The 57,671-nt window shown below is 39.0% G+C and carries 50 protein-coding genes, 8 tRNA genes, 2 pseudogenes and 1 riboswitch (2 of these 61 cut by a window edge); of the genes and pseudogenes, 19 read left to right on the top strand and 41 right to left on the bottom strand.

Annotation, left to right across the window (positions count from 1 at the left end; translation table 11 throughout):
• From trxB to MP622_RS01570, 8 genes are all read right to left on the bottom strand, one after another.
• Positions 1-348, bottom strand: the start of a protein-coding gene (trxB, locus tag MP622_RS01605) for a thioredoxin-disulfide reductase (protein ID WP_151836238.1). The gene continues 606 nt to the left of window position 1, outside the view; 348 of the gene's 954 nt are visible here — the first part of the coding sequence; its start codon is at positions 346-348; its stop codon lies off the left edge, out of view.
• Between the two features lie 17 nt (positions 349-365).
• Positions 366-1,070, bottom strand: coding sequence for an arsenical resistance protein ArsH (gene arsH, locus MP622_RS01600; protein ID WP_243792187.1), 705 nt, complete (start codon positions 1,068-1,070; stop codon positions 366-368).
• 5 nt (positions 1,071-1,075) lie between these two features.
• Positions 1,076-2,119: an ACR3 family arsenite efflux transporter gene (gene arsB / locus MP622_RS01595; protein WP_044737951.1), complete on the bottom strand. Its 1,044-nt coding sequence runs from the start codon at positions 2,117-2,119 to the stop codon at positions 1,076-1,078.
• Between the two features lie 7 nt (positions 2,120-2,126).
• A complete protein-coding gene (locus MP622_RS01590; RefSeq protein ID WP_243792185.1) occupies positions 2,127-2,600 on the bottom strand; it encodes an arsenate reductase ArsC in 474 nt (157 codons plus the stop codon).
• Between the two features lie 6 nt (positions 2,601-2,606).
• The gene (locus MP622_RS01585) at positions 2,607-2,927 is read right to left on the bottom strand and encodes a metalloregulator ArsR/SmtB family transcription factor (RefSeq protein ID WP_243792183.1); all 321 of its coding nucleotides are present in this window, start codon (positions 2,925-2,927) and stop codon (positions 2,607-2,609) included.
• A 57-nt stretch (positions 2,928-2,984) separates the two neighbouring features.
• Positions 2,985-3,419, bottom strand: coding sequence for an arsenate reductase (glutaredoxin) (arsC, locus tag MP622_RS01580; protein ID WP_243792181.1), 435 nt, complete (start codon positions 3,417-3,419; stop codon positions 2,985-2,987).
• 131 nt (positions 3,420-3,550) lie between these two features.
• Positions 3,551-4,288, bottom strand: a complete 738-nt coding sequence (locus MP622_RS01575) for a sulfite exporter TauE/SafE family protein (protein WP_243792179.1) — start codon at positions 4,286-4,288, stop codon at positions 3,551-3,553.
• Between the two features lie 10 nt (positions 4,289-4,298).
• Positions 4,299-4,628: a multidrug efflux SMR transporter gene (locus MP622_RS01570; RefSeq protein WP_243793428.1), complete on the bottom strand. Its 330-nt coding sequence runs from the start codon at positions 4,626-4,628 to the stop codon at positions 4,299-4,301.
• Between the two features lie 127 nt (positions 4,629-4,755).
• Positions 4,756-4,823: riboswitch (Fluoride riboswitch) on the top strand.
• A 129-nt stretch (positions 4,824-4,952) separates the two neighbouring features.
• On the opposite strand from MP622_RS01570, the gene crcB reads away from it, so the two are divergent.
• Genes crcB through ppa form a run of 3 tightly spaced genes read left to right on the top strand, consistent with a single transcriptional unit; the run spans position 4,953 to position 6,212 of the window.
• Positions 4,953-5,333, top strand: coding sequence for a fluoride efflux transporter CrcB (gene crcB, locus MP622_RS01565; RefSeq protein WP_243792177.1), 381 nt, complete (start codon positions 4,953-4,955; stop codon positions 5,331-5,333).
• 16 nt (positions 5,334-5,349) lie between these two features.
• On the top strand, positions 5,350-5,679 hold the full coding sequence (locus tag MP622_RS01560; RefSeq protein ID WP_243792175.1) for a DUF190 domain-containing protein: 330 nt from the start codon (positions 5,350-5,352) through the stop codon (positions 5,677-5,679).
• Positions 5,679-6,212: an inorganic diphosphatase gene (gene ppa, locus MP622_RS01555; RefSeq protein ID WP_243792173.1), complete on the top strand. Its 534-nt coding sequence runs from the start codon at positions 5,679-5,681 to the stop codon at positions 6,210-6,212. The genes MP622_RS01560 and ppa overlap by 1 nt, the downstream gene beginning before the upstream one ends.
• A gap of 28 nt (positions 6,213-6,240) precedes the next feature.
• On the opposite strand, the gene MP622_RS01550 is transcribed toward ppa, so the two are convergent.
• From MP622_RS01550 to MP622_RS01530, 5 genes are all read right to left on the bottom strand, one after another.
• Entirely contained in the window at positions 6,241-6,663 is a 423-nt protein-coding gene (locus MP622_RS01550) for an EamA family transporter (protein WP_243792172.1), read from the bottom strand.
• Positions 6,664-6,856: 193 nt separating this feature from the next.
• The gene (locus MP622_RS01545; RefSeq protein ID WP_243792170.1) at positions 6,857-8,311 is read right to left on the bottom strand and encodes a SulP family inorganic anion transporter; all 1,455 of its coding nucleotides are present in this window, start codon (positions 8,309-8,311) and stop codon (positions 6,857-6,859) included.
• Between the two features lie 303 nt (positions 8,312-8,614).
• Complete coding sequence (locus MP622_RS01540; protein ID WP_243792168.1) at positions 8,615-9,424, bottom strand: hypothetical protein; 810 nt, start codon at positions 9,422-9,424, stop codon at positions 8,615-8,617.
• Between the two features lie 319 nt (positions 9,425-9,743).
• Complete coding sequence (locus MP622_RS01535; protein WP_243792166.1) at positions 9,744-10,466, bottom strand: metallophosphoesterase; 723 nt, start codon at positions 10,464-10,466, stop codon at positions 9,744-9,746.
• Between the two features lie 178 nt (positions 10,467-10,644).
• Complete coding sequence (locus tag MP622_RS01530) at positions 10,645-11,130, bottom strand: hypothetical protein (protein WP_243792165.1); 486 nt, start codon at positions 11,128-11,130, stop codon at positions 10,645-10,647.
• A 68-nt stretch (positions 11,131-11,198) separates the two neighbouring features.
• Between MP622_RS01530 and MP622_RS01525 the strand changes: the two genes are divergently transcribed.
• Positions 11,199-11,426, top strand: coding sequence for a helix-turn-helix transcriptional regulator (locus tag MP622_RS01525; RefSeq protein WP_243792163.1), 228 nt, complete (start codon positions 11,199-11,201; stop codon positions 11,424-11,426).
• 304 nt (positions 11,427-11,730) lie between these two features.
• Positions 11,731-14,043, top strand: coding sequence for an AAA family ATPase (locus MP622_RS01520; protein WP_243792162.1), 2,313 nt, complete (start codon positions 11,731-11,733; stop codon positions 14,041-14,043).
• A gap of 204 nt (positions 14,044-14,247) precedes the next feature.
• On the opposite strand, the pseudogene MP622_RS01515 reads toward MP622_RS01520, so the two are convergent.
• Positions 14,248-14,781, bottom strand: a pseudogene (locus MP622_RS01515) (cation:proton antiporter); the annotation flags it as partial.
• Positions 14,782-15,026: 245 nt separating this feature from the next.
• Here MP622_RS01515 and MP622_RS01510 point away from each other — a divergent pair.
• Positions 15,027-15,584 (top strand): hypothetical protein, encoded by a 558-nt coding sequence (locus MP622_RS01510; RefSeq protein WP_044737927.1) that lies wholly within the window; start codon positions 15,027-15,029, stop codon positions 15,582-15,584.
• Between the two features lie 72 nt (positions 15,585-15,656).
• Here the strand turns inward: MP622_RS01510 and MP622_RS01505 are convergent, their stop codons facing one another.
• Complete coding sequence (locus tag MP622_RS01505) at positions 15,657-16,874, bottom strand: multidrug effflux MFS transporter (protein ID WP_243792160.1); 1,218 nt, start codon at positions 16,872-16,874, stop codon at positions 15,657-15,659.
• A 141-nt stretch (positions 16,875-17,015) separates the two neighbouring features.
• On the opposite strand from MP622_RS01505, the gene yccS reads away from it, so the two are divergent.
• From yccS to MP622_RS01485, 4 genes are all read left to right on the top strand, one after another.
• Positions 17,016-19,190, top strand: a complete 2,175-nt coding sequence (yccS, locus tag MP622_RS01500) for a YccS family putative transporter (RefSeq protein WP_151503673.1) — start codon at positions 17,016-17,018, stop codon at positions 19,188-19,190.
• A 160-nt stretch (positions 19,191-19,350) separates the two neighbouring features.
• Entirely contained in the window at positions 19,351-19,911 is a 561-nt protein-coding gene (locus tag MP622_RS01495) for a YcxB family protein (RefSeq protein WP_016167056.1), read from the top strand.
• Between the two features lie 161 nt (positions 19,912-20,072).
• Positions 20,073-22,682: a sulfite reductase flavoprotein subunit alpha gene (locus MP622_RS01490; RefSeq protein WP_243792159.1), complete on the top strand. Its 2,610-nt coding sequence runs from the start codon at positions 20,073-20,075 to the stop codon at positions 22,680-22,682.
• A gap of 132 nt (positions 22,683-22,814) precedes the next feature.
• Positions 22,815-23,600, top strand: a complete 786-nt coding sequence (locus MP622_RS01485; RefSeq protein WP_243792157.1) for a YdcF family protein — start codon at positions 22,815-22,817, stop codon at positions 23,598-23,600.
• Between the two features lie 3 nt (positions 23,601-23,603).
• Here MP622_RS01485 and MP622_RS01480 read toward each other — a convergent pair whose 3' ends face one another.
• The 11 genes from MP622_RS01480 to MP622_RS01430 form a co-directional block, all read right to left on the bottom strand.
• Positions 23,604-24,065 carry a DUF2750 domain-containing protein gene (locus tag MP622_RS01480; protein WP_243792155.1) on the bottom strand — a complete coding sequence of 154 codons (462 nt, stop codon included), beginning with the start codon at positions 24,063-24,065 and terminating at the stop codon, positions 23,604-23,606.
• Between the two features lie 80 nt (positions 24,066-24,145).
• Positions 24,146-24,221: transfer RNA gene (locus tag MP622_RS01475), tRNA-Val, on the bottom strand.
• A gap of 94 nt (positions 24,222-24,315) precedes the next feature.
• A tRNA-Asp gene (locus tag MP622_RS01470) sits at positions 24,316-24,392 on the bottom strand.
• A gap of 44 nt (positions 24,393-24,436) precedes the next feature.
• Positions 24,437-24,512, bottom strand: a tRNA-Val gene (locus MP622_RS01465).
• A gap of 100 nt (positions 24,513-24,612) precedes the next feature.
• Positions 24,613-24,689 (bottom strand) — tRNA-Asp (locus tag MP622_RS01460).
• A 13-nt stretch (positions 24,690-24,702) separates the two neighbouring features.
• Positions 24,703-24,778, bottom strand: a tRNA-Val gene (locus tag MP622_RS01455).
• Between the two features lie 21 nt (positions 24,779-24,799).
• A tRNA-Asp gene (locus tag MP622_RS01450) sits at positions 24,800-24,876 on the bottom strand.
• A gap of 50 nt (positions 24,877-24,926) precedes the next feature.
• Positions 24,927-25,003, bottom strand: a tRNA-Asp gene (locus MP622_RS01445).
• Positions 25,004-25,026: 23 nt separating this feature from the next.
• Positions 25,027-25,102 (bottom strand) — tRNA-Val (locus tag MP622_RS01440).
• Between the two features lie 228 nt (positions 25,103-25,330).
• A complete protein-coding gene (gene elsL, locus MP622_RS01435; RefSeq protein ID WP_016167060.1) occupies positions 25,331-25,837 on the bottom strand; it encodes a cell wall-recycling L,D-carboxypeptidase ElsL in 507 nt (168 codons plus the stop codon).
• Between the two features lie 41 nt (positions 25,838-25,878).
• Positions 25,879-26,253, bottom strand: coding sequence for a YbaN family protein (locus MP622_RS01430; RefSeq protein WP_016167061.1), 375 nt, complete (start codon positions 26,251-26,253; stop codon positions 25,879-25,881).
• A gap of 96 nt (positions 26,254-26,349) precedes the next feature.
• On the opposite strand from MP622_RS01430, the gene MP622_RS01425 reads away from it, so the two are divergent.
• The 3 genes from MP622_RS01425 to dapE all read left to right on the top strand — a co-directional run bounded on the left by MP622_RS01425 (position 26,350) and on the right by dapE (position 28,734).
• Positions 26,350-27,228: a DUF1853 family protein gene (locus MP622_RS01425; protein WP_243792153.1), complete on the top strand. Its 879-nt coding sequence runs from the start codon at positions 26,350-26,352 to the stop codon at positions 27,226-27,228.
• 115 nt (positions 27,229-27,343) lie between these two features.
• On the top strand, positions 27,344-27,484 hold the full coding sequence (locus MP622_RS01420) for an entericidin A/B family lipoprotein (RefSeq protein WP_016167063.1): 141 nt from the start codon (positions 27,344-27,346) through the stop codon (positions 27,482-27,484).
• Between the two features lie 116 nt (positions 27,485-27,600).
• Positions 27,601-28,734: a succinyl-diaminopimelate desuccinylase gene (gene dapE, locus MP622_RS01415; protein ID WP_044738274.1), complete on the top strand. Its 1,134-nt coding sequence runs from the start codon at positions 27,601-27,603 to the stop codon at positions 28,732-28,734.
• 64 nt (positions 28,735-28,798) lie between these two features.
• Here dapE and MP622_RS01410 read toward each other — a convergent pair whose 3' ends face one another.
• The 6 genes and pseudogenes from MP622_RS01410 to pilG all read right to left on the bottom strand — a co-directional run bounded on the left by MP622_RS01410 (position 28,799) and on the right by pilG (position 37,344).
• A complete protein-coding gene (locus tag MP622_RS01410; protein ID WP_016167065.1) occupies positions 28,799-29,263 on the bottom strand; it encodes a hypothetical protein in 465 nt (154 codons plus the stop codon).
• 4 nt (positions 29,264-29,267) lie between these two features.
• Positions 29,268-33,755 carry an Hpt domain-containing protein gene (locus tag MP622_RS01405; protein WP_243792151.1) on the bottom strand — a complete coding sequence of 1,496 codons (4,488 nt, stop codon included), beginning with the start codon at positions 33,753-33,755 and terminating at the stop codon, positions 29,268-29,270.
• Between the two features lie 156 nt (positions 33,756-33,911).
• Positions 33,912-35,984, bottom strand: a complete 2,073-nt coding sequence (locus MP622_RS01400; RefSeq protein ID WP_016167067.1) for a methyl-accepting chemotaxis protein — start codon at positions 35,982-35,984, stop codon at positions 33,912-33,914.
• A gap of 47 nt (positions 35,985-36,031) precedes the next feature.
• Positions 36,032-36,568 (bottom strand): chemotaxis protein CheW, encoded by a 537-nt coding sequence (locus tag MP622_RS01395; RefSeq protein WP_016167068.1) that lies wholly within the window; start codon positions 36,566-36,568, stop codon positions 36,032-36,034.
• A gap of 72 nt (positions 36,569-36,640) precedes the next feature.
• A pseudogene (locus MP622_RS01390) lies at positions 36,641-36,940 on the bottom strand (response regulator); the annotation flags it as partial.
• A gap of 20 nt (positions 36,941-36,960) precedes the next feature.
• A complete protein-coding gene (gene pilG / locus MP622_RS01385) occupies positions 36,961-37,344 on the bottom strand; it encodes a twitching motility response regulator PilG (protein ID WP_004723803.1) in 384 nt (127 codons plus the stop codon).
• A gap of 283 nt (positions 37,345-37,627) precedes the next feature.
• On the opposite strand from pilG, the gene MP622_RS01380 reads away from it, so the two are divergent.
• The 4 genes from MP622_RS01380 (at position 37,628) to MP622_RS01365 (ending at position 44,319) form a co-directional block, all read left to right on the top strand.
• Positions 37,628-38,269 carry a hypothetical protein gene (locus MP622_RS01380; protein ID WP_044738272.1) on the top strand — a complete coding sequence of 214 codons (642 nt, stop codon included), beginning with the start codon at positions 37,628-37,630 and terminating at the stop codon, positions 38,267-38,269.
• A 27-nt stretch (positions 38,270-38,296) separates the two neighbouring features.
• Positions 38,297-39,394: an efflux RND transporter periplasmic adaptor subunit gene (locus MP622_RS01375; RefSeq protein WP_243792149.1), complete on the top strand. Its 1,098-nt coding sequence runs from the start codon at positions 38,297-38,299 to the stop codon at positions 39,392-39,394.
• A gap of 15 nt (positions 39,395-39,409) precedes the next feature.
• Positions 39,410-42,514, top strand: coding sequence for an efflux RND transporter permease subunit (locus MP622_RS01370; RefSeq protein ID WP_243792147.1), 3,105 nt, complete (start codon positions 39,410-39,412; stop codon positions 42,512-42,514).
• Between the two features lie 89 nt (positions 42,515-42,603).
• A complete protein-coding gene (locus tag MP622_RS01365; RefSeq protein WP_044738269.1) occupies positions 42,604-44,319 on the top strand; it encodes a proline--tRNA ligase in 1,716 nt (571 codons plus the stop codon).
• Positions 44,320-44,376: 57 nt separating this feature from the next.
• Here MP622_RS01365 and MP622_RS01360 read toward each other — a convergent pair whose 3' ends face one another.
• From MP622_RS01360 to MP622_RS01335, 6 genes are all read right to left on the bottom strand, one after another.
• Positions 44,377-45,714, bottom strand: a complete 1,338-nt coding sequence (locus MP622_RS01360; RefSeq protein WP_151503665.1) for a hypothetical protein — start codon at positions 45,712-45,714, stop codon at positions 44,377-44,379.
• A 26-nt stretch (positions 45,715-45,740) separates the two neighbouring features.
• Positions 45,741-47,978, bottom strand: coding sequence for a DUF6160 family protein (locus MP622_RS01355; RefSeq protein ID WP_243792145.1), 2,238 nt, complete (start codon positions 47,976-47,978; stop codon positions 45,741-45,743).
• Between the two features lie 23 nt (positions 47,979-48,001).
• Positions 48,002-48,619 (bottom strand): hypothetical protein, encoded by a 618-nt coding sequence (locus tag MP622_RS01350; RefSeq protein ID WP_243792143.1) that lies wholly within the window; start codon positions 48,617-48,619, stop codon positions 48,002-48,004.
• Between the two features lie 10 nt (positions 48,620-48,629).
• Entirely contained in the window at positions 48,630-50,027 is a 1,398-nt protein-coding gene (locus MP622_RS01345) for a hypothetical protein (RefSeq protein ID WP_243792142.1), read from the bottom strand.
• 277 nt (positions 50,028-50,304) lie between these two features.
• On the bottom strand, positions 50,305-50,874 hold the full coding sequence (dcd, locus tag MP622_RS01340) for a dCTP deaminase (RefSeq protein ID WP_004814752.1): 570 nt from the start codon (positions 50,872-50,874) through the stop codon (positions 50,305-50,307).
• A gap of 127 nt (positions 50,875-51,001) precedes the next feature.
• On the bottom strand, positions 51,002-51,595 hold the full coding sequence (locus tag MP622_RS01335; protein WP_044738264.1) for a LysE family translocator: 594 nt from the start codon (positions 51,593-51,595) through the stop codon (positions 51,002-51,004).
• A 371-nt stretch (positions 51,596-51,966) separates the two neighbouring features.
• On the opposite strand from MP622_RS01335, the gene MP622_RS01330 reads away from it, so the two are divergent.
• On the top strand, positions 51,967-52,506 hold the full coding sequence (locus tag MP622_RS01330; RefSeq protein WP_016167079.1) for a DUF2062 domain-containing protein: 540 nt from the start codon (positions 51,967-51,969) through the stop codon (positions 52,504-52,506).
• Between the two features lie 63 nt (positions 52,507-52,569).
• Here the strand turns inward: MP622_RS01330 and apbC are convergent, their stop codons facing one another.
• Together apbC and MP622_RS01320 are read right to left on the bottom strand one after the other, a co-directional pair.
• Positions 52,570-53,823, bottom strand: a complete 1,254-nt coding sequence (gene apbC, locus MP622_RS01325; protein ID WP_044738263.1) for an iron-sulfur cluster carrier protein ApbC — start codon at positions 53,821-53,823, stop codon at positions 52,570-52,572.
• 363 nt (positions 53,824-54,186) lie between these two features.
• The gene (locus MP622_RS01320) at positions 54,187-54,660 is read right to left on the bottom strand and encodes a hypothetical protein (RefSeq protein WP_243792140.1); all 474 of its coding nucleotides are present in this window, start codon (positions 54,658-54,660) and stop codon (positions 54,187-54,189) included.
• 396 nt (positions 54,661-55,056) lie between these two features.
• Here MP622_RS01320 and metG point away from each other — a divergent pair, with 396 nt between their 5' ends.
• Positions 55,057-57,117, top strand: coding sequence for a methionine--tRNA ligase (gene metG, locus MP622_RS01315; protein WP_243792138.1), 2,061 nt, complete (start codon positions 55,057-55,059; stop codon positions 57,115-57,117).
• 55 nt (positions 57,118-57,172) lie between these two features.
• On the opposite strand, the gene MP622_RS01310 is transcribed toward metG, so the two are convergent.
• On the bottom strand, positions 57,173-57,671 hold the 3' portion of the coding sequence (locus MP622_RS01310) for a hypothetical protein (RefSeq protein WP_243792136.1). It continues 320 nt past the right edge of the window; only the last 499 of its 819 coding nucleotides appear in the window; its start codon lies off the right edge, out of view; its stop codon occupies positions 57,173-57,175.

Genomic DNA, 57,671 nt, shown 5'->3' with positions numbered 1-57,671 from the left:
TGCTGTCGCACCTGTTGCAATAATCAGTGCATCACAAGTAAATTCTTCCATGTCGCCTTTTAGCACAAATGGACGGACGCTTAAATCAACTTCATTGATGTGGTCATACACAATCTCTGTACCAAAGCGTTCAGCATGGGCTTGCATTCTTTCCATAAGTGCAGGACCAGTTAAACCTTCTGGGTCGCCCGGCCAGTTATCTACCTCAGTGGTCGTTGTTAATTGACCACCAAGTTGTATACCTGCAATCAATGTAGGTTTTAAGTTTGCACGTGCTGCATACACAGCAGCACTATAACCCGCAGGTCCTGAACCTAAGATCACTAATTTAGAATGTCTCTTTTGCATTTCTGATCACCTAAAGTTTATAAGCTACGTTGATTGACACGCTTAGATAATTCTTCTGCTGACTCTTTTCGTTCTGAATAACGGTTTGTGAGGTACTGACTCTGCCCACGAGTGAGCAAGGTGAACTTATATAGTTCTTCCATGACATCGACAATTCGATCATAGAAGGATGAAGGTTTCATCCGTCCATCTTCTTCAAACTCTAAAAAAGCTTTTGGAATAGAGGATTGATTTGGAATGGTGATCATGCGCATCCAACGGCCTAAAATACGCATTTGATTAACACTATTAAAAGACTGCGAACCGCCACTCACCTGCATCAAGGCCAAAGTCTTGCCTTGTGTTGCTCGAATCGCACCGCCAGCCAATGGAATCCAATCAATCTGCGATTTAAAGATTGAACTCATTGAACCATGACGTTCAGGTGAACACCACACCATGCCTTCTGACCATGCCAAAAGTTCATGTAGTTCTTTGGCTTTTGGATGTTCCATATCTGCATCTTCAGGTAAAGGTAAACCTTTAGGATGAAAGATTTTTACTTCGGCACCAAACTGCTCCAAGATACGCCCTGCTTCCATCACCGCCAATCGGCTGTATGAACGCTCACGGTTTGAACCATACAGCAGCAAAATACGCGGTGGATGATCCAGTACTTTGGCCTGTACTTTTTCTAAAGTCGGTTGATCGAGAAGATTCATATCTACATTTGGGAGAGTCATAGAAATTACACCTCTGCTTTAAAAAACTTTTTTCTGAGCCACAATGACACACTAACTAAAGCAATCAACACAGGTACTTCAACCAGTGGACCAATCACCGTCGTGAATGCGACAGGTGAAGCCAAACCAAAGGTTGCAATCGCGACAGCTAAAGCGAGTTCAAAGTTATTTCCCGCAGCAGTAAATGAAATAGCTGTGGTTTTAGGATAGTCGTTCCCCATCCACTTACTCATAAAGAAACTAATGAAAAACATCACAATAAAGTAAATCGTCAATGGAATCGCTATACGCAAAACATCCATCGGCAAGCTCACTACATCGTTTCCTTTAAGGCTAAACATCGCCACAATCGTGAACAATAAAGCCAGTAAACTCAGCGGACTAATCTTGGGTAAAAAGGTATTTAGATACCAAGCCAAACCTTTAGTACGAACCAAAATAAATCGGGTCATAAAGCCAAGAAAAAATGGAATCCCTAAGTACACTAGTACCGCATGGGTAATGGTCCAGAAATCAACATTGATCACCTGTCCTGCAATACCGAAATAGGGTGGTAGGAAGGTCAGGAACAACCAAGCATAGGTACTGAAGAATAAAATCTGGAAGATGCTGTTAAAAGCCACCAATGCAGCAACATATTGGTTATCCCCACAGGCTAAACCATTCCAAACCAAGACCATGGCAATACAGCGGGCTAAACCAATCAAGATCAAGCCTGTCATGTATTCAGGATAGTTATGCAGGAAGATGATCGCTAAAACAAACATCAAAACAGGCGCGATAAGCCAGTTTTGTACTAAGGAGAGTGTCAGTGTTTTCTTATCTTTGAATACCTGTGGCAAAGTGGCATAGTTCACTTTTGCTAAAGGTGGATACATCATCAAAATCAAACCGATTGCAATCGGAATATTGACTGAATCCACACTCATTTTATCCAAAGCCACTGAGGCTTGCGGAAAGAACACACCGATCGCAATGCCTAACGCCATGGCAATAAAAATCCATAGCGTGAGGTTACGATCTAGAAAGGATAATCTTTGTTGAGCCATGATGATCTCATTCAATATGCGAAATTTGATTGATCGCGGCTATCAACTCAGGACGAGACATATGCGCTGTATCGAGTGCCAATAATGCATCTAAGCGACGGTTGATATGATCAACGGTAACTTGGAATGCTTTGAGTTTTTCTTCTTTCGGTAAATCCAAATGTGAAGGATCTGCCAACCCCCAATGTGCTTTGATTGCCCCACCTAGATAAAGCGGACACGCTTCCTGAGCGGCTGAATCACAAACTGTAATCACCACATCAGGTTGATATTGTTCGCAGTCATTAATCGTTTTACTCCACAACCCTTCAGTTGAAAGACCTAAGTTTTCCAGAGTTTCAATGGTCAATGGATGTACCTGTCCAGATGGCTTGCTACCCGCGCTATAGGCTTTCCAACCTTCAGGCGCACGACTGTTAAAAAGCACTTCTGACAGGATGCTACGGCAACTATTTCCTGTGCACAAAAAAAGAAATTTCATATTGTTCTACTCGCAATAACTATTGATTTGCTGTAATGATGGTGCAACTTTTGGCTGTAAATCGGCATTTTTAAGGGTACTAAGTACCTCTAAGCACCAAGTAGGTAAATTTGGATTGAGACTGTAATAGACCCATTGCCCTTGACGTCGATCTTGTAACAGACCTAAAGAACGCAGTAAGGCTAAATGCCGTGAAATCTTGGGTTGGCTGAGTTGTAGTTTTTCAGTCAAATCACAAACACACTGTTCATTATTTCCAAGAACCAACATGACGATATTGAATCGCGTTTCATCAGCCAAACATTTAAAGAAATTGATTTGATCCATACTTTCACTCACTCTGACATATGGATATATCAATATTCACATATATCCATGAAATTTTTATTTCAATCGCTGTCCATTTGCATCAAGCACTTGTTCACCGTCTTCTTTAGTGAAAGCACCCTTTTGTGGGAGAGGTAGAATTTCTAAAACCAGTTCTGATGGACGACTTAAACGAGTTCCCAATTCAGTCACCACGAATGGGCGGTTAATCAAAATTGGATACTGAAGCATAAAGTTAAGCAGTTTATCATCCGTCCAAACCTCAAGGTCTAACTCTAGATCACGATAAGGATCAACATTCTTACGGATGGCCTCTCTCACAGTTAAACCTGCATCTGCAATCATTTGAATCAGTTCATTTTTAGATGGAGGATTTTTAAGATATTCGATCACTTCAGGTTCAATGTTGGCATTACGAATTAACGCGAGCGTATTACGTGATGTACCACATTCAGGGTTGTGATAAATTTTAACGTTTGGAGTAGCAGTCATTTGCTGAGGCTCAACAGAATCTTTGAATATACTTATATACGAATATTCATATATTATCAACAAAGTGCAGCTCAAACTTATTAAATAAAAAGATTGCTCTTTTACTGCTTAGCGAGCAAAAAATATTTAACTTAAAAATTTGCAATCATTTTCGCACCAGCAATCAGTAAAACGATCGCTAATAGTCTATTCAAAATTGGATCAGCTAATTTTTTGCTGCCATAAGTTGCACCTAAGAATCCTCCGACAAGTACTACGGTTAACCAAATGGGTAGCTCTGAAGGAATTTTTGCACCAGCGGACAATACACCTAAAAGCCCTGAAACGGAGTTAACGAAAATAAATGCAGCAGCGACCCCTGCTACAATTTTAGGTGTTGACCAACGAGTGAACAACAGTAGAGGACTTAAAAAAATTCCTCCACCTACACCTGTTAGACCTGATAATAATCCTAGTCCTGCGCCAACCACCAATAGCAAAGCATTTGATACTGGCTTGAGAATTTGTTGTTCCGTCAAAACATTAGCAGACTTAAAGGATTGATATGCAGCAAAAAGAAGGACCGCCCCAACGATAGGTTTATAAATATGGCTTGGCAAGCTTACTGTTCCGCCAAGATAAGCAAATGGAATTGCAGTTAAAGCAAGTGGTATAAACAACGCCCATGAAAACGCCCCAGCTTTATAAAATCGAAAAAATGCAATTGATGAAACGAGAATATTGAGACATAGAGCCGTAGGTTTCATTAAAGATGGCTCGATCCCGACAAGCCCCATAACAGCAAGATAACCAGATGCTCCTCCATGACCTACTGAGGAATATAGTAAAGCAGCAAAGAAGAAAAGAATGGATAAGATAATCGTATTCATTTTAAGTTGTTCACTGTTGAGTGTTTGGAGAGACGAGTTTCAAACCAATAATGCCTAATAAAATGAGCGCAAAACATGCGATGCGTAAAATGCTTTTATCCTCACCCAAAATCATCATTCCATAAATTGCAGTACCTACTGCACCAATTCCAACCCAAACAGCATAAGCTGTGCCTACAGGAATCGTTTTTGTTGCTAATGAAAGTAAGTACATACTGGCTGCAATAAAGACAATACAGAACATACTCGGTGCGAGTTTGGTGAAGCCTTCAGTTTTTGGCATGGTAACGGCATAAAAGATTTCAGCTAGTCCAGCTAAAACAAGATACATCCATCCTATTTGCATAACATCCCTTGGATAAGTCAAATATCAAAACATGTCTAAGATTCAAATTCTATGCCATAACAACGGTATCAATTCAGCTTTAAAAATCTATTTGCAAATAAATCTAAAAGTTTTAGTATAGTCACTTAAAGGAAATGGCTATCTTCCTTCTACAAACCGCCACTAACGGCTGATGATACCTACGTTACCCTTATGCAGGGTGCGTAGTTGTGCGCTCTGCTTTTTTCTAAATGGAGCTGTGCAATGCTTTATCAAAACTCTTTTTTTACCCCTTTCCCAATACTTTCGTTTTCTCTGTTTAACTAGCAGGGTAAACCTATGTACATCTCATTACTTTCAATAGGACTTGGCGCAGTTTTAGGTGCATGGCTGCGTTGGGGTATTGGTCTTCAATTCAATCACCATTTCCCCAATATTCCGCTAGGTACAGTTTTAGTAAACCTTATTGGTGCATTTATTATCGGCTTTGCGGTCACTTTCTTTGCCAGTAGCTCTTTGAGTCCAAACTACAAGTTATTTCTCATTACAGGTTTTTGTGGTGCTTTAACCACATTCTCAACATTTTCAATCGAAGTGGTTTCATTACTTCAAAGTGGTAAATTTGAATATGCCATTTTGACAATTACCCTCCACGTTTTAGGTTCATTGCTATTTACTTTGCTTGGCATATTCACCTATCAACTGACGACTACACATTAGTAAGGAGAAAGATGCAATGAACGGATATTTAATTACATTTTATACAGAGATGAATCAACGATATAAAAATACGCCCATCCATGATTGGCTTCTAGAGCAGGCAAGACAGCTAGGATTGAAAGGAGCTACCGTCATTCAAGGATCAGAAGGCATAGATCATACAGGTCGATTACACTCAGCACATTTCTTTGAACTGGTCGATCAACCTGTACAGGTTCAGTTTGCTTTAAGTGAAGCAGACTCGGAACAATTTTTTACACATCTGAATCAAGAAGATGTGAGAATTTTTTATGTAAAAACTCCCGTACAGTTTGGTACGGTTGGTAATCTAAAAGGAAAAGAATGATGAGCTATAAAGACGTTCCTGCTGGAATTAACCCACCAGATGATTTCTACAGTATTATTGAGATTCCTCAAAATATTGATCCTGTTAAATATGAAATGAATAAGGAGTTTGATGCCGTATTCATTGACCGCTTCTTAACTACATCCATGTTTTATCCTGCCAATTATGGCTATATCCCTAAAACTTTGAGTGAAGATGGTGACCCTTTAGATGTTTTAGTGATTTCACCTTATCCAGTTGCTATTGGTTCCGTGATCAGAAGTAGACCTGTAGGTGTAATGTATATGGAAGATGAACATGGAATTGATGCCAAAATTATTGCCGTTCCTCATTCCAAGTTATCCAAGCTGTATGATCATATTTTAAATATTGACGATATTGATCAACTAACTTTGAATCGCATACAGCACTTCTTTGAACATTATAAGGACTTAGAGGAAGGCAAATGGGTGAAACTCCAAGGTTGGGGAAATGTCGATAAAGCACGAGAAGAAATTTTAAGTTCAATACAAGCCTATCCCGATCATCCTTAATCAGCTTACAGGGAGCAAGATTAGCTCCCTATTTTTTTGAAATAATAAATAATCCCAGAACAATACATGCTGCGCCCATGATCATCCTGACTGTGATCACTTCTTTTAGTATAAGCCAAGCCAATAAAATTGCGACAACCGCACTACCTTTATCAATAAGTGCAATGGTTGAGACATCGCCTAATTTCAATGCCTTATAATAATATACCCATGATAAAGCCGTTGTTACGCCTGATAAACCTAACCAAAACAGGTTTTTATAACTAACGGCTGTAAATTCATGGGTCGAGACTGAAAAAACAGCAAATGCCATAACAAAAAAACAAACAAAGAGTGTGCGAATGGTTAACCCAAGCTCACCTGAAATTCCTACTAGTCCTTGTTTGGCAATAACTGAAGTAAAACCAGCAAAAAACATAGATATAAACGCAAATACGACCCAATTTTTCATGTCAGACCTCTAAGGCTTTTAGCTCGTCATTCTTATTTTATAGAGCTATAAAAGTAGAAAGCTTAAAATAGGAAACGATTTTGACAAATATTTGTTCTCAACGTTCTTATCAAAATAAATTCTAAGGATGAGAAAAAAGCAGACACTTAAATCATAAGTGTCTGCTTTTTAAGCGTTCAATTAAATTATTGAGTTATATTCTGGCATGAGTCCCGTATTTGTCGATCATGATCGAACTCGCTTCGTTCAACCCACGCACCGTTACATTCACACCATTTTTTTGGAATTTATTTACAACTGAGTCAAGCATAGCGACTGATGTAACATCCCAAATATGGGAATGCGTTAAGTCAATCAACACATTTTTCACATCTTCCTTAAAATCGAAACCTTGCATGAATTTCTCTGAAGAACTAAAAAAGATCTGACCGTGTAAATCATATAAACGAGTATCACCTTCAAATGAAGCGATGACTTGAATATCATTCTCTAACTTATTCGCCAAGAACAATGCCGATAACAGAACCCCTGTTAAAACGCCTAATGCCAGATTGTGAGTTGCGACAACAACGATAACGGTCGCAATCATTACAACATTACTACTTTTCGGATTGTCTTTTAATTGGGTGACTGAACTCCATTCAAAAGTACTGATCGAAACCATGATCATTACAGCAACCAATGCTGCCATTGGAATAACTTTGAGCCAATCACTGATAAATACAACTAGAATGAGAAGAAAAATACCCGCAGAGAACGTCGATAATCGTGTTAAACCACCTGACTTCACGTTAATCATCGATTGACCAATCATGGCACAACCTGCCATTCCTCCCATAAAGCCAGAGGCAATATTGGCAATACCTTGTCCTTTACATTCCTGATGCTTATCGCTTGGTGTATCTGTCATTTCATCGACAATTGTTGCAGTCATCATTGACTCAAGCAAACCCACGGCTGCTAGAGCAATCGCATAAGGTAAAATAATAGTCAGTGTTTCGAGATTTAAAGGAATATCAGGGATTAAAAATACAGGAAGCGTATCAGGCAATGATCCCATATCACCAACAGTTCTGACATCGATACCTAGGGAAATGGCAATAAGCGTAATCACAATGATACAAACAAGTGGAGATGGAAGTAATTTGCCTATTACTGGGATTAATGGAAACAGATAAATAATTGCCAAACCTAAAGCGACTAAAATGTATACATGCCATGTCACATTAATCAGCTCTGGAAGTTGAGCCATAAAGATCAAGATAGCTAAAGCATTTACAAAGCCAATAACGACAGATTTGGATACAAACCGCATGAGCTTAGCGAGCTTTAAATAACCTGCTAATATCTGAATAACACCAGTCAAAATTGTTGCAGCAAGTAGATATTCTAGCCCATGCTCCTTAACCAATGTGACCATGAGCAGTGCCATCGCTCCTGTAGCTGCTGAGATCATGGCTGGACGGCCACCAACAAAAGAAATCACGACAGCAATACAGAATGAGGCATATAAGCCAATTTTGGGATCAACACCAGCAATAATTGAAAATGCGATTGCTTCTGGAATAAGTGCTAGACCGACGACAAGACCTGCGAGCACGTCCCCGCGGATGTTAGAGAACCATTGTTCTCGGACATTGGAAAACATAAAAATAGCCTGTTTGAATATTTTTTGATAAAGGCTAGTGATGTGATATATACAACACACAAGCGACTACACCACATCACTAGACAGTGATGAGTTATTTACTGATTAAAGGGGTAAATAAACTTAAGGTGGCGTAAGTGTCATATAGAAAAAGAGGGTTTAGGTTTTTAGAGCACTTAGGGTAGCACAATAGGTTGATGATGTGAAATCAATCAACCTTGTGAAAATATACGGATTAGCACATATACAGAAATTAGATTAATTATCTTCTCTTGTATGTGTTCTACGTTTTATTTCTAAAAATTAATTAACTAATTTCTTTAGTTCTCGACTACGAAAACTCTTCACAGCAGTGCTTTCTGATACATTATCTTGTAAATCTAATGAACAATTAGTAAATGTTGCAATTGCATTATCAGTTAAACTAAATCCATTAGGTAGCAATCCACAATTTTTCTGATAATTCATTTCAATCCCTTCTAATATTGCTCTATAGTAATCGCTTAATGACGGTCTAATCCCAACAGTCATTGCTTCAGTAACAGGATCATTTGCAATTATATCTGCACTTTTTGCATCTTCAGCTATGATTGTTATGATTTCAGCAAGACTAGGCCAATATTTTCCATCAAATCGCCCCTGTAGAGCACCCAACTTCTCTTCAAGATAGTACTTGAAACTGTAATTTTGTTTCGATGCCTCGCGAATAACATTAACAATATGATAATGCGTGCCTGAGCTAAAACTAGATGTATTCTCTAACATCGATCTTTGTTCAACTAATTTAGCTAATTCATCTGCTTTTGTGGCAATCTGGCGATTCACATACGTTAGTTTCTCCCGCTCTTCTCTAGCACTTTTAGCTTCTTCGGGATTCCATTGCGAAGCTATCCCAATCAATAAATCTAAGATATTTTCTAGTAGCTGAGGGTTTTGTTTTAGCTTTACATACAACTCCTCATACACACTTTTCATCTCTTCTCTTCGAGCAAGCAAACGATCAATAATTTGATTATCACTGAACTGTATATTCGCTTCAATATTTTGCTTTTTTGTTTCGAGTAGGATCTCTTCACATTTTTTAACGGCAAAGGTTCTTGGGAAATGTTTCATAGTACGCTTCCATGATTACGCTTGATTTATAGTGTACTGTGGCTATTTTTATCTGTCGGTAACGCAACCAGAATTATTTTTCTACTGTTCAGATACCCTATCTAAATTACTTTAAGATTGTAAGTATGTATATTTATCAATCGAGGCTTGTACTTCTTTAATCATATGATCTAATTTAACTGTGATAAAGCTTACAAAGTTTGCTCTTCAAACCACTTCAAAATATTAATTTATTAAATAATAACAGTATTTTACACTGCATATAACAATAATAAGTTACGTATCAATTCGAAACTATGGCTTTAAAAAAATAAGGAAGTTAACTCAACTCTTTAATAGTTAATCTTTTTCCAAATACAACTCCTGTATCGACATAAAAACAGTTATGAATTTGCCTTGCTTCTTCAACAACTGTATGCCCTAGATAGATTTCATCAATTCCAATTACATTTTTGAACTTTTTATTCTTGGGAGCATAAGAAATTCTGCCTCTTCCCCATAATGCCTTTTGAAGAGCAGATGAATTTTCTGAAGTAAAATAATCATTTCTATAAATTGATTTTTTGAAGTCTTGCCAATTGTTCAAATCGATATCGGCATGAACGAATCCATACACTTTTCCATTAAAAGCGACTTCTAATACTATTGGCAAACTAAGGCATGAGTTTATACATTCAAGTTTTTTATCAATAGGAAGCTGATATAACCACGCCCCTCCATGCTTACAATGGAAATCAACCATTTCTGGCACTAGTTGAGCTTCTAGACACATTTGCTCATGATTTCCTCGAATTGCTTCGAACCAAGGTTCTTTGATTAGTTCAAGGCATTTAAGACTATCTTGGCCTCGATCGACTAAATCACCCACCGATATAATCAAATCCTTTTTAAAATCAAACTCTATCTTTTTGAGTTGCTGCATAAACTCTAAATAGCAACCATGCAAATCACCAACAACAAATAGACGCTTGATATGAGATGCATCTAAATATTTTATAAGTACATGTGCAGGAAAAAGATCTGCCTCTGACTTAAGTACCATGATTCAACACAACCGATTTTTTCAAACTACTTTCAAATAAATATTTAAAGTCTTATCGACACTTTGATAACTCGCATATTTCTGACAATGGGTGCTATCAAATAAAATGTGTTTAGAACCACTCTCAAATATGTTATCTAGTTGCTTAATGTATTTAAATCAACACACCTAGATAAAATTATATATTATTCAATATGATATCAATTGCAGTTAGCTCTGACTCAAGTCTTAATAGCTTTTTATCGCGATCAGATGTAAAGGTCAAAACTTTATTCTTGATGTTGGGATATAAAGCCACATATTTATGAAAAGTTTCCAATTCAGCCTTGATCTTATGCACTTTGCAATTTACTTGATGATAATCAAATAAAAGCTTTTTTTGTACAGAATCTTTGTCATAGATGATATCCGAATGAGCTATAAAATTTTTTCGATCACAATTTGTGCTGTACTTAAAAGTACAACCAGAACGATCAATGATCATTATATGTGACTCACCTAACTCTCTAACGATAAGATAAATTTTTTGATAGTACTTTTTTGACTTAAACTCTGGAAAACAATGAATAAATCCTCCATAAATGTCCTTAAATTCACTGTTTTGAAAAGTATTTTCCGATAAATATTTCAACAAATCCTGCTTCAGTCTGAAAGTAATATTCATCCAACAACCAACGTACCACAAATATCCTATTTTGGGATATTTTCACTCATAGTTCAACATCTTTGGCTATGAATTCAATACATGACCCAAGATATAGGGCAATCATTCAAAGATTAATTATTTTGCGTGAGTCAAAAGACATGACTCAGGTAGAACTAGCTATGTCGTTAAAAAAACCGCAATCTTACGTATCCAAAACTGAAACTTATGAAAGACGGTTAGACATCATTGAGTTACAAGACTGGCTAACAGCTTTAGATACCGATATTTGCTCTTTTTTAGGAAATATTAAATAAATTACTGTTCTATTTTTAATTTCAATAGAATTGTTATAAAAATCCATAACTAAAAAATTTAATACGAATCTCAATATCCATAGTGCTAGCATCCCAACAACTTAAAAAGTTATTTTTACTTTTTCATTATTCGTTCACTAATTTAAAGATAATTGATAATTTTCCTAAATATATTCCTAAATCACATTTTTTTTCATGATGCTGACTTTAGTTAATTTTAAAATAAAAAAATCAAATAGATAAAAACTAAAGTGTATATTTGTTATGCTAACAGAATTATATAAATAATATCTGGGGGGACAACATGTTAGAAAAAATATTAAAAATCGAAAATATTAAACAGTGGCAACATAAGGGGGGGCTAAATCAAACCTTTGATCAACTAAATTTAATCTACGGAAGAAATGGTTCAGGAAAATCCACGTTATGTAAAATATTTGAAAGTATAAACCTTAAAGATAAATCTAGTATTCAAGCTTTACAGCCAATTGAGTCACAAGGTAAACAAAACCTACAACTTAAGTTTAATTCTTACAATCTATCATTAGATAATTTACAATCTGATTTCCCCTTTCGAGTATTTAACCAAGCATTTATAGACAACAATCTATATATTTCTAATAGTAAAGATCGTAAACAATTATCAAACTACTATGATTTCTCACTTGGATATGTATCAGTTGAAAAAGAAAAAAAAATAGACCATTTAAAGTCTGAAAATGAAAGTCTAACAGCTCAAATTTCACCTATTACAATTCGACTATCAACTAAATTTCCTTCAAAAACAATTACTCAAATTAGGTCTACAAAGGAAATCCCAGATTGTAATAAAAAAATTGAGATTCTAAAAGAACAGCTTCAAGATCTTAAAAGCGTTGAACACTTTAAGAAACGTAAAAGTCTATCTCTTTTATCACTTGATAAACCAAAATTAGATACTGACATTTTTACTCTCAATATAGAGACTCTGTCCAAAGAGGCAGAAGAAAAAGTAAATCTGCATATCGCTCATAATCTTAAGGAGCAAGATAAGCAATGGATTGAATTAGGTACAAATTTAGTTACTGAATCAAACCAATGTCCCTTCTGTGCTCAGTCATTGACATCATCACCAATATTTCATTTATATCAGGAATTTATAAATGAGTCCTATCTCACTGCAAGTAGTAATTTCGAACTCTCTAGTAGTGACTTTGAGTTAAATGTAATAAAGATTGGTGTAAAAATTGAAGAACTAGAACAAATAGTAAAGATTAATAAAGAAATAATCCGTGAGTGGGCGGATCGGCTAGATGAGATTCCTTTAGATTATAATTTTTCTCTTCTTAATAGGCTTTCAACTAACCTTGAATTAGAGAGCTATAAGCTAGTCAGGGAGAAAAAGAAAGATTTGTTATCAAAGATAGATCTAACAATATTTCATGGAATTTTTCATGAAATATTCGATGGTTTAGATTTTACTGATTACAATAAAGAAGTTAATAGATTTAATGAAGCCATTAAAAAATTTATAGATAGTTTAGCAAAAGATACAATGCAATCTATACAGTTTCAAATAGATGAAATAGAAACATCAAAATTAAGATTTTCGCCTGAAGTTATAGAAGCACTTGAGGAAATTAAAAGGCTTGAGAGCATAAAAACTGAAAATACGAGCAAAATAAAAGAATTACGTGAAGAAATTACCAAAGAGCAAGAGGAAAGTATTAAAAATCATAAGGATTCAATCAATGAAATATTACAAAGTTTTCACTCTATGATTCGTATAAAAGAGTTGGAAAAAGACAATCGTGGCAAAGGCGGTTCAACACGATTAAAATATGTCATCACCTTTATTAATAATGAACTTTCTGCTCTAGATGAAGAGCAACATCACCACATTTTTGAGCATATTCTAAGTCTTGGTGACAGATCTGCACTGGCTTTATCTTTTTTCTTATCTAGATTCTCAAAAAGTAATAATGATAATTCAATCATCATTCTTGATGATCCAATGTCATCTCTAGATAGGTATCGTAAAGATGCAACTATTATTCAAATTGCAAAACTACTTCAAAATAAATATCAAACATTCGTCTTTAGTCATGACCCATTCTTCCTATCTGATATCTATAAACACTCAATTCTATCAAAGAATACTAATTGTTTTGAAATTGAAGTTTCATATAAGGATTTAGATCCTCTTAAGCCTGATAGTGCGAAATATATTTCTAGCAAAATGATTGATAGAGACAATTATGATTCTTATGTACTTCACTCATATCATAAAGAATATAACAAACTTTATGATTTTGTTTCCAATGGCCGTGAAGCAGATAAAGTAGAAATAGCTAGATCTATACGTCCTATTTTGGAAGCTTATTTAAGATTTTTATATCCAAAAGAGTTTATCAAAGGAATGTGGCTAGGCGACATGATTACGAAGATCCGTCAAGAAACCGATCACTCAAGCATATTTTACGATAAAAATGGAAAATTTAGTTCTATTGAGAGAATCAATGAGTTTTCAAAAACATATCATCATGCTGAATCTTTCGATACAAAGATACAAGATTTAGATTTCTCTACAGTTCAATATTACGCTAAAGACACTTTACAATTTATAACTGGTTTGTAATCAGGTTCGACATCCCCCCGTCATTTGGTTCTTAATAATGAGAAGCTTTTTTTGGGGGGATACTCAAAAAATACGGAATTTTTTATTCGAAAAAAGAGCTTTTTTAAGTATTTTTTTAATAAAATACGGAAATTTTAAGTTCAAGAATATTATTATATGATTTTAATGAGTTAGTGAGAATTCCATATTGACAAATATGGTGTATTCGCCTTCTAGCTTGACCATTAAATGGTGCGGTGCACGAACCGAACTTAATACTCCCTTAATCCCAATCGGATCGGTTGCCCCCAAAGCTGCCCCCAAAAGCAACAACACTAATAGGTCAACATGGTGCCCGACTAAAAATTGATAACCATAGAGCGCCACGCCGAAGAACACGGCACAGAGTACCAATGCGATACTGGCTAAAATACTGATCGGCTTCCAATAACTACGTAAATCAGACACTTTGAACTTCAAAGCAGAAGAGGTCAGAATAAAACAAATCACCCCGTTGATCAGAAAATCATAGAAATCGATGTGACGTACGGCATTTTCAATATTATGAATATTGATGGTAATAAACTGATTACCATTTAACAGACTTGCCCCCCACTGCAAAATAAAGACAAAAATTGCGGAGACAATCGGAACACCTATGGCTTGTGGAAAACCTAAAATTCGCTTGTTAAAAATCGTGGTCGCAATTGATAATGCAAAAATAACCGTGAAAATTTGAAGAAATAAAAAATTACCCATGCGAGTTCCGATGCTAACCAAGAGATAAAATCAAGCGAATGAACTCAATGATTTGCGAACTAAATATTGACTTAAACACTATTCTTTACATTTCAGTGTACCGTCTTTTAAAGCTAGCCTCCTAGTTTCGTTAAATTTTTTTAACATAAAACTTGTACAGGATTAAACAAAGCGTTTAGATTGAATCCCTATTCAAATGACTCACGCTATTTTGCCGTTTAAACTTTTAGGAGATTGGCTCATTTATGCACCAGACCATTAAAACCGTATTTCGCCTATGTTTCGCAACCAGTATTTTTTTAATTACGTTGGCATTGGTCTGGACATGTATCGTCAAAACATTAGAAATTAAAAATGCGACTCAAGCTTTAACTCAAGCGCAACAGTTTGAACTAAAGTCAACTAGAGCTAAACCTCTGGTACTGGTTACCAATAATCAGAAACCCGATGAGTCTGTTTTTATTCTCGTCGCCAACCAAGGCTTTATCGCCAAAATGAGCTGTGAGCACTATGCACAAGACTTGTGTATCGATGCAGAGAATCAAACCCATCGACGTCAAATTGACACTTTGGGTTTAAAAAAAATTGGGCAGCAACATTATATTCAACATATTCAATTTCATGACAGCCAAACTCAGAAAGTCAGCCGTTTTAATTATACTGATGTGCAAATCCAAACGTTCTTCCAACAAGACATTCAGCAGTTAAAATATGTGGTCTTCGGGATTGCTATCTTTGCGCTAATTGCTTTGTATGTCAGCTTCCGTATTCTGCGTAACTTTAAGCAATTTCTTCGTAAATAGCCCATAGCTGCGTATTCAAAAACAGCCATCTTTTTTCAATCATGATGATGGCTGTCTTACTTCGCTTCAGCCCTATGATTGAGCCATTACTTTTTCTGGAGATAAACTAAAGATTGCTAACATTGCGATGGCAATGAAACACAGCATCAAGGTTGCCATATTCATTAAGTCTGTCCAAACCAAGAAATTCAGAATCACTCCGCCTAGCAAGCCGCAAGCAAATTGCATACTGCCCATCACCGCACTCGCTGTTCCTGCACGTGCACCTTGTTCAGACATCGCCAATGCCATTGCATTTGGGCCTGTAAAACCAATTCCTGAAACCGCCAAGAACATGCCTGCATACACCAGTTCAATTGGAGCTTGTTGCAACAGACCTGCAAGTACTAACACCAAAGCACCTGTAAGCTGAATAAATCCGCCAATTTTCAGACGGGTAAAGACAGAAAGATGTTTACCCATTTTTTTGTTTAGGGTCGATAACAACATAATCCCAAAGGCATTCGAACCAAAAGCAATTGCAAAGTGCTGTTGATTTAAACCATAACCATTCATCAACACCGATGCGGATGAGCTGATATAGCAAAACAGCACACCACCCGAGAAACAGCCTGCCAACATTGGAACGCGAAAGCTACGATCTTGAAAAATAGCTGCATACAATTGGAAAACTTGGGTTAAATTTAAACGTAGACGGCGTTCAGGCTGTAAGGTTTCCTGAAAAAAGAAATGAATACACAACCAGCATGCAGCGCCAATCATCATTAGAAAAACAAAAATGGCGTGCCAATTAAAATAACTAAGCACCAATGCTCCCAAAGTTGGTGCCAAAATTGGTGCCACCCCCATCACAATCATCATACTGGCAAAAGCCTGTGCAGAGGCATTCATATCTAAACGATCTCGAATAGCGGCTCGTGCAATTACCACCCCTACACATCCTCCTAATGCTTGTAATACTCTGGCAGCTATGAGTGCCCATTCATTACTCGCAAGCACGCAGAGCAAACTGGCAACGACATATAAGCTTAAGCCATAGTACAGCGGTTTCTTACGCCCAATCCGATCACTCAATGGTCCATAAATAAGCTGCCCAATTGCGAGTCCCAAAAAATAAGCAGGCAAAGTATTTGCCACCATTTGGGTACTAACCCCAAAGTCTTTGGCCATTTGCGGCAAAGCAGGTAAATACATATCAATGGAGAGTGGACCTAAGGCAGTTAATAACGCCAACAACATAATCCAAGAAGTCGAATAGGTTTTTTTTACGGGAGATTGAGCAGCATTCATATTTAATTTTTAACTACGAAGAAACAAGACAAGCTTACACTCTCCATAGTATTATTTCTTGATGAAAAAAGTGAAATTAAATCCTGACTCAAGCCTACTTTTTGCATAAAGGTTTGATGTACATCTCTTGAAGGAAACCACTTGAACACTTGGCTTACTCGTCTGAAGCAAACCACTTATAACACCTCTTTTATGTATAACGTGCGCATGATTATTGCGTTCGCAGGGACTGCATTTGTTCCTTATTTTTTAGACTATCAACTGGCCACCATCCCACTTACACTGGGTGTTGTTGCCGCAGGTCTCAGTGATATTGATGACCGCTTCTCGGTGCGTCTTTTAAATTTGGTTTATACCTATATCGGTTTTTTTGTTACAGCAACCTCTATTTATTTTCTTTTCCCGCACCCGATTCTGTTTGCCATCGGGCTGATCATCTCATGTATTGGCTTTATTTTATTGGGTTCTTTGGGTCGACGCTATGCCACCATTTCTTATGGTTGTTTGGTCATTTCTGTGTATTCCATGTTGGGCGTACATTTATTTGACCAATGGTATATGCAACCTTCACTACTGGTCGCAGGTGCCGCATGGTATGGTGTCATTTCCACCATCAGCTTCTTGTTGTTCCCTGTGCGTCAAGTACAAGATAAGTTGTCCGAATGCTATTCCTCACTGGGCAATTTCCTCTTTGCCAAATCCAATCTATTTGATGTAGACATGACCCCACAAAGCTATCAGCAAAGCATGATTGATTTGTCACTGGAAAATGGCAAATTGGTGGGCATTTTCAACGAAATGAAAACTGCCCTGCTCACTCGCTTAAAAGGTGACCGCGGTCAACGCGATACTCGACGCAGTTTACAATATTATTTTGTCGCACAAGATATCCATGAACGCGCTGATTCTGCCCACATTGACTATCAAATTTTAACCAAAGTTTTTGAACACAGCGATATCCTATTTCGCTTCCAACGAATTTTGACTATTCAGGGTAAAGCCTGTAAAGATTTGAGCGAAAGCATCTTATTACGGAAAAACTATAAACATAACAAGCGCTTTAAACATTCTTTTCAAAATCTAAAAGTGTCTTTAGAAAAATTACGCGACGATAACCATTACGATCCGATTTGGGTGAATGCCCTGTTCTCTTTATACCAAAACCTGAAGTCGATCGATGCACAACTGCGTAACTTGGAAACTGAACAAAATATCGTTTTTGATAAAAGTAAACAGATTGAAAACCAGCTTAAAGATGATGATCTTAAAGGTTGGGATGATATTGTCATCCGAATCAAACAACATCTTACACCTGAATCTGTGTTGTTCCGTCACGCTATCCGACTCTCAATTGTTTTACTGGTCGGCTATATTTTTGTACAAGTCACGCAGATTCAATACGGATACTGGATTATTCTAACCGCATTATTTGTCTGCCAACCCAACTTTAATGCCACCAAACGCCGACTCCGTCTACGAGTCGTCGGCACACTCATCGGAATCATCATTGGTGAAGCGGTATTGTATTTTATTCCTTCAGTTGAAGGTCAGTTACTGCTGCTAGTTTTAAGTGGTGTATTGTTTTTTGAATTACGCAGTAAACAGTATGCTCAAGCGACTGCCTTTATCACCATTTTGGCTTTAATTAATTTTAATTTAGATGGTCTTGGTTTTTCAGCCGCTGTACCTCGAATGATTGATACCTTGATCGGTTGTGCCTTGGCATGGTTAGGCGTGAGTTTTATTTTTCCAGATTGGAAATTCCGTCGGCTACCGCATAGTATTCAACGTAGCTTACAGGCGCAATGTGCCTACTTAAATGAAGTGATTCAGCAATATAAACAAGGGCGTAATAATGGTCTGAATTATCGTGTCGTGCGACGTGCCGCACATAACACCGATGCCGATGTCGCCTCCCTGATTTCAACCCTTGCCACCGAACCCGACTTTGACCCTACGCAAAAAAGTCAGGCATTTGAGTTTCTTTGTTTGAATCACACCTTTTTGAGTTATATTGCGGCCCTCGGTGCACATCGTGCCCAAATCACAGATCCTGAAATTCTAAATTTACTCAGTCAGGCGCAGGAAGATATTCAAGGTGCATTACTGAAAGATGAAATGCCCGATTTAACTGCACAAAATATGTTGCAAACCATTCGGCAGCGCCTCACACAAGATAAAAAAGAAGATCAATTGTCTTTGATTATTTTGCAGCAATTATCGTTAATGTTCAGTATTTTGCAGCAATTGAGTCACCTCAAGCAAAACTTGAGCAATGAACGTGATGATCAGGCGACTGAGTTTGCATCTTTATAATGAATATCGAATTTTAAAAATCATAGATTGGCTGGCGGGGCATCCAAAATTTTGCTGTTAAAAAAGCAGCAATTTCCCCGCAATACAATGCATTTATAACGTATCAACCCTGACTATTTAATGCTAAACTTTCTCTAGTTTTAAATTTGCTCTTTTCACTATGACCGCAAAAAATTTATACGCTTACACGCTACAACCTGTGAACTACGAAATCTCTGAAGCTGAGCAACGCCATGCTCAGATGGTGATTTGGCGTAGTACCAATAAAATTAGCACCAAAGCATGGATGATTATGGGTGCCATCGTAGCTCTTGCGATTGTGGGCATCATCTTATTAAAAAACTACTCAACTATTTTTTGCTGGGTGGCAATTGTCGGGGTGGCTTTATACCTTGCAATCCGCACTTATGGCTTAGAGTGGTATGTTAAACGCAAAATGAATGAGTTTCCTGTTCAGGAAATTAAAGGCGTAAAACTGGGTGTACAACCTCACGGTATCGTGATGCGCCAGCAAATGGGTATGCAAGAAGGCGTTGGTGCAATTGGCTGGAAAGACATTTACGAATGGTACAACACGCCAGAATTTATGTTGTTGAACTTTAAAGTCAAAGGTCAACAAGGTGCCTATATTTTACCTAAGCGCATGGACTCACGTAATTTCTCTTTTGAAACCATACGCAAGCATTTAAATGAATCTGTAGGTGAAGCGAAGAAAATCTAAGCGACCCGATTCCTGAAAAGCCTTCTGAAATATGAAGGCTTTTTTACAAAACCAATTAAAAACGATAATGAGAATAAATATTATCCTCAAAATCCACATTATCTGCCAAATCTTAAGTTATAATTTCGCCAATTTTTTCACACTTCCAACACTTGACCATCATGTTGAAAAAAATATTTTTCCAAATCCATTGGTTTATGGGGATTACCGCTGGATTAATACTGTCCATTATGGGCGTGACTGGCGCTATTTATTCTTATGATCAGCAAATCCTTCAATGGATCAATACAGATAGCTATGTTGTACAGGCGGAAAATCGAGATAAGCTTACACCAGCTGAACTCTATTTACATTTTCAGCAAGTCGATCCGAAGATCCAGATTAATAGCATCACAATTGCGAAAGACCCGACAGCATCAAGCACGGTCAATATTGTCAAAGAAGGGGCACGACGCGGCTATAACATGATGGTCAACCCCTACTCTGCTGAAGTTCTGCCAGAAATAAAAGGACAAGGTTTTTTCCAGTTTGTGCAGCAATTGCATCGTAATTTAACCGTTGGTCCTGTAGGGAAACAAATTACGGCAGCGTGTACACTCATGCTGATTTTCTTTGTCCTGAGTGGATTATATTTACGCTGGCCCAAAAAACATTCGGTTAAACAATGGCTTTTTGTTAAGCCAAAACTCAAAGGTCGTAATTTCCTGTGGGACTTACATGCCGTAGTGGGTACATGGGTGGTGGTATTTTATTTACTAATGGCATGTACAGGACTTTACTGGTCTTATGATTGGTGGCGTAGTGGCATGTTTAAAGTGATGGGCGTGGAACAACCAAAACCAGAAATGCAAGGCGGTAAACCTGAAGGACAACGAGCTTCACGTGGAGCATCAGGTGAACACGCCTCACAAGGTCGTTCTCATAATGCCAATATACAAGCTGGAAGCAGTGCTGAGCTTAGTCCAGTGCAAATGCAAACGGTACTTTCACAAACTTGGATAGGTGTTCAAGCCAAACTAGGACATGACTACTCAACACTCACTTTAAACCTGCCTAAAAAAGCAGATGGTCAAGTTGAACTTGGTTTTGTCGAACCAGTTCCACAACATGAACGAGCACGAAATAAAGCCGTCTATAACTATCAAACTGCAACCATACAAAATATTGAATTATATGCAGACAAAAAGCTCAATGAGAAAATCATGAGCAGTATGCTGCCCGTACATCGTGGTAGCTTCTTTGGGCCTGTATATCACTTCTTTGCCATGCTTGCTGCACTTGCAATGCCATTGTTCTTTGTCACTGGGTGGATGCTGTATCTTAAACGTCGTAAGCAGAAAAAATTAACCTTAGCAGCCCGTGTAAGCCATCACAGCATCACTGTAGATCCAAATGCAAAACCTTGGCTGATTGCTTATGCATCACAAACGGGTGTAGCTGAGCAATTGGCTTGGCGTACAGCCACGAGTTTACAAGAGGCTCGCCAACCCGTTACGGTCAAAACCGTGCAACAACTGACTCTAGAAGATCTGCAATCTGCTCAACAAATCTTGTTTGTTGCAAGCACCTACGGTACGGGCGATGCACCTGATCTTGCTTCAGGTTTTGCCAAGAAAATACTGAATAGTCAAATAGATTTAAGCCATGTGCATTTTGCAGTATTGGCCTTAGGCTCCAAAGAATATCCAGACAGTTATTGTAGCTTCGGACATGCCATTGCGGCTTGGCTTAAACAAAATCAAGCACATGCACTGTTCGACACCATAGAAGTCGATAATGCCAACCCTGAAGATATACAGCGTTGGAATAACGCACTAGCAAAAAGTAGCAAGCTTGATCTACAAGCCATGCACATCGATAAAACATTTGATCGCTGGACATTAAAGCAACGTGATTTATTGAATCCAAATAGTCTTGGTGCACCTGCATTTAATATCGAACTGCAAGCCCAGCATGAAGCACATTGGCAAGCGGGTGATATTGCCGAAATTCAACCCGGCAACAGTGCAAAACGTATTGCTGAATTTATGGCAAAACATCAAATTGCCCCCCAAACTCAGGTGGAATCCTTAGCTGTTTCAATTGAGCAGGCATTATGGGATAAACAACTAAATACCGATGTTGAACCTTTTGCCAACATGGAACACCTACTTGAGCAACTACACACTTTAGCTTCACGCGAATATTCGATTGCCAGTATTCCCTCGCAGCAAACACTACGTTTAGTGGTACGTCAGCAAAGTGATCATACGGGTGAACTTGGCTTAGGTTCGGGTTGGCTAACAGCACATACTGAAATTGGTCAAGAGATTGCACTTCGTATTCGTAATAATGAGTCATTCCACCTCATTGATGACAATCGTCCAATCATTTGTATTGGTAATGGCACAGGCATTGCAGGACTGATGAGTCTATTACATGCGCGTGTCCGTGCTGATTACACCCAAAACTGGCTGATCTTCGGTGAACGGCAACGAGAACATGACTTTTTCTATCAAACTACGATTGAAGCGTGGCAAAGCACAGGCATGTTAGAACGCCTGGATTTGGCTTTCTCACGTGATCAAGCGGAAAAGGTTTATGTACACCATGTTTTGCGTAATCAAGCAGCAGAGCTAATCTCATGGTTCAATCGTGGTGCAGTCATTTATGTCTGTGGTAGCATCCAAGGTATGGCCCAAGATGTCGAGCATGCGCTCATCGAAATTCTGGGTGAAAATACGGTAGAACAGCTTCGTCAAGAAGGGCGCTATCGTCGTGATGTGTACTAAAAAGCAGTAGCATAAAATAAAAAACCGAGCTTAAATAGGCTCGGTTTTTTATTCATCATTTTATTTATCCATTCCGCAATACGTTTCATGTCATAAGTATTTATCTTCAACACATCAAACCAATCTAGAATTATGCAATCAATACGATTAAAAAGACTATTCGCAGCAATTATTGGAACTGCACTCTTCCTAGATGGGGCTTATTTAATTAGTCTCAATAAAATTCATTTAGGTACTATACTGCCGTTGTTAATTGGATCAGGACTGCTAGTCTTTGCACTTCTCTACCCTAAAGTTCAACTCTTTGTTCACCAAACTCGATATAGACATATCCTTTGGCGTATAGGTTGCTGGGGATTTTTGCTTTGGAGTACAAGCGTACTTTGCTTTTTTATCTATTTGCATCTAGCAAGCCAAAATAATGCTCAACTCACACCTGTAAAAGCTATTATTGTTTTGGGAAGTGGTATCGAGCATGGTCAACCCTCCGCAACCTTAGCACAGCGCTTAAATCGAGCTGCCGTACTGGCAAAACAACAACCCAACACCCCCCTCATCATGACGGGCGGTTTAGATTTTCGAGAAAAATTCACTGAAGCAGAAGTAATGTCAAAGTACGTTCAGCAAAACTTCTCGATATCCCCTACTCGTATTTGGTTAGAAGACAAAAGCACCAGTACCGATTTAAATCTAAAGAATAGCAAACCCATTCTTGCTCAGCTCAATATTCAATTGAATGAACCTATTGCTATCGTTACCAGTGATTTCCATACCTTAAGAGCTGCTGCAATTGCCCATAAACAAGGCTATCGTCATATCATTACTGTAGCCGCGCCCACACCTTTAATTAACCGTTATAATTCATGGCTTAGAGAATATTTTGCTTATGGTAGTGGTTGGCTCTTAAATGAGTTTTAAGGATTAATTCAGACGAATATGACGAGGAAGAGGAAGCTTCATATCCTGAAACAACTCAGGTTTTTGCATATAGACTTGGTATAAATAGTTTTTTAAATCTAACAACAATTTCTCTGGTGCAACCAAGATATTTTGCCCCTCAGGCGTTAAGTCCAAAGAAATGGTGGTCTGTTCCTTTCTTAAATAGGGAATCAATTTTTCCACCAAATCTTTAAGACTAATTTCTCTCAATTCATAATGTGCCCAATTGTCTCTAATCAACAATTTAGCTAAATTTTTATTTTGCCAGATTGCAAATGCACGTTGCCCTGTTGGGGTCGCGCATAACGCCCAACCATCCTGATATAAAGCACTCACAGATCCTTGAGCAACCATGTTTTCAATAAATTGCTGATAGATATTCTTCGCACTCGGGCTAGAATTATGACTTTTAGATGCAGCTTTACGCTGATAAGGATTTCTCATATCAATGATATATATTGAATTATTATTGAATAATAAATTCTATATAAAAGACTGAGTTTAAACAATATGAAGGAAATATATGGTGGGCGCTGACGGGATCGAACCGCCGACATTCTGCTTGTAAGGCAGACGCTCTACCAACTGAGCTAAGCGCCCTGAAGAATAAAAATAGAGACCTATTTTTATAAAACCGAGATAAAGGTGCTTTATCTGGATTAAACATCTTATTCAGGGAAATAAGATATTAAAATGGCGCAGCGGACGGGGCTCGAACCCGCGACCCTCGGCGTGACAGGCCGATATTCTAACCAACTGAACTACCGCTGCAACACGGAATTCTTAAAACCAAAATCCATAATCTGTCAAAATTATGGTGGGCGCTGACGGGATCGAACCGCCGACATTCTGCTTGTAAGGCAGACGCTCTACCAACTGAGCTAAGCGCCCTAAGGCATTAAAAATAGCATCACTATTTTTAGGATGCAAGATAAACACTATGGATTATCTTTTAAAACACAACTTGTCAGACTGTAAAACTTCTTTGAAATGGCGCAGCGGACGGGGCTCGAACCCGCGACCCTCGGCGTGACAGGCCGATATTCTAACCAACTGAACTACCGCTGCATCGCAAAGAATATGGTGGGCGCTGACGGGATCGAACCGCCGACATTCTGCTTGTAAGGCAGACGCTCTACCAACTGAGCTAAGCGCCCTCAAAAGCTATTTTGTATAAATGGCGCAGCGGACGGGGCTCGAACCCGCGACCCTCGGCGTGACAGGCCGATATTCTAACCAACTGAACTACCGCTGCACTTACACAATATCGCATTTGTGGTACAAACAATTATTAAACTCATCAAGTGGCGCAGCGGACGGGGCTCGAACCCGCGACCCCCGGCGTGACAGGCCGGTATTCTAACCAACTGAACTACCGCTGCACTGAGAGTTTAACGTAAAGGCTTGGTGGGCGCTGACGGGATCGAACCGCCGACATTCTGCTTGTAAGGCAGACGCTCTACCAACTGAGCTAAGCGCCCTTAACGTCTTCATCGTTTGTGTGGTGCATTATAGAGAATCCTGACCGAGTGTCAAACGCTTTTCTCACTGTTTTCATAATTTTATGTTTGAGTGATTAAAAAATAAGTGTTTTGCTATAAAAACAAGCAAATTCTGCAAGTTATTTCAAAAGTATGCGTATTTTTTACACATAGCCGCTATCTTTATTTTTAAACATTTTTAACGCCATAGATGAAAATGACAACGCTTTAACTTAAATTTAATGTTTGTTCCGAAATATAGACCAACGCATTTTCAGGAATCAGTTCAAATAATTCGATGACATCTTGATTGCGCATCCGGATACAACCATGTGACATTGGAATACCCATGGGTTCGCTATCTGGTGTACCGTGAATATAAATATAACGATTGAAGGTATCGCATCCCTCACCTTGATTAAACTGTGGCTCTAAACCAGCAAGCCATAAAATACGTGACAAGATCCAGTCACGTTCTGGAAATGCTGTGGCAAGCTCCAGATCATAAACCTCCCCTGTTTCTTTACGTGCAATAAAGACTGCATTAATTGGTGAAAACTCACCAAACTTTAACGCCACTTTGTGCCATCCTCTTGGTGTCTTGCCACTATTTTCTTGTTCACCAATCCCATTTTTACCCGATGAAATCACATAGAATTTATTATGCTTAGGAAGTTGCAAAGTCTGCTCTGCTAAATCGATTAAAATATCTGCTTGTTGTAATGAATATTGCATTGAACTGTCCTAAAAAACGTGCAATTAGTTATGAGCATTATCTATCGTGCTTCACTCGAAACTGGTTCCGGGCGCAACCATAACCAGATTGCAACAATCAACATGGTCAAATCTGTAAAGACTTTGACCGCAAAAGGTGCTGTTGTAAATAGCATCAATACGCCACTGAGCAGCATCATGCTGGAAGCAATCCATTTAGCTTTGCGTGGTACAGTGCCATTTTCACGCCAAGCTCGAAGTGTTGCGCCATGCTTTGGATGATTTAACAACCAATCATCTACTTGTGGCCAACCTTTTGAGGCTGCCCACGCGGCTAAAATTAAAAATACTGTTGTTGGCATACCAGGTAGTACAGCACCAATAAAGCCAAGGATGACAAAAAGCACCACTAAACTTCGCCAAAACACTATCTTCATCTTCAAGCCCTAATCTAGAATTGCGCTAGTATAAAATGTTTTTACACTTTATCCTTTTTAAATTCTGTACATTGTTCTGCCGTTTCGGTTTTCACTATGTTTCCAACCTTACAACAAGACCATCTTTTTGAACCATGGCTCAATTTTAAAAATCCACTGGTGAGGCAATTGGCTTTTAGCCTTGCCAGCCCCAATATTCTAAGTGCTTATCCCGAGCAATTTGACGTTCAACAGGCATTTCAATTTCATACAGAGTCGGTTTGGACTCAGTACTTTCACCTCTACCAAACTCGTTTAGATTATTTAGATCAACATCCAACTGAATTAGAAAACTTTTTAAATCAATTAAAAAGCACTCGACTAGGATTACGCTTTGAAATGTTTATTTGGTTTTGGTTATGTGATCATAATTATCACCCTTATGAACTTTTAGGGCACAGCATCCAACAAATTGCAGGCCCTAAAACTTTAGGCGAATTGGATTTTTTACTTAAAAATACGCAGACCAATCAAATTGAACATTGGGAAGTGGCTTTAAAATACTATTTAGCAGAATGTGATTTTTCTTTTCCGCATTGGTATGGGCTTAATCGGACAGATACATTAAAACGTAAATTAAACCATTTTACCCAAAAGCAGTTTCAATTTGATCAAGCACTGAATTACCCAATACAACAACGCTTTGTCATCTTAAAGGGGCAACTATATTTGCCTTTGCATGCAACCACACAGCAAATCCCACATTGGCTGAACTCACATAGAAGAATAGGCTTGTGGGGCTATGATTTTATTCCTCAAACAGCATTCCCCTATCGCTTACAACGCCACGAATGGCTCTGCCCTCATGCTGCTGCAACCAGTGTAACACCTCTGCTCTGGACTGATGGTTTGTATTGTTATTTGGATAAAGATGGGGAACAAAATTTTTATATGTATCGCAACCGCCCTCTGCTACAGCATTATGCTCAGCATTAAAATGACGCCATATACATTCTTTAACTTTTTTATAATGAAATCATGGTACTGTTTATGCTGAATGTTTTTTAATCTATATGTGCTCAAGATAATAATTCATGTTTTGGAGAACACTATGAAAAAAGCAATCGCGATCTCATTACTACTCACTTTTTTTCTAGCAGGCTGTAATACGGTCGCAGGTGTAGGTAAAGACGTTTCCAAAGTTGGGGATGTGGTTACAGACAGCGCGGAAAAATCAGCAGACAAATTATAATCCCCCCAAAAGAACATCAAGACCTTATCAAAACGATAAGGTTTTTTTATATCAAAACTCCCTTTCTTGATTCGATTCGCCTATCATAGCAGCATATTTTTCATTTGCTTTCCTGTATGAACCACTCCGAAACACTCGAACTTAGTCTGCAATTACTCCGCCAACCCTCTGTTACGCCTGTCGATCATGACTGTCAAAACATTATGGCTGAGCGTTTAGCAAAAATTGGTTTTAACATTGAACCTATGCGTTTTGATGATGTTGATAATCTTTGGGCGCGCAAAGGGACTGAAGCTCCAGTGTTCTGTTTCGCAGGGCATACAGATGTAGTACCAACAGGCAATTTAAATGCTTGGCACTCAGAACCGTTTATTCCAGAAATCCGTGATGGCAAACTCTATGGTCGTGGTAGTGCAGACATGAAAACTGCATTGGCGGCAATGGTGGTGGCATCAGAACGATTTGTAGCTAAGCACCCAAATCACAAAGGCTCAATCGCATTTTTAATCACCTCTGATGAAGAAGGTCCTGCGATTAATGGAACTGTAAAAGTTATTGAAACGCTAGAAGCTCGCCAAGAAAAAATGACTTGGTGCCTTGTAGGTGAGCCATCAAGTACGCATCATTTAGGCGATATTGTAAAAAATGGTCGTCGTGGTTCATTAAATGCAGTACTGACTGTAAAAGGAAAACAAGGCCATGTAGCTTACCCTCACCTTGCGATTAATCCAATTCACATGGCTTCTAAAGCTGTTGCAGAACTGTGTGATACCGTTTGGGATCAAGGAAATGAGTATTTCCCTGCAACTTCTTTCCAAGTTTCTAATATCCAAGCGGGTACAGGTGCAACCAATGTGGTACCTGGGACAATGACGGTAACATTTAACTTCCGCTATTCGACAGAAGTCACAGCAGAAGAATTAAAAGCCCGTGTGTTAGAAATTTTAGATCGTCATGGTTTAACTTACGAAATCCAATGGACACATTCTGGCTTACCATTCCTCACCCCAGTAGGCGAGTTGGTGAATGCTGCGAAAAATGCAATTCGGAATGTTACTGGTCGTGAAACTGAGTTATCGACCAGTGGCGGAACATCAGATGGTCGTTTTATTGCACCTACAGGCGCCCAAGTACTTGAACTAGGTGTACTTAATGCCAGCATCCATCAAATTGATGAGCACGTTAATGTAGCAGATTTAGAACCTTTGGCTGAAATTTATGAGCAAATTTTAGAAGGCTTATTAGCTTAAGACTTTTGAATAAACAGCGAATAAAAAACCCATGTTGAACATGGGTTTTTTATTGTTGAAGCTTTTATGAGTTAATACCTAAACTGGCTTGAATCTGGACTACATTCGGGACTTGGAACGTTTGTTCGCCCATTCTCACATACTGAAACACCATAGGATCAGTAACTGTCATTTCTTCGTCAACCACCTCAGAAATACGAACACGTACAGATTTCGGCATTTCATTACACATCAAGGCAAAACGCTGATCTACTTCATCACCTTCAATCACCAATGCAACACCTGTCTCTTTTGCAGGATCATTCACCGCATAAACAGGTAATTTTACATCGTGCCACTCTACTGAAGAAACATGTGTCTGGCTATCCAATGCGGAAAGTACAATGTTTTGAGGTAATAACATCGCAACTTTGCCATAACACTGAATGATATAAGCATCAATAAATCCAGTAGAAACTGTAATAAGATGATGTAACTCTTGCTGACTAATTTGGTCTAAAACCGATTTATTCGCGATTTTTCCACTCATCAAATTACCCCTGTTTCACAGTCAAAAGACTTTCTATGTTATTCAACAATTCAGCCTCTTGGAATGGTTTACCCATATAATGAGTTACACCCAAACTAAATGCTCGTTCACGATGCTTTTCACCCGTACGTGATGTAATCATGATAATTGGGAGTTGCTTATGAACTTCGTGGTGACGAATTAAGTTAGTTACTTCAAATCCGTCCATACGTGGCATTTCAATATCTAACAGCATTAAATCAGGTTTGACATTTTCTAACTGCTCCATGGCATCCACACCATCTTTCGCAGTGACGACATCATAACCTTGGCGCTCTAATAGACGTGAAGTAACTTTACGTACTGTAACCGAGTCATCGACAATCATGATTAAACGACGTGTATTGCTATAACGATAAGAATCACGTTGATCATGGCCATGTTTCACACGTTGTGTGGTTTGCACTTGACGGGCAATATTTTGTCCATCCAAAATCAAACACACTTGTCCATCACCTAGAATCGTTGCACCTGCTATCGCACCAATTGCAGCAAATTGCTGGCCAATTGGTTTCACGACAATTTGCGCACGTGAACCAATCAATTGATCAACCAATAAGGCAATCGTTTGACCACTATTACCCTTAATTAACAATACAGGTAACGAATGAGCAATATTGCTTAAACGCGGTAAAGGCTGATTGGAAACAAATTCAGAAAGATAACGTAACTTATAGCTTTGGTTATCAATTTTGAAATAATCTTCTTTACTATTAAAGTAAGTTTCCAAAGTCGTTGGTGCAATTCGAATGATACGCTCAATTTGTGCCAAAGGAATTGCGAATTGCTGATCCCCAGATTTCACCATTAAGGCATCACTTACTGCTACAGTCGTTGGAACGCGGATACTAAAACTTGTTCCTTTTCCAAGGGTTGAATCTACAGTGACATGACCACCCAACGCCTTAATCGAGCTTTGTACGACATCCAGACCAACACCTCGCCCAGAAATTTGAGTTACTTGCTGTGCAGTACTGAAACCAGGATGGAAAATCAACTGCAGAATTTCTTCTTTTTCAAGTAATTGATCTTCTTTCATCAAACCTAAAGAAATGGCTTTTTCTTTAATTCGATTTACGTCAATCCCTTTACCATCGTCATGGAATTCAACCATAACATCCGTACCTTGACGGCTAATATTGAGTTCAATTTTCCCAACTTCAGGTTTATTTGCCAACTGACGCTGCGCGGGATCTTCAATACCGTGGTCGATGGCATTTCGTAACATATGCTCAAGTGGCGTGACTAACCGCTCAAGAATAGTACGATCCAACTCTCCTTCAGTATTATTTACAATTAACTCAGCAGGTCTGTTTAAGGTTGAAGCTGTCTGACGCACAATACGTTGCAAACGAGGCAATAAGCGTGAGAATGGAACCAAGCGGGTTCGCATTAAGCCTTCTTGAATTTCGGCCTGAATACGAGATTGCTGTAATAACAAACCCTCTGTATCGCGAATTTTTTCAGCCAAAGTACTCTTGAAGTCGACCAAGTCCGAAGCAGATTCCGCCAATGATTTAGACAACTGATTTAATGATGAATATTGGTCCATTTCCAATGGGTCAAAGTCGGCGTATCGACCACCTTCACTGCCATGTTTGGCAATAATTTGCGACTCTAATTCCCCTTCCATTCGACGTAACTGGTCAGCAAGACGCTTAATCGCCAATTCCATTTCATTCAATGTATTGCCTAATTGACCAAGATCCATCTCGATACGTGAACGGTTAATCGAATTTTCGCCTGATAAATCAATCATCTTCTCAATCAAATCGGCTGAAATTCGGATCATTTCATTCGATTGATCATTGGCTCCAAAACTTTCCCACTCACCCATCATTGCTGGTGGCTCTGCTCCATCCCCTTGAATAAATTCAAAACTTGGTGCAGTTATTGGCGAGTAATCTGAGCTGCTTCGCGTTGGTAATTGAACAGTGACATCTGTATATTCAATCGCTTCCAAGCCTGCTTTTAAACTGTCAAAATTACTATAATCATGATCAAAAATAGCATGTCTTAACCATGTAATCGTGGTTTTGAGCAGCGGATCATAAACATTTGAATTGAAGTGATGTACAGCGAACTGTTCGAAAGCACTTTCTAAACGATATGCAATCGCCCCTACAGGCTCAATTTCAACCATGCGTGCACCACCTTTAAGGCTGTGCGCTGCACGTTGCAATTGAAGTAATAAACTACGGTCACTACGTTGCTCGAACCAATGCTGCAACAGTTTTTCCATCGTATCGAAAATTTCTGCAGCTTCTTCGAAGAATGTTTCTTCAACAATTGAACGCACACTCTCATCAAATGCTAAAGATTCAACATCTTGAATTGATGGTTCAACAATGTTCGGTTGTGGTACGGGTTCAACCCAATCTTGAGTTTCGGATTCTTCTTCAAATGAACTAACTTCTGCATGTACAGGCTGTACAACTGGAGACTCATTGGTCGCGGCTTCATATACAGCCACATGTTCAACAGCAGATAGTTTTTGTTCTGTAACCACTTCGGTGTCTGTAGATACCACAGCACCAGCAACCAAAGCATGAATATTATTTAAAATATCAATTGCTTCAGGAGCAGGATAATCAACCTTTTCTTCTCGAATCGTTTGAATACGATCAGCAATGTTGTCCTGAACCAGACGAACAATCTGAATCAGCGCAGGTGATACCTGAATTTGCTGATTGATAATACGTTCATAAATGGTTTCTAATTCATGTGCAATTAAACCAATATGCGTCGCTTGAATCATGTTTGCACCACCCTTCAAGGTGTGCAAATAACGCATTAAATTATTTAATGCTGCAGTATTAGACTGATCACTGCTCCATGTATGTACATCCTGATCAATCCCCATGAGCAGCTCATCAGCTTCCTCGAGGAAGATATCCAACAGATCTTCGTCAAATTGTCGATTAGCTTCATCTGCATCAACCAATTTCACATCACTGTGCAAGCGTTTTGACAAAGTCGCAAAGTCAACGGCTGCTGTCTGATGACCAGACTCGATCATTAACTCTGCTTCAAGCTCAGAAGTCATTTCTGCAGAAGGATTTTCTTCAATTGAATCAAAAATTTCCAGATCTTGCTGTACGAATGCAGTTAAATTTTGAAGCACTTGTTCTGCTGGTGCAGATAAACTTATGCGCTGCCCAGCAGCCAACGTATCAAATAGATAAATAAATTCTTGATGCGCCTGAGCGAATAGCTCATAGGCATAGTCAATGTTGAGTAATGTTGGTTTAGCTAAAAGAGCTTGGTAACACTTGTCTAAAACCTGAATAAAATCATGAATCCCCTGTGAAGCACGGTTATTGGTATGCTCCGCGAGTAAATTCGCTTTTTGACTTAATTGCTCTACATAAATAGGAAATTCATTTTTAATGCGTTTTTCAAACTCTAGCTCCGCATCCAATAACAGATCAATGTCTAATTCTATTAATTTCGATACCAAGCCTTGTGGATTTGCACTAGATTCAAATTCTTCTTGATTAAAACCGTAATTTTCCCATGCCTGATTAAATGTTTGATCAATTTGATTTAAATTTTCAACTTTACCCTGACGTAAAATATGTAAATAGTCACGCACAAATTCAGCATATTGAATAAGTAATGCTGTCTCATTTGAAGTTGAAACGATTTCTTCTTGTAAAAGCGTCTTAAATAAATTTTCAACTTTTGAACTGGCATCAAAAATTTGCTGGATATGCGCCATAGACGAACTACCACGCAAAGTATGCAAGGCACGAATCAGTCCATTATAATCAAGCACTTCGTCAGTATCTTGTTTCAAGAAGCGGTCAATCGTTGCAAGATGTTCTTCAGCTTCTTCAATGAAAATGGATGTCGTCACTTCTTGTAGATCGCTTGATTCAGCAACCACTGCTTCTTCCACCAATGCAATTTCTGCTTGAGAAGAATTTAATTCCAGTCCAGTCAAATCATCTGGAGATCTGAGTTGATCTGCTAAAGATAACAATTCTTCAAGTGCAGGTTCAATTGATTGACCTTGTTGTAGCTGCTGCCCCAATAGCACCAGAGGTCTTAAATCAATTTCTATAGGTTTGACCGCTTTGAACTGAGGATAAAGCTTAAATTGAAAAACGCGATAAACCGTTTCAGCAAATTTCTGAATCTTAAGCTCTAAAGGTACAGAACCGAAAATAACACGATTTAAAGTATCTTCGACAGCCCAAGCCACCTCACCAGCAGACTTTGCCCCCACCATTCGCCCCGAGCCTTTCAATGTATGAAAATGGCGTCGAATGATCGTTAAAGTATCCTGATCAGAAGGATTTGCTAACCACTGTTCAAAAATGGTATCTAATTCTTCAAAAATTTCTTCAATTTCTTCTACAAAGATCTCTAGAATTTCAGCATCTTGGTCAAGATAACTATCTTCTGGAAGCGTTGTCGTATCGACTAAATTTTTTAATATTTCTTTCATAGCTTTGGCTTCTTACGTTTCTCGCCACCATAAAAGGCGCTAAAACCTGAGTGTAATCATCACGCTGCACCACATTTGCAAATACAGCGCTTCGATGCTTAAAACTAGATGCATATTCCGACCTATGTCAGATCGGAATACCATAGATTAGCTAACTTATTCAGGTAGTTTGAAGTCAGTTACAGATTCACGTAGTGATTCCGCCATATTGGCAAGTTCAGAAACCGAACGTGCTGTGTCGAAAGTCGCTGTTGTAGTCTGTGACGTAATTTCTTGTACAACGTTCATCGTGGTTGCAATATGACCCGCTGATGCTGATTGCAGTTTTGCTGCATCCGAAATGCTTGCAATCAGTTTTGCCAAGTTCCCCGATACGTTTTGAATCTCATCTAGTGCTACACCAGCATCTTTAGACAAGTTCGCACCACGGACAACTTCCGAAGTCGTTTGTTCCATTGAAATAACGGCTTCGTTGGTATCTGTTTGAATCGTTTTTACCAGTGTTTCAATCTGCTTGGTTGCAGAGGCAGAACGTTCTGCAAGACGCTGTACTTCATCAGCTACGACCGCGAAACCACGACCAGCTTCACCCGCCATAGATGCCTGAATGGCTGCATTTAATGCCAAGATGTTCGTTTGGTCTGCAATATCGTTAATCAGGGCAACAATGTTACCAATTTCTTGAGATGATTCACCCAAACGTTTAATACGTTTTGATGTTTCTTGAATCTGCTCACGAATGATATCCATACCTTCAATTGAACGGTTTACAACTTCTGCACCATTGGTCGCAATCTGTACTGAACGTTCTGCTACCGTAGCTGATTCTGATGCGTTGGCAGATACTTGGTCAATCGACATTGCCATTTCATTAATTGCCGCTGATGCGCCTGCAATTTCTTGTGCTTGGTGCTCAGAAGCTTCGGCTAACTGGTTGGTAATGACCTGAGTATTTTGCGTATAGTGTGCAACCTCTGCAGAAGTTTCAGTAATACGCGAAACTAACTCACGTAATTGGTCGATCGCGAAGTTGATCGAGTCGGCAATTGCACCTGTAAAATCTTCAGATACCGTCGCATATGAACGTAAGTCACCATCTGCTAAGTCGGCAATTTCATCTAGTAAACGTAAAATCGCATTCTGGTTACGGTCATATTCTTCTTGTAAACGTGATACACGAACCTTATCGGCTTCACCACGAAGTGCTAGTAATTTAAATCCACAGAATAAGAAACCAATCAATGCCAGAATTAGGCCCAAGGCAGGAATTGCAATTAACCAACCTGTACCGCCAGATAACTTGTTTAAGTTTGTTAACAATGCATCTGATTGTTCAAAAATTGAAGAAGAAGCTTGACGTACTTTTACAATTTGCGTGGAGTTCTTTAAAACTGTTGCTGCCGCAGATTTTAATACTTCATCATATTCCGCTTTAATACCGTCTAAAGATTCACGTAAAGCAGGTTCTGTAATCTGTTGTACACCTAGTTCTGCACTGCCATTAATTTGCGCATTCAAATACGAACCAAATGTTTCAGTATCCGCACTAAAGTCATCTGCTGATGCACTTGAGTTAGTAGTACCTGTTAATACCGAGTTAATCGAACGTAAAATACGTTCCGCAATAAACACCTGGTTTTTCGCAATAACTACCTGACTACTTGGCATATTTTGACGTGCCATTTGGTCAACCATCAAGTTATATTCAGCCTGAATACCTGGAATACTTTCACTGATTGCAATGTTAGTGTCATATAACTGATTAATGATTTTTTGTTGTGAAGCAATTAAATCAATATTTTCAGAAACTTTTTTCCATTGTGCATCGACTTCACGTAGTGCAGGAGTACTCGCTTGGATATCGTTAACCGTTTCAAGGTTTTCAGCGAAAGCCTTTTGCGAATCTGTCAATTTTTTAATTGCTTCTGGTGTACCAGAAGCAGTTGCCTCTGTCGCTTGACGCGAAATCGTTTGTGATAAAAGACGTAAATCACCCAAACTACGGGTAAATTCGTTATTACGCGGTACGCTATAGAATAGATATAACAGAAGGAATAGGGCCAAGATGATACAAAACGCTGCACCCAAAATTAATGGTTTGGACTTTTCACTGTCACCGAATACACGTGAAAACTGTTCCGTCTGTGATTGAATTTTTGCTACTAAAGCATTACCACCCGCACGGTTGGTACTTTCACCTGCATTTTTCTTTTTTAGTTTAAAGCCCATGCAGCTTCTCCCCGAATTTTGCCTTCATTCTTAATGAGTTGGACTATTTAATTTATAAGTTTTATAGATGCGTTCATATATTTTGGATTTTGCAATAAACGACTAAATAAGAAAACATGCCATTGTTGGTTATGTTGATGAAAATACCCTTGGCAATATTCTTGTAAATTACTATCTAAATCTTTGTGTTTAGAAAAGAAACTTTTCTTATTAAAGTGTTGAATGCCCAAAACCTGATCGACGACTAATCCGACATAATGATCATGATGACTGATACATAAGACTTTTTGTGTCGGTGAATATTGGCTTCGATGTCCAGAAATATAATGAGATAAATCTGCAACTGAGAGCAATCGTCCACGAATATTAGCCAATCCCATCACCCATGACTGGGTATTTGGCACTGGCGTATATTTAGGTGGATAAATAACTTCCGAAACCTCACCTAGAGGGGCAACGAAATATTGCCCCATCATTTCAAATGCAATCCCTGACCATCGGTTTACTTCATTCTCAGTCGAAACGTAGTTTTTATTACCACGTTTCGCCAAGCGAAGTAATTCGATAAATCCGTTCGCTGCCATAGTTTATCCTGCGTTGAGGTGCTGCTTAATGGTGTCAATCAATTGCTGTTCATCAATTGGCTTAGTTAACTAATCACATGCCCCTTGACGTTTACCCCAAACACGGTCAGTTGCCTGATCTTTGGTACTCACAATCACAACAGGAATATGTTTGGTTGTTTCACCACGCGCAATTTGACGCGTTGCCTGAAAACCATTTACACCAGGCATCACCACATCCATAAGCACCAGATCAGGAAGTTCTGCTTGTGCCATTGTTACCCCATCTGCACCATTTGAAGCTTCAATAACTTCAAATCCGTGCTTGCCTAATATCTCTCTGAAACGAAATGTTTCTGTAGGCGAATCATCTACAACCAAAATACGAGCCATGCTCTTCCCCAATACAAAACTTATGCTGTTACGTGATTACGAATTGCGTTTAAAAGTTCATCTTTACTGAATGGTTTTGTTAAATATTCATCAGAACCGACAACACGTCCTTTAGCCTGATCAAATAAACCATCTTTACTCGATAGCATAATGACAGGAATATTTTGATAATTTTGCGAATTTTTAATCAATGCACAAGTTTGATAGCCATCTAGACGTGGCATCATGATGTCGACAAAAACAATATCTGGATTTGCTTCAGCAATCTTTGATAAGGCCTCAAAACCATCTACTGCGGTAACAACTTCACAACCTTCACGTTGTAATAATGTTTCTGCTGTACGGCGAATGGTTTTTGAATCATCAATTACCATGACTTTTAGATTTTGAAATTTATCGTCCATTTAATGACCCGTCCAATTTTTAGAATGTACATACATTTGGTATATGAAGTTTTATTACAAGTTGCTAACATTTTTAACATATATTTACTTGTATTTTCAATGAACAGTTTCGAACTAATTCGACACTTTTTACTAATTTAACCTACAATTTCACACTTTCATTCATTCCAATATTTTTTTTAATGAATAGAGGTTTTTTCTTCGCCAGATTAGTTCTAATATAACTTTATTATTACTTAAAAATAAGTAATTTAGTCAACTTTAACTTTTTGTGGGGGATTCAATGAAAAGTCAGTTTAGTCGAAAACTTGCTTTCATTGCAGAAAAGGAAATGGCATTTAAACTTTTGCTGATTAGTCTGTTGCTCCTCCAATCAGCATTTACTTTTGCTGAAGAAGTAAAAGCCGTTTGGTATCGTTATTACGATAACAAAGGTGTGGCGAATATTAGTACCAGTGTTACCCCTAATCATATTCGCTATGGCTATGAAGCACTCGACCGCAATATGCAGGTGATTAAACGTAATCGCCCCTATAATGCGGAAACAGAACAGAAAAAAGCACCTCAACGTGCTGCTCAAGCCAAACAACGTGAAGCTGACTTACGCTTAAAACGTGCCTATACTAACAGCAAGGTTGCTATCAATAAAGGTAATGAAGCTTTAGCCAATATAAAAAAACAAATCAGCTTCCAACAAGACCAGCTCAAACAATTGCAAAATGATCGTATTTTATTTAAACGACAAGAAATGGAATATTTACGTAAAGGCGATCCTGTTCCAGCGATTTTAAAAAGCAACCTCAGCAATAATGCGACCAATATCAGCAATAAAAAAGAGCAAATTCAGTCTTTACAAACCAACTATCGCAATACGCAAGCTGAATACGCGAATATAATTGCGCGCTTAAAAGCCATGGAAAACTAATCCTGCAATGAAGTAAGGACATTTTTGATGCAGTATGCACCCCGTTTATTTAAATCATCCGCTCTCACGATTTGTCTTTTACTCGCTGCTTGTCAAAAACAACCCGAAACACTTCCCCTCAGTGAAAATAAGAAGATTGAGCTTATTCAACAAGATCTAGTTGCAATTAATTTTGGTCAATCTGTAGAAAGAACCCCATTTACAGGCAGCATTCGTGCTGTAAATCAAAGCAGCTTGCAATCTCAAGTGACAGCCACCGCAACTTTAGTCCGTGCCAATGTTGGTGATGCTGTACAACAAGGTCAGATCTTAATCCAACTCAACAATCAAGATAATGAAGCTCGTCTAGCTCAAGCGAAAGCAAATTTGGCTGCAGCTAAAGCACAAGCCAACCTTGCTCAGAACATGATGAAACGTAAGCAACGGTTACTTGATCAGGGCTTTATCTCTAGAGTTGAATTTGAACAAAATCAGGTGGACTATCAGGCACAATTAGAAAATGCTAAGGCGCAACAAGCTGCTGTTGATATTGCACTGAAAGCTGAACAAGATGGGACTTTGCGTAGCCCTATAACAGGCGTTGTCACCAAACGTCAGGTTGAACCTGGTCAAACCGTCGCGGCGGGTCAAACCTTATTTGAAATCGTTGACCCAACAAAGTTAGAACTTCAAGCACGTTTACCGAGTGATCAGCGCAATGCTTTAAAAGTAGGGCAAAAAATTGAATACCGCATACAAGGAAGTCCTGAAACACTGACCGCAACACTCAGTCGTATTTCACCACTGGCGGATTTAAATAGTCGTCAAATTGAGTTTTATGCCACACCAAACTCAGAGCTTAATCCATTAAGTATAGGCGCATTTGTTGAAGGTAATATTCTGGCAGTACCTTCTGCATCGGGACAATTAATTCCCTTAGACACGATTCAAAACCTTGAACAAAAGCCTTATGTCTGGGTGATTCGCCAGCAAAAAATTGAACGCGTTCCTATACAAATACTTGAACAGCGCTATAGCGAAAATACGGCTGTCGTCTCTGGACTGACCAGTGGCGATCAAATTAGCCGCATAAAGTTCAACGATGATGATCTTCATAAAACCGTTACGATTCAGCGAACTAAATAAGTTTAGGGTCTCAAAATGTGGTTAACCCGTATCAGCGTAAAATATCCTGTCTTTACTATCATGATGATGTTATCGCTGATGGTGCTCGGCTTAGCTTCTTGGCAACGCATGAGCGTGGAGGAATTTCCTGATGTCGACTTTCCATTTGTTGTTGTGCATACCACTTATCCCGGTGCTTCGCCTGAAACCATTGAATCTGAAATTACCAAAAAAATGGAAGATCAGATCAATACCATTTCAGGGCTAAAGCAGGTCATTTCACAGTCCAGTGAAGGGCTTTCCACCATCATTGTTGAGTTTAACTTAGACGTTCCCTCTGCTGTTGCTGCTCAAGATATTCGTGAAAAAATAGCACCTGTGACTGCTGAATTTCGAGATGAAATCCAAGACCCTGTGGTCGAACGCTATGACCCGACTGCCAGTGCAATTATGTCAATTGTATTTGAGTCCAATACCCAATCCTTACGTGAGCTCAGCACCTATATTGACCAGCGGATTGTGCCAGAATTACAAACAGTATCTGGCGTAGGTGCCGTCAATTTATTAGGCGATAGCCAGCGTCAAATTCGAATTGTGATTGATCCTTATAAATTACAAAGCTACGGTATTGGCATCGACCAAGTCATCAACACTCTAAAAAGTGAAAATATTGAAGTTCCAGGCGGCACCCTCAAACAAGCCAATTCCGAACTTGTGGTCGAAATTAAATCCAAAGTGATTCATCCCTACGCTTTTGGGGATTTAATCGTTACCACCAAAAATGGCAGTCCGATTTTTTTAAAACAAGTTGCGACGGTTGAAGACAGTCAGGCAGAACTTGACTCTAGCGCGTTTTTAAATGGTAACCCTGCTGTCGCGGTAGATGTATTGCGTAACTCCGATTCAAATATTATTCAAGTGGTGGATGGCACTCGTAAAGCTTTAGCCAAAATTGAAAAACAACTCCCCGAAGGCGTCAGTGTGAAAGTTGTGGTCGACAGCTCTCAAGGCATTCGTGGCAGTATTCAAGATGTCACGCGAACCATTCTTGAAGGCGCAATACTTGCAGTTTTGATTGTATTACTTTTCCTTGGCTCCTTCCGCTCCACCATTATTACCGGTATGACCTTACCCATCTCTTTATTGGGCACTTTAGCCATGATTTGGGCTTTTGGCTTTAGCATTAATATGATGACGCTCTTAGCATTGTCACTCAGCATTGGCTTACTGATTGATGATGCGATTGTGGTTAGGGAAAATATTGTCCGCCATGCCGATATGGGTAAAGACCATGTCAGTGCAGCATTAGATGGAACCAAAGAAATCGGCTTAGCAGTCTTAGCCACAACCTTAACCATTGTGGCAGTATTTTTACCTGTTGCCTTTATGGGCGGTATTATCGGCCGTTTCTTTTACCAATTTGGGGTAACGGTTAGTACCGCCGTGCTAATTTCCATGTTTGTCAGTTTCACCCTTGATCCCATGCTCTCTGCACATTGGACAGATTCCGACAGAAAAACCAAGAAACCAAACTTATTAAGCCGTTTCTTCGATGCCATTGCACATCTGCTAGATCGTATTACCCATCTCTATGAATACTTATTAAAATTGGCATTACGCTTTCGCTTGATGACGCTCATGATTGCGATTGCCTCCCTTTTTGGAGCTCTCGCTTTATCTAAAATGATTGGTACCGAATTTGTACCTACGCCAGATAAAGCCCAAATTCGAATTAAATTTGAAACCCCAGTTAATGCATCTTTGGAATATTCGCAAGCCAAACTGTTACAAGTCGAGCAAATTCTAAGACAGAACTCTGAAGTACTCGGTACTTATGGCGTGATTAACGGCGTTACAGATCGCGGGAAAAACCATGTCAGCCTGCGTGTGACGGTAACTCCACGCCAACAACGCGATAAGACACTGATTCAACTCAATAATGAATTTCGTGATCGTCTTAAAAGTATTGCAGGAATTAGTGTCACTTCGGTTGCCTCTGCAGATGAAAATGTTTCTGGCGGGCAAAAACCGATCATGATTTCGATTAAAGGACCTGACTTAAATCAACTTCAAAAGATCTCAGACCAATTCATGCAAGAGGTTGCTCAGGTTCGAGGCGTTGTCGACTTAGAAAGTTCACTCAAAGAACCTAAAGCCAACTTGGCAGTCCATATTAATCGGGTTTTGGCCAATGATTTAGGCCTATCGGTCAGTCAAATTGCCAATGTTGTACGCCCCTTAATTGCGGGTGATGATGTCACCTCTTGGCAAGATGACAAAGGTGAAACCTATGATGTCAATGTTCGATTAGCTGAAAGCCAACGTAGCCTACCGAATGATTTAGGCAATTTATACATTAACTCTGCGAAACAAGATCAGTCAGGACAAAATATTTTAGTACCTCTTGGCAGTATCGCGAGCCTAGAACAAACCTTAGGGGCTTCTCAGATTAATCGTCGTGATTTGGCACGAGAAGTCTTAGTTGAAGCCAATACGGCTGGGCGCCCTGCGGGTGATATTGGTGCCGATATACAAAAAATTCAGGATAGTTTTAAACTGCCTGCGGGCTATAGCTTCGATACTCAAGGAGCAAATGCCGATATGGCTGAATCGGCGGGCTATGCACTCACAGCAATTACCTTATCAATTGTGTTTATTTATATTGTTTTAGGTTCACAGTTTAATAGCTTTATTCACCCTGCCGCGATTATGGCCTCACTCCCACTATCGCTGATTGGGGTATTTTTAGCCCTGTTCTTGTTCAATTCGACCATGAATCTATTCTCCATTATTGGCATCATTATGCTGATGGGACTGGTCACCAAAAATGCCATCTTACTCATCGATTTTATTAAAAAAGCCATGGAGTCTGGCAGCAGCCGTTATGATGCGATTTTACAAGCAGGTAAAACCCGTTTACGTCCAATTTTAATGACCACCAGTGCCATGATCATGGGTATGATTCCACTTGCGCTCGGACTTGGTGAAGGTGGTGAGCAAAGTGCCCCTATGGCGCATGCTGTGATTGGTGGAATCATTACCTCTACCCTGCTCACCTTGGTGGTGGTTCCTGTGATCTTTACCTACTTAGATGACTTTAAGAATTTTCTACTTCGTCTCAAACAGAAAATCATGGCATAATCCATGGCAGTTCAATGGACAGTCAGCATCGAATGACTGTTTCATTTTAGATTGGATTATCCTCCACGATTAATATTAGGACAGTATTCATGCGCGCGAGTCGCTTTTTATTTGCAACGTTAAGAGAAACCCCAAACGATGCTGAAGTTATTTCACATCAACTTATGCTCCGTGCGGGCATGATTCGTAAATTGGCTTCAGGTTTATACACTTGGCTGCCGATGGGCGTACGTGTGCTAAATAAAGTTGAAGCGATTGTACGTGAAGAAATGAACCGTTCAGGCTCACTTGAAGTATTCATGCCCGTAGCACAACCGGCCAGCCTATGGGAAGAGTCTGGTCGTTATGTACAATACGGTCCAGAATTATTACGTTTTAAAGATCGTCACGATAATCCATTCGTTTTGGGCCCTACCCATGAAGAAGTGATTACAGATTTAGCACGTAATGAATTAAAAAGTTATAAGCAATTACCAATTAATTTCTACCAAATTCAGACCAAATTCCGTGACGAAATTCGTCCACGCTTTGGTGTAATGCGTTCACGCGAATTCATTATGAAAGATGCTTACTCTTTCCACGCAGATCAAGCCTCTTTGCAAGAAACTTATGATTTGATGTATCAAACCTATTGCAACATTTTCACCCGTTTAGGTTTGGATTTCCGTCCAGTACAAGCGGATACAGGTTCAATTGGTGGTTCAGGTTCACATGAATTCCACGTTTTGGCTTCAAGCGGTGAAGATGATATCGCTTTCTCAACCGAATCAGACTATGCAGCCAACATTGAAATGGCTGAAGCAATATTGGTCGGTGAACGCGCTGCTCCAACCCAAGCGTTGGAAATTGTCGATACACCAAATCAGAAAACCATTGCAGATGTCTCTGCATTCTTAAATTCTGATCCTGCACACTCTGTTAAAGCATTGTTGGTACAAGGTGTAACAGATGAGAACGGTCAAACTCCAGTTATCGCTTTATTCTTGCGTGGTGATCATGAGCTGAATGAAATTAAAGCTGAGAAGCACCCACTCATTGCATCGCCATTAACATTTGCAACTGACGAGCAACTTGCAGCGTTTGGTTTAACTGCTGGTTTCTGTGGACCACAAGGTTTAGTTGAAAAAGGTTTAACGGTAATTGTTGACCGTGCTGCATCGGTACTGTCTGACTTTGTGGCGGGTGCCAATGAAGCAGACAAACATGCAACTGGTGTAAACTGGGAACGTGATGCTCAATTCACCGAAGTTTATGACTTACGTAATGTGGTTGAAGGTGATCCATCTCCAGACGGTAAAGGTACGTTGCAAATTAAACGCGGAATTGAAGTTGGTCATATTTTCCAATTGGGTCAAAAATACTCAGAAGCTTTAGGCTGCAAGGTATTGGGCGAAGATGGCAAACCATTTACTGTCACTATGGGTTGTTATGGCATTGGGGTTACACGTGTGGTGGCTTCTGCAATCGAACAGAATTTTGATGAGAAAGGTATCATCTGGCCAGCAGCAATTGCACCGTTTGAAGTCGCAATTGTGCCGATGAATGCACACAAATCTCCGCGTACTTTAGAAGCTGCTGAAGCTTTATATGCCGAGTTAGCTGCTGCGGGTTATGATGTATTACTCGATGATCGTAACGAACGTCCTGGCGTGAAATTCTCAGATCTTGAATTAACAGGTATTCCACACCGTATCGTGATTGGTGAGAAAGGTCTAGATGCAGGCACGTTTGAATATAAAGGCCGTACCGATGCCGAATCTGTAAACATTTCTAAAGATGAATTATTAGCAAAAATTGCCAAGTAATTTTTTCCTTAGAATAAAAAATCCCGCAAGTTGCGGGATTTTTTTGTTAAAACTGAATTAACAAAATTTCATGCCACCAAAACAGTTGGAACGGAAATTTTGCCCTTGCAAGGTTAAATTGGTCAGTGGGAAATCCAAAGTCGTGCTATTCATAGGGACATTACCCACCACCAAAGCAGAGCCTCCTACACATCCCGTTAATAAATTTCCACAATTTCGTGGATGCTCGGTTAAGTCTTTATTAATCCCAGCAATGGTTTGCTTTAACACCTCATTGGTAATCGCGACTTGCGTCGTTGGACTTAAACTTCCCAATTCCACTTCATCTTCCATCGACAACCACCACCCCTGATTGGCTGCAACAGCGGCACCCGGCCATAAGATCTTTTGTGATTGTAATGATAAGGATGCAGGGTTATTTAAGTATAAAGCATGAATTAAACCCAAATTCTGATTGACCGTAATGTCAGTTTTCAAACCTGTAATGTTGCCTGTTACCTGCTTATCCAAATTCAAAAAACCAGCCACTGTCGCCTTTAATTGTCCGCTAAAGTCAATCTGCCCAACTGTCCCGCTGCCTTTTAAAACTACATCTTTTAGTCTCGTTCCCGACACAATGGTAGAGTTAATCGTAAAAGGAGCCGAAGTTGAAGAAAGGCTTAAATTATAATTATTCGAGGTATAAGAAATATCATAACAAGGGTCTAAAAAACCATCGACACACGTTGTTCCAGAACTACTTCCCAATAATCGGCCTTGCACAATACCATTAATCGTTAACCCTGTATCTGCATACGTCATGTTACGTGCCTGAGTTACAGCTGTACCAGAGGCGGTTTTAGTCTTCATGTAGCCACTAAAAGTGTTAATTCCATTGGGTGTTGCAGAGTTTTCTGTACCCAAAGTCATGAGTCCTGAAATCTTCTCGGCACTGACCCGAAATCCCACCACTTCACGCGTCGCTGCCGAACTTGGATTTTTTATCGCAAATTGTAAAAATGGATTGGTAATTTTAGCCGAAGTTGCTGCTCGTTCATCAGAAGTATAATTTGCGTTCGCAGGTAAACCACTTAAAGAAATATTATCAATATCAATATCACAACTACTGGCACGCACGCTGTTGTTGACCCCACCACAACCCAGTGCCAATTTATTGATATTGGCATTCAACTCCATCACCGCTTCCAAACCTAACTTATAAAAACCAATATTAGATTGATTATAAGTGTCCCCTTTTTGATCGGTTTGTGTAGTGCCCTGTAAATACTGCAAGGTTAATAAAGCTTGACCCGATACATCCGATAACTCCTGATCAGATAGGCTTTGCAAACTCTTTGCCATGACAGGTGTAATAGCGGTAGCCAGTAAAATGCTTAATAATAATTTCGTCTTCATGACCACTTAAATTCCTTTCATTCTTTTTATCTTGGTGTAATGCCAAAACTGCTACGAATATTCCCACCAGTGAACACCATTGTGCCTAAATTCTGAGCGCGATCTGCTGTCGGGTATAAATTAACATCGGCTTTTAAGACACCTGCTGCCTGATTAGTCGGGTTCAAGCGAATGTTATTATTAAATTTGACTTGATCCTTCTCTACCAAAATTTTGGCATTCAAATCAAGCTCGCCTTGAATTCGATCAAAACCAATGGTGGCATTATCTTGCACATTGGTAAAATGCAGGTAGTTTTTATTGGTGGTAGCATCAGACGCATTCAGCTTAATATTGCCCTGAATCGCCAAATGATTATCTGCTGCTGTACCCGGTAAAATGTTCAATTGTGCTGAAGAGTCCAAACGTAATGCCAAGCCAAATAACACATCATCCGTATTGGTAAAACTATTGGCAGGAACAAAACAATTTAAGCTGGTTGTTGCGACATTCGCACAAGCAGCGGCCTCGTAGCGACTGCCAGGTAATTGCCCCAATGCAATTTCAGCCCCCATTGCAATAACTAAACGAGGCAAGTCTAGCTTAATACCTGATTGCTCCATAGCAAGCACACCTTGCGTATCCATGAAGAAATCAATATTGCGTAGCCCCGTATAATAGTTCACCTCTTCCGCAGTATTAAAACTATTTGGTGCACCATCAATCAAAATAATGGAGGTTGTTTTAGTACCTGCTGCATCACGCCCCTGAGTGGACATGGTTAATCCAAAACCAATCGCTTCAGCATTATTCGCACCGTAGGTCGTACCATATAAACCTAAATTGGCATTCAAATTATAGATGGGAATACCCAGCCCCCATGTTGCACTTTGGGAGGTAATTTGATGGCTCGCATCATTACTGTTATTGGCAATAAACTTAGCATTTCGGGCAATCGCTTGAAAATCCATACCTCTTACGGCAATTGCGACAACGTTTTGTGCATTATTACTCAAGTTATAACGACCAATGCCTGCTTGCTTGCCTAATAATTTGGCAATATTTTGCCCAATTTCAAACTCTAATGATTTGGTTTGTACCGCATTAATATAAATGTCGCCAAAATTAATATAAGCTAGATTAGTGTTGGCCACTAAACTAGAACCACTTTGGGTACGAATTTGTAACGGTGTTAAATTACCAAACTCGATTGCATAGGAATTCTTACCTGTATGTCCAAGCTCAAATTTTGTGCCTTCTGCTGTCACTACACCAGATGAATTTTTCTCATCACGAGTAAAACTGGTTTTTACGTTCAGATGTAGCCCTGTTGAACCCGCCATTTGAGTGCTAGAAGTTGAAGCCCCTTCTGCTCCACCCAAATTCGTTCGGTCTGCATTAACAGATATTTCAGCATCTCGGAGCCGTCCAGATGCACCTAAACGGATAATAGAATTGAGTTGGTCGGTATTCTCATTGGCGGTATACAATTTTCCATCATTGCCGACATTGGTTTTATACCTCACATCAATATTAAAACCAGGGCGAGTCTTGCCTGGATTATCCAAGTCTTGAACACGCTCAAGGACAACTTCATTCACTGTACTGTCCGAAGCATTTTGAGAGTTGGTCGATAACACCATGCCTTTATTGGCATCTAGATATAAATAACCCGTACCTTTAAAATTAAAATTAAAATCTTTTAAAATAAATTGGTTATATTCATTACCATTTTTTAGTGTATGGAAAATATTGGCATTTTGCAGGCCAAATTCCAAATAAGCTTTATCTTTTGAGTTAAATAAACCACTTCTGGTTTCTAAGACAAAATTCATCGGTGCCCGATTTTGCAGAGTTAAAGCACCTAAAGTATTTTGGCTCGTGCAATCTGCACCACGTGTACCATCACCACAAACCGCCACTTTGGCAATATGTATATTGGCAGGATTAACCACCGCCTCTATCCGCATGCCCGTCTTATTGGCATTGGTGCCCACATCAAGCTTAACTTTTCCGCCAATTTTATTATTATCAATTTTACTCACTTCAATATTATTCAAGGAAAGATTCAAATTCCCTGAAGTACCATTTGAGAAATTGGTATTGTCTTTCCAATTTAATTGGTCAATGGTGACTCGGTCTGTTTCATAACTTAAGCTAATTCCATCCTGCCCTGAAACAGTACGCAAGCTTTGATCTGAAAGTGCTTCTAAAGCATAAATCTGCTGCGCCAATAAAACACTCGAAGCCAACACACTGAGTTTTATAATTTTGTTTGTACTCATTCACAGTTCCTTATGTGATTGAATTAACAACGTGAAGTCGCAGTAGAATTACAACTAAAAAACTTCATTGTTCCTGACATGGCTAAATTTCCATGCATATTTAAGCCTGTAAAGCCTGTCTCTAAACCACGATCAAACACAGACTCATGCGATGAACTATAAGTCGTTTGTTTTAAATAACCTTTTTGTGCATCACTCGTACCTGAGTCTTTTTCAATGGCCAGTGCTTCAAAACCAAAATTACGAATCTGGATTGGATAACCGTCTAGAAAGGTCAATTTCATCGCCGTTTTATAGCCTGCACTAGTCGTCACAGTGGTGCCATCTAATTGAAATTTATCGATCGCAATTGTACCTTGTATTTTTTTGAAAACTAGCCAATACAAGTTTCCACTGGCATCTTTACGATTACTCACGTTAAAGGCTAAACGGCAAAATTCATTACCTGCGCCATTACAGGAATACTCATAAGGGACTTCTGTAGTATTGGTCGGCAGGTTATGATTTAAAGAAAATGACCAGCTTAAATCTGCCCCGCCTTGTCCACGTATATTCGATAATTGGTTCGCATCTAATGCATCTAAGGCTGCCGAAGCACACTGAGAACTTAACATTAGGGCAGCAAAAATATAATGTTTCATTTATTTCTCCTTATAGCCCTGTCGTCGTAATTTTCAGATGTTGAATTAACATTCCATCGATCGCTGCTGATCCTAAATTGGTCTTGGTTCCTGTTGGGGTAACAAAACTCACCCCTACTGCATTGGTACTAGTATCTGCTTTTAAAAATTTATTGTTATTGGTAAAACCGACTGTACCAATCGAGATACTGCTGTGTGTGGCTGTATTGCCTTGATAAGTTTGCCCCATGCTGATGGGATCACCACAGTATTGAACATTACAGGTTGAACCCTTATAAGCTGAAGCCGCACCACTCGCCAATGCGGTGTAGTCCGTATAAATTTGTTGATAAACATTGGCTTTGTTCGGAATACGGGTCAATTCAATCACAAAGTTTTGACCATCTGCCGCCGTATCAACAATCAAAGGCTGATAAACACTCCCTAGCACCAAATTAATATTTGGACTATATAAAAACACGCCATCATTCACATTAAAATTTGGTGCAGAGGTTTTAGAAATCGCAGGCGTGGTTAAATCGTTGGTTATATCTGTGCCTAAGGTTTCTGCTGTACTAATACGCAATGCTTTGGATTTATCTTCAGTTGCAGTGCTTGGATTATCATTGGTATTTAATCGAATGAGTGCCGCCAGACCTAAAGTATTGTTATAAGATGTTGGTAGCGACGAACTGGCTGCTCCCCCCAAGGTCTGGAATAACTTTAAATTAGATCCATTTAAAGACAAACCATTGGCCACCATTTGCAGTCTTAAACGACTGTCTAAACCATTTAAATTTGCAGGTGCGCCGTTTTTAGCATCGACAGGTGCAGCAACCAAAGGATTGCGTGCAAAGAAGTCTCCCCACAAGCCTAATTTAATATTATTATCCGCTGCAGTATTGGCAGCACCATCAAGAGCATAAGAGGCTTCTAAAGATAAATAACTAAAATCTTGTGCAACCCCTGCAAAGTCATATACCACGCGGTTGGCAGTAGTACTAATAGACTTCACACTAAACACCCAAGGATTGGTTTCTTGCCCCCAATTGAAACCCAGATTACTGAAACGAGAATTTAGATCATTATCGGATGCCGATAGCGCTAAACCGTATAGGAAGACATCTGCTTTTTTGGCACCTGCAGTTTTAGCCGTGTCTGAAAGTGGCCCCACAGGAATAAAACGCACAAAACCTGTGTCATAGTTTCGGTTGGCTAAACGACTTTGATTCTGAGCCGCGCTCAAACCATCTTCGGCAGTTTGAAATACCATTTTGAAATTTTCAGGCAGAATAGCAATGCCTTCACCTGTAGAATTACTTAATACCTGATCTGAAAGTACTTCTAAAGCAAAACTATAAGAACAACAGAGCCCAATCATGCTCGCCAGTAATGTTCTACGCAAAATTGTCGTATGCCGATCCGTCATCGCGACCTTCCTTGTTATTTGATGCTCCGCATCATTATTTTGTTCATCCTAGACTTGGTTATGCTTTGTTTTACTGTCAAATGTTCCGTATTAGGTACATTTCACCAAGACATTTTTAACCCTCATTATGCTGAATAATTACACGATTGCAAAAAAAACTCAGGAAATGTCGACATTTTCCGATGAATGAAGATTCAGAACTTGAGGCGTTTTTAGCGATAAAAAAAACCTGTTTGATTGAACAAACAGGTTTTTTGGATGTCATACCAAATACAAATTAAGCTTTTGGTAAAGTTACACCCGTTTGACCTTGGTACTTACCACCACGGTCTTTATAGGAAGTCTCACATACTTCATCACTTTCGAAAAAGAGCATTTGCGCAACACCTTCGCCCGCATAAATACGCGCTGGTAAATTGGTGGTGTTAGAAAACTCAAGCGTGACATGACCTTCCCACTCAGGTTCTAACGGCGTCACGTTCACAATAATACCGCAGCGTGCATAGGTTGATTTGCCCAGACACACGGTTAATACATTACGGGGAATACGGAAATATTCCACTGTACGCGCTAAGGCAAATGAGTTTGGTGGAATGATGCAAACATCAGATTCGATATCAATAAAACTTTTTTCATCGAAATGTTTTGGATCGACAATTGCAGAGTGAACATTGGTGAACACTTTGAATTCACGTGCACAACGAACATCATAGCCATAACTCGACACGCCATAAGAAATGAGCTTTTCGCCATTCTCATCAAAACGCACTTGATTTTCCGCATACGGTTCAATCATGCCGTGTTTTTCGCTCATTTCGCGAATCCAACGATCAGACTTAATAGCCATTATTCTATTTCCAAAACTTCAAGCAATTCTTGCGCTGTACTTTAACTTAATTCAGCCGCAATGGAAATACAGACAGGGCTGATCCAGCATGCTTTCAAAATGCGAATTCAACTACGCTCTCGTAAAATTAAAGGCTTAATAATGCCGAATAACTCAATGGAATAGAAAAACTAACCAACACAATCGATGCTGTTTTTTGCAAATTAGATTTAGTTAACCAACGTACTCGGTTAGATGCCAAGATCGAACCAATAAATGTCCAGAAAAAAGCAATAGGGACAATCAAAATTAAAAATACCAACATATGTGCAATGTAAGCATCCACACTGCTCCAAACAACTGCAGGGAAAATAGCAGATGCAAATAAAAGCGCTTTAGGATTCAACAATGTTGCACAAAATAGCTCACGAGCACGAATCGTCGGTTGATTATAACTTTCTTCTACATCTGCCGTTTTCCACAGTTTAATCGCTAAAAATAAAATATAGCTCGCACTAAAAAGTTTAAGGACGGTGGGAATGACAGGATAATGACGCGATACGGTACCAATGATGATACCCCACACGGTTATAGAAATTAGATAACCAAATGCTTCTGCAGGAATAAGACGAAATGATTTTCGAATGCCGACCTGAATACCAGATGAAGCAAGTAGAGTATTAGTAGGACCTGGGGTTAATAATAAAGAAACCACCAACCCTATAAAAAACAAAGAAACCATACCCTTACCTCATATTTGAGCAAATGAAGCGTAGTTGAATTGTTTCAATATAGCAAAAAAAATATTGTAAAGGAAAATCGGGAAAGTTCTTAAGACTTTAACATATTCGATAAAAATCATCATTTTAATAACAATAAACCCAATAAAACCTATGGGTCACGCTATGAAGATATTTTATATTTTTTGTCACAATTCATTTAATTTTTATGTCGTGCCATACAATTTAAAGCCATGATTCAGCAGTTTTTTTAAGTTTACTTTCAGTTTGGTATGTAACTCTAAAGCACAGTTCCTTATAGCAAAAAGGTGAATCAACTATCGTTTTTCACTTAAATCATGCACAATACCCTGTCCTGAAAAGCTGATTTCGTATGGCAAAGAAATTTTTCCAATCGTGGCTTCCCTCTCCTGAAAAAGTCAATCAACTTAAGTTTATGCGGATTTTTGGTCAACGCACCTTGAATCCTGTGCTTTGGTACGTCAATCGAAAATCAATTTCCCATGCCGTTTTTATTGGCACTTTTTGGGGCATTCTACCTGTGCCGTTTCACAGTGTATTTATTGTACTGACTGTATTACTCATTGAAGTCAATCTACCGCTAAGCTTAACCCTTGCTTGGTTATCTAACCCACTTACTGTTGTGCCAATTTTGTATTTAGGTTTTTGGCTAGGCAGCAAAATATTCCACGTCAATATGATTGATAAAGATATGATTTTAGGGGTATTACACCAAATTTTAAACTGGGTTAAAAACTTTGGGCATGGTCATATTGATTTACATCTGGCCAAAATTTTAGTGACAGGATTAGTGTTAGAAGCCTTGTTAAGCGCTTTTGTTCTATATATTTGTACACGTATTATTTGGCGTTGGTCAGTTCTACGTAAATGGAATAAAAGATTTCATCCCTAAAAGAAACACTCTGCAAAATCATTATGTAAAAAAAGGGATGTTGCTAACATCCCCTTTTAGACTTTAAAAAATTCGATTTTTATCTTTATCTGACTTAGTTAATTGAGCCGCGATTTTTTCTGCAATCGCCAAATAACTTTCTGCTGCTGCATCACCTGCTATTACAGAAGGCTGACCTGCATCTGCATTTTCACGGATGGCTGCATCAAGCGGTAAACGTCCCAACAATGGAATGTGATATTGTTCTGACAATTTATCTCCCCCACCTGTACCGAAAATTTGCTCTTCAAATCCACAATTCGAGCAAATATGGGTCGACATATTTTCAATCACACCCATCACTGGAATTTGCACGCGGTTGAACAACTCAATACCTTTCGTTGCATCCAGAAGTGCCACATTTTGTGGCGTAGTCACAATCACTGCGCCAGTCACTGGAATACGCTGTGCCAAAGTCAATTGAATATCTCCAGTTCCTGGAGGCATATCAATCATTAGCACATCCAAATCTGGCCATAAGGTTTGATTGAATAGTTGCATTAATGCACCTGTTGCTTTAGGTCCACGCCATGCCACAGGGGTATTATTGTCACCTGTTAAATGCCCAATCGAAAGTACAGCAAGCCCATAAGCATCAAGCGGAACAAAGTTTTCCGCTTCAATCATTGGGGTTTTACCAGCATTACCCAACATGGTAGGAATACTTGGGCCATAAATGTCAGCATCTAATACACCAACTTTTAATCCCAATTGCTGTAATGCCAACGCCAGATTCACCGTTGTCGTAGATTTTCCAACGCCACCTTTACCTGAAGATATCAAAATCACATTTTGAATCCGTGGGTGTTTAGGTACATCACGTTGCTGTGGTGCAGCTTTAGCAATTGGAGGATTATTCGGATCGGTTTCTGTTTCAGTCTGAGTCGATGCAGCGGCATCCATCACTGGAGGTAAATTACTTTTTTCATTTTTGGCAGGTGTAGAACAACTCTCACCTTGGGCATGATCATGTCCACAACCACCCGCCTTATGTCCTGTTTTTTGCTGAATTACATGCATATTGAGTTCCTGAATGCCACATTTTTCAAGGGCATCTGCCAGATCATCATGAATTTGCTGTAAATGATCGGCTTCTTCAGGGTAGGTATTAATGGTGATTTGTAAGACTCGACCTTGCACATTAATTTGCGAAATACGGTCTTTTAATGCGTGATTTGAATTCGGCAGAAGATATTGTTGTAAAACTTGCTGGATTTCTTCTTCTTTCACCTCCTGAGCGGGTGAAAAAACGGATTTAAGTGAAGAAAGCCACGACATACATTTACTCCAAGTCTGGATATACAGCTGAATGACATAGTTTAACGGTTATTTTCAATCAGGTTAAGCGTTGTACTACGTTGCTTTTTAAATCAATCACTAAAAACCGAGTAAATTTGTCAGATTTTAAACAAAAACCTATTCTGGAGATACAAATGGCTGTTCCTATTTTATTGATACATCGCCTTGCAATTGCCTAAAAGAATAAAGACAAGGTAATAGATTATGTTCATGAAATAGACAAGAAACTGTATTTTCTAACTATGCTTGATCATCAGATTTGTTAGATCAAATGGATGAGTTTTGATTGCTAAACTCACTCAACATCTATGCCGAGTGAGAGATTGTAACAACTCATTAAATTTAAGATTGATCGTGATCATCTTTCTTAAATTTGTTTAGGGTATCGGTTGCAGCTTTTTTCAGTTCATCAAACTTTTCTGTTGCTTGAACTTTTAATTCGTCAAATTTGACCGAAGCTTCCTGTTTCAGCTCTGCTGATCTGACCTTAGCTTCATCAAGTAAATGACTCGCTTCTGCTTTTAAATGCTCGTACTTTTCTTGCGCCTGATGTTGTACTTCAGCCCATTTGGCTTTGGCATCATCAATAGTACTGTCAAAACCTGCATCTTCGTCCGCAGCCTGTTGCTCGTCCAATTTCTGCTTTACATCATCCAGTTTTTGTTCCGCATCTTGTTTCACTTCAACCGCAGCACTTTTTAAATCACCAATTGCCTTTTCACCTTCTGTTTGTACATCTTTTGCGGCTTGTTTCAAGTCATCGCCAAGTTCCACAGCCTTATCTTTTATTTCATCAATCTTATTTTCAACGGTCATTTTTACACCTTTTTCTGTTATAGCACCTGTCTATAGTTATACCGTGATCTGAATTGAATAAAATACAAAACAGCATATTGAAACAAAGACGCTACAGAATGTAGCGTAGTTAAGTTGATCTTCCATCCTTGACTTTACATCTTTAAAACATCACCAATACTACGTAATTTGTACTGTCAGGATCGCCAACTACCCAAGCTCTGATCTTCGTCTTGATACAGTATGCTGATAGATAGGAAAACATTTGGCATTTCTATTGGGCATCATTTTTTTATCTGCACTTGCGCTAAAGTCTGGTGGATTTGCAAAGAATTCATGCAATCCCTTATGCAACTTTGCAGTAACTAAGGTAAAATCAATGCCCTTGCATTAACTACGAATGAGAGAGTTATATCCGTGCGCAATATTTTAGTCACTAACGCCCTTCCATACGCCAATGGTCCGATCCATATGGGTCACCTACTCGGTTATATCCAAGCAGATATCTGGGTTCGCGCCATGCGTGCAATGGGACATGATGTGACTTATGTCTGTGCGGATGATGCTCACGGTACCGCAATCATGTTGCGTGCTGAAGCGAATGGCATTAGCCCAGAACAACAAATTGCCAATGTTCAAAAAGAACACATTCGTGACTTTGACGGTTTTGGTGTACATTTTGACCACTATGATTCAACCCATAGTGACACCAATCGTGCCCGTGCTTCTGAAATTTATGTAAAAAACCGCGAAGCTGGCAACATTGCAGTTCGCCCTGTATCACAACTGTTTGACCCAGAAAAAGGTATGTTCTTGTCTGATCGTTTCATTAAAGGCACTTGCCCGAAATGTAAAGCGGAAGATCAATATGGCGATTCATGTGAAGTTTGCGGTACAACCTATAACGCAACAGAACTATTAAATCCAAAATCGACTTTAAGTGGTGCAACACCTGTCGAAAAATCTTCAGATCATTATTTCTTTAAATTGCCAAACTTTGGTGAATACTTACAGAAATGGACGCGTGATGAAGGTCGTTTACCTGTTTCAATTGCCAACAAGTTAGATGAATGGTTCGAAGCAGGTTTGGCAGATTGGGATATTTCTCGTGATGCGCCTTATTTCGGTTTTGAAATTCCAGATGCACCAAACAAATATTTCTACGTTTGGGTCGATGCACCGATTGGTTATATGTCGAGTTTTGAAAACTACATTAAAACCAAACGCCCTGAACTCAACTTCGATGATTTCTGGAAAAAAGATTCTAAAAATGAAGTTTATCACTTCATTGGCAAAGACATTGTTTACTTCCATGCGCTGTTCTGGCCTGCAATGTTAGAAGGCGCAAACTACCGTACGCCGTCAGGTTTATTTGTGAATGGTTTCTTAACCGTGAACGGTCAGAAGATGTCGAAGTCTCGCGGTACATTCATTAAAGCTGAAACTTATTTACAGCACTTAAACCCTGAATATTTACGTTACTACTTCGCATCTAAACTTTCAGACAAAGTTGAAGACTCTGATTTAAACTTGGATGATTTCGTTCAGAAAGTAAACTCAGACTTGGTCGGTAAAGTGGTCAACATTGCCAGCCGTTGTGCAAAATTCATTAACACCAAGTTTGATAATAAGTTATCTGCAACTTGTGCAGAGCCTGAACTGGTACAAAGCTTTATTGATGCAGGCGATTCAATTGCCAAAGCCTATGAAGCACGTGAATTCTCTACTGCGATTCGTGAAATCATGGCACTAGCGGATAAAGCAAACCAATACATTGATGAGAAAAAGCCATGGGCTTTAGCGAAAATTGAAGGTGAAGAACAACAAGTACACGATGTATGTTCGGTAGGAATTAACCTATTCCGTCAATTAGCAGTTTACTTAGCTCCTGTCCTTCCAACTTTAGCAGCTCAAGTTCAAGACTTCTTGAAGTTAGATCGCTTTGACTTTGCTTCAGCGAAAACTGCATTAGTAGATCATGAAATTGCATTGTTCCAACCTTTAATGCAACGTGTAGACCCTAAAGCGGTTGCGGCAATGGTGGATGCATCTAAAGAATCTTTAGGTACGCCTGCGGCTGAACCAGTAAAAGCTGAAAAGAAAAAAGAAAAGAAAGCCGAGAAAAAGCCAGAGCCTAAAGTAGGTGAAGCTGAAATTATCGGTATTGAAGACTTTATGAAAGTTGACCTACGTGTCGCTGAAGTTTTAGAAGCTGCAACGGTAGAAGGTTCAGACAAACTTCTTCAATTGACTTTAAATGTGGGTGAAGCTGAACCACGTAATGTATTTAGTGGTATTCGTGAGTTCTACCAACCAGAAGACCTTAAAGGCAAATTGGTGGTGATGGTGGCTAACCTTGCACCACGTAAGATGCGTTTTGGTATTTCTAACGGTATGGTACTTGCAGCGGGTAATGGCGAAGGTGTTTGGGTGATTTCACCTGAATCTGGCGCTAAAGCTGGTGATAAAGTGTCTTAAGGTTTAATTCTTACAAAGAAAAGCCTCTACGAATGTAGGGGCTTTTTTATTAAAGTTAATCAATAATTTTATTGAAAATTAAAGGAACACAATTCTTTCTAACCATATAATTTAATTGTAACTGCTCACCATGCTGTTCAAAAACAATCCTTCGAATTTCTGAATCAAAATTTAGTAAGTCACCTAAAATATTGTCTAATTTAACAGTTGTATTCATTAAGAATTGCTCTATATCAATTTCAGAAGGGTTTGTTAAAATTATTTCCACCTCAACCATAACATTAGCTTTTTCAATGATTATTCTAAATATTAAGAGGTCTTGAATATCCTTATTTTTACTCTTAGATACTAAACCGATTATTTTAGGTTTAATTAGATCCCAAGCATCTGAACCAATCTTATTTAAAAAACCAGAGGCAATACCTCCTAATATAAATGCTCCAGTTAGAGATAAAATACTGATTGGATCTACTGATTTTTTAGCTTCATATCGTGATTTTGAATTAAGAAAATAGTCTATGAATTTTATATCATCTTGATCTTTCTTATTATTA

Source organism: Acinetobacter sp. PK01, from assembly GCF_022819285.1.
Taxonomy (GTDB): domain Bacteria; phylum Pseudomonadota; class Gammaproteobacteria; order Pseudomonadales; family Moraxellaceae; genus Acinetobacter; species Acinetobacter tandoii.
The sequence above is the reverse complement of the archived record's forward strand: the minus strand, read 5'-3'. Positions and strand labels throughout refer to the sequence as shown.

Bases quoted from the DNA above. Each gene is read 5' to 3' on its own strand.
- MP622_RS01535 (WP_243792166.1), bottom strand. From the start codon at position 10,466: ATGGTACTTAAGTCAGAGGCAGATCTTTTTCCTGCACATGTACTTATA.
- arsB (WP_044737951.1), bottom strand. From the start codon at position 2,119: ATGGCTCAACAAAGATTATCCTTTCTAGATCGTAACCTCACGCTATGG.
- MP622_RS01410 (WP_016167065.1), bottom strand. From the start codon at position 29,263: ATGAGTGGAAAAATCGCGAATAAATCGGTTTTAGACCAAATTAGTCAG.
- MP622_RS01320 (WP_243792140.1), bottom strand. From the start codon at position 54,660: ATGACCGTTGAAAATAAGATTGATGAAATAAAAGATAAGGCTGTGGAA.
- ppa (WP_243792173.1), top strand. From the start codon at position 5,679: ATGAGCTATAAAGACGTTCCTGCTGGAATTAACCCACCAGATGATTTC.
- MP622_RS01420 (WP_016167063.1), top strand. From the start codon at position 27,344: ATGAAAAAAGCAATCGCGATCTCATTACTACTCACTTTTTTTCTAGCA.
- MP622_RS01380 (WP_044738272.1), top strand. From the start codon at position 37,628: ATGAAAAGTCAGTTTAGTCGAAAACTTGCTTTCATTGCAGAAAAGGAA.
- MP622_RS01525 (WP_243792163.1), top strand. From the start codon at position 11,199: ATGAATTCAATACATGACCCAAGATATAGGGCAATCATTCAAAGATTA.
- MP622_RS01485 (WP_243792157.1), top strand. From the start codon at position 22,815: ATGCAATCAATACGATTAAAAAGACTATTCGCAGCAATTATTGGAACT.
- arsH (WP_243792187.1), bottom strand. From the start codon at position 1,070: ATGACTCTCCCAAATGTAGATATGAATCTTCTCGATCAACCGACTTTA.
- elsL (WP_016167060.1), bottom strand. From the start codon at position 25,837: ATGCAATATTCATTACAACAAGCAGATATTTTAATCGATTTAGCAGAG.
- MP622_RS01350 (WP_243792143.1), bottom strand. From the start codon at position 48,619: ATGAAACATTATATTTTTGCTGCCCTAATGTTAAGTTCTCAGTGTGCT.
- MP622_RS01545 (WP_243792170.1), bottom strand. From the start codon at position 8,311: ATGTTTTCCAATGTCCGAGAACAATGGTTCTCTAACATCCGCGGGGAC.
- MP622_RS01480 (WP_243792155.1), bottom strand. From the start codon at position 24,065: ATGAGAAATCCTTATCAGCGTAAAGCTGCATCTAAAAGTCATAATTCT.
- MP622_RS01575 (WP_243792179.1), bottom strand. From the start codon at position 4,288: ATGAATACGATTATCTTATCCATTCTTTTCTTCTTTGCTGCTTTACTA.
- MP622_RS01550 (WP_243792172.1), bottom strand. From the start codon at position 6,663: ATGAAAAATTGGGTCGTATTTGCGTTTATATCTATGTTTTTTGCTGGT.
- arsC (WP_243792181.1), bottom strand. From the start codon at position 3,419: ATGACTGCTACTCCAAACGTTAAAATTTATCACAACCCTGAATGTGGT.
- MP622_RS01370 (WP_243792147.1), top strand. From the start codon at position 39,410: ATGTGGTTAACCCGTATCAGCGTAAAATATCCTGTCTTTACTATCATG.
- MP622_RS01405 (WP_243792151.1), bottom strand. From the start codon at position 33,755: ATGAAAGAAATATTAAAAAATTTAGTCGATACGACAACGCTTCCAGAA.
- MP622_RS01560 (WP_243792175.1), top strand. From the start codon at position 5,350: ATGAACGGATATTTAATTACATTTTATACAGAGATGAATCAACGATAT.
- crcB (WP_243792177.1), top strand. From the start codon at position 4,953: ATGTACATCTCATTACTTTCAATAGGACTTGGCGCAGTTTTAGGTGCA.
- MP622_RS01505 (WP_243792160.1), bottom strand. From the start codon at position 16,874: ATGAATGCTGCTCAATCTCCCGTAAAAAAAACCTATTCGACTTCTTGG.
- MP622_RS01495 (WP_016167056.1), top strand. From the start codon at position 19,351: ATGACCGCAAAAAATTTATACGCTTACACGCTACAACCTGTGAACTAC.
- dapE (WP_044738274.1), top strand. From the start codon at position 27,601: ATGAACCACTCCGAAACACTCGAACTTAGTCTGCAATTACTCCGCCAA.
- MP622_RS01335 (WP_044738264.1), bottom strand. From the start codon at position 51,595: ATGGTTTCTTTGTTTTTTATAGGGTTGGTGGTTTCTTTATTATTAACC.
- apbC (WP_044738263.1), bottom strand. From the start codon at position 53,823: ATGTCGTGGCTTTCTTCACTTAAATCCGTTTTTTCACCCGCTCAGGAG.
- MP622_RS01375 (WP_243792149.1), top strand. From the start codon at position 38,297: ATGCAGTATGCACCCCGTTTATTTAAATCATCCGCTCTCACGATTTGT.
- MP622_RS01395 (WP_016167068.1), bottom strand. From the start codon at position 36,568: ATGGCAGCGAACGGATTTATCGAATTACTTCGCTTGGCGAAACGTGGT.
- MP622_RS01365 (WP_044738269.1), top strand. From the start codon at position 42,604: ATGCGCGCGAGTCGCTTTTTATTTGCAACGTTAAGAGAAACCCCAAAC.
- dcd (WP_004814752.1), bottom strand. From the start codon at position 50,874: ATGGCTATTAAGTCTGATCGTTGGATTCGCGAAATGAGCGAAAAACAC.
- MP622_RS01360 (WP_151503665.1), bottom strand. From the start codon at position 45,714: ATGAAGACGAAATTATTATTAAGCATTTTACTGGCTACCGCTATTACA.
- MP622_RS01400 (WP_016167067.1), bottom strand. From the start codon at position 35,984: ATGGGCTTTAAACTAAAAAAGAAAAATGCAGGTGAAAGTACCAACCGT.
- pilG (WP_004723803.1), bottom strand. From the start codon at position 37,344: ATGGACGATAAATTTCAAAATCTAAAAGTCATGGTAATTGATGATTCA.
- MP622_RS01425 (WP_243792153.1), top strand. From the start codon at position 26,350: ATGTTTCCAACCTTACAACAAGACCATCTTTTTGAACCATGGCTCAAT.
- MP622_RS01540 (WP_243792168.1), bottom strand. From the start codon at position 9,424: ATGAAACATTTCCCAAGAACCTTTGCCGTTAAAAAATGTGAAGAGATC.
- MP622_RS01530 (WP_243792165.1), bottom strand. From the start codon at position 11,130: ATGAATATTACTTTCAGACTGAAGCAGGATTTGTTGAAATATTTATCG.
- MP622_RS01510 (WP_044737927.1), top strand. From the start codon at position 15,027: ATGCACCAGACCATTAAAACCGTATTTCGCCTATGTTTCGCAACCAGT.
- MP622_RS01590 (WP_243792185.1), bottom strand. From the start codon at position 2,600: ATGAAATTTCTTTTTTTGTGCACAGGAAATAGTTGCCGTAGCATCCTG.
- MP622_RS01430 (WP_016167061.1), bottom strand. From the start codon at position 26,253: ATGAAGATAGTGTTTTGGCGAAGTTTAGTGGTGCTTTTTGTCATCCTT.
- MP622_RS01585 (WP_243792183.1), bottom strand. From the start codon at position 2,927: ATGGATCAAATCAATTTCTTTAAATGTTTGGCTGATGAAACGCGATTC.
- MP622_RS01345 (WP_243792142.1), bottom strand. From the start codon at position 50,027: ATGACGGATCGGCATACGACAATTTTGCGTAGAACATTACTGGCGAGC.
- MP622_RS01490 (WP_243792159.1), top strand. From the start codon at position 20,073: ATGTTGAAAAAAATATTTTTCCAAATCCATTGGTTTATGGGGATTACC.
- MP622_RS01520 (WP_243792162.1), top strand. From the start codon at position 11,731: ATGTTAGAAAAAATATTAAAAATCGAAAATATTAAACAGTGGCAACAT.
- MP622_RS01355 (WP_243792145.1), bottom strand. From the start codon at position 47,978: ATGAGTACAAACAAAATTATAAAACTCAGTGTGTTGGCTTCGAGTGTT.
- MP622_RS01330 (WP_016167079.1), top strand. From the start codon at position 51,967: ATGGCAAAGAAATTTTTCCAATCGTGGCTTCCCTCTCCTGAAAAAGTC.